The sequence below is a fragment of the Acidovorax sp. FG48 genome (assembly GCF_057809085.1).
Genome location: NZ_JBMDJH010000015.1, coordinates 1 through 57,671 on the forward strand (window position 1 = coordinate 1; position 57,671 = coordinate 57,671).

At 63.9% G+C, this 57,671-nt stretch carries 50 protein-coding genes (1 of these 50 running past the window's edge); 37 read left to right on the forward strand and 13 right to left on the reverse strand.

Annotation, left to right across the window (positions count from 1 at the left end; all coding sequences use genetic code 11):
• Positions 1-54: 54 nt before the first annotated feature.
• Positions 55-918, reverse strand: a complete 864-nt coding sequence (locus ACODSU_RS18465; protein WP_488843806.1) for an alpha/beta fold hydrolase — start codon at positions 916-918, stop codon at positions 55-57.
• A 269-nt stretch (positions 919-1,187) separates the two neighbouring features.
• On the opposite strand from ACODSU_RS18465, the gene ACODSU_RS18470 reads away from it, so the two are divergent.
• The gene (locus ACODSU_RS18470) at positions 1,188-1,946 is read left to right on the forward strand and encodes a helix-turn-helix transcriptional regulator (protein ID WP_488843808.1); all 759 of its coding nucleotides are present in this window, start codon (positions 1,188-1,190) and stop codon (positions 1,944-1,946) included.
• A 6-nt stretch (positions 1,947-1,952) separates the two neighbouring features.
• Here the strand turns inward: ACODSU_RS18470 and ACODSU_RS18475 are convergent, their stop codons facing one another.
• From ACODSU_RS18475 to ACODSU_RS18485, 3 genes are all read right to left on the reverse strand, one after another.
• Entirely contained in the window at positions 1,953-3,470 is a 1,518-nt protein-coding gene (locus ACODSU_RS18475) for an NAD(P)H-hydrate dehydratase (protein ID WP_488843810.1), read from the reverse strand.
• Positions 3,471-3,554: 84 nt separating this feature from the next.
• Positions 3,555-4,787, reverse strand: coding sequence for an FAD-dependent oxidoreductase (locus ACODSU_RS18480; RefSeq protein WP_488843812.1), 1,233 nt, complete (start codon positions 4,785-4,787; stop codon positions 3,555-3,557).
• 52 nt (positions 4,788-4,839) lie between these two features.
• On the reverse strand, positions 4,840-6,195 hold the full coding sequence (locus ACODSU_RS18485) for an amidase (RefSeq protein ID WP_488843813.1): 1,356 nt from the start codon (positions 6,193-6,195) through the stop codon (positions 4,840-4,842).
• Positions 6,196-6,382: 187 nt separating this feature from the next.
• On the opposite strand from ACODSU_RS18485, the gene rpsB reads away from it, so the two are divergent.
• The 20 genes from rpsB (at position 6,383) to ACODSU_RS18585 (ending at position 27,547) form a co-directional block, all read left to right on the forward strand.
• Positions 6,383-7,135, forward strand: a complete 753-nt coding sequence (gene rpsB / locus ACODSU_RS18490) for a 30S ribosomal protein S2 (protein ID WP_015013551.1) — start codon at positions 6,383-6,385, stop codon at positions 7,133-7,135.
• Between the two features lie 106 nt (positions 7,136-7,241).
• Positions 7,242-8,168 carry a translation elongation factor Ts gene (gene tsf, locus ACODSU_RS18495; RefSeq protein ID WP_488843816.1) on the forward strand — a complete coding sequence of 309 codons (927 nt, stop codon included), beginning with the start codon at positions 7,242-7,244 and terminating at the stop codon, positions 8,166-8,168.
• 56 nt (positions 8,169-8,224) lie between these two features.
• Complete coding sequence (gene pyrH, locus ACODSU_RS18500; RefSeq protein ID WP_008906712.1) at positions 8,225-8,947, forward strand: UMP kinase; 723 nt, start codon at positions 8,225-8,227, stop codon at positions 8,945-8,947.
• A 49-nt stretch (positions 8,948-8,996) separates the two neighbouring features.
• A complete protein-coding gene (gene frr, locus ACODSU_RS18505; RefSeq protein WP_488843818.1) occupies positions 8,997-9,557 on the forward strand; it encodes a ribosome recycling factor in 561 nt (186 codons plus the stop codon).
• Positions 9,558-9,846: 289 nt separating this feature from the next.
• Positions 9,847-10,578, forward strand: coding sequence for a polyprenyl diphosphate synthase (gene uppS, locus ACODSU_RS18510; protein WP_488843820.1), 732 nt, complete (start codon positions 9,847-9,849; stop codon positions 10,576-10,578).
• Between the two features lie 27 nt (positions 10,579-10,605).
• The gene (locus ACODSU_RS18515; RefSeq protein WP_488843822.1) at positions 10,606-11,460 is read left to right on the forward strand and encodes a phosphatidate cytidylyltransferase; all 855 of its coding nucleotides are present in this window, start codon (positions 10,606-10,608) and stop codon (positions 11,458-11,460) included.
• Complete coding sequence (gene ispC / locus ACODSU_RS18520; protein ID WP_488806482.1) at positions 11,457-12,638, forward strand: 1-deoxy-D-xylulose-5-phosphate reductoisomerase; 1,182 nt, start codon at positions 11,457-11,459, stop codon at positions 12,636-12,638. Before ACODSU_RS18515 ends, ispC begins: the two co-directional genes overlap by 4 nt.
• 29 nt (positions 12,639-12,667) lie before the next feature.
• The gene (gene rseP, locus ACODSU_RS18525; RefSeq protein WP_488843824.1) at positions 12,668-14,032 is read left to right on the forward strand and encodes an RIP metalloprotease RseP; all 1,365 of its coding nucleotides are present in this window, start codon (positions 12,668-12,670) and stop codon (positions 14,030-14,032) included.
• Positions 14,033-14,077: 45 nt separating this feature from the next.
• Entirely contained in the window at positions 14,078-16,375 is a 2,298-nt protein-coding gene (bamA, locus tag ACODSU_RS18530; RefSeq protein ID WP_488843826.1) for an outer membrane protein assembly factor BamA, read from the forward strand.
• Positions 16,375-16,896, forward strand: a complete 522-nt coding sequence (locus ACODSU_RS18535; RefSeq protein WP_209820379.1) for an OmpH/Skp family outer membrane protein — start codon at positions 16,375-16,377, stop codon at positions 16,894-16,896. The genes bamA and ACODSU_RS18535 overlap by 1 nt, the downstream gene beginning before the upstream one ends.
• 24 nt (positions 16,897-16,920) lie before the next feature.
• Positions 16,921-17,904, forward strand: coding sequence for a UDP-3-O-(3-hydroxymyristoyl)glucosamine N-acyltransferase (lpxD, locus tag ACODSU_RS18540; protein WP_060984097.1), 984 nt, complete (start codon positions 16,921-16,923; stop codon positions 17,902-17,904).
• Between the two features lie 16 nt (positions 17,905-17,920).
• The gene (gene fabZ / locus ACODSU_RS18545; RefSeq protein ID WP_060984096.1) at positions 17,921-18,361 is read left to right on the forward strand and encodes a 3-hydroxyacyl-ACP dehydratase FabZ; all 441 of its coding nucleotides are present in this window, start codon (positions 17,921-17,923) and stop codon (positions 18,359-18,361) included.
• Between the two features lie 21 nt (positions 18,362-18,382).
• Positions 18,383-19,171, forward strand: coding sequence for an acyl-ACP--UDP-N-acetylglucosamine O-acyltransferase (gene lpxA, locus ACODSU_RS18550; RefSeq protein WP_488843829.1), 789 nt, complete (start codon positions 18,383-18,385; stop codon positions 19,169-19,171).
• A 10-nt stretch (positions 19,172-19,181) separates the two neighbouring features.
• Entirely contained in the window at positions 19,182-20,345 is a 1,164-nt protein-coding gene (gene lpxB, locus ACODSU_RS18555; protein WP_110959204.1) for a lipid-A-disaccharide synthase, read from the forward strand.
• Positions 20,311-20,943: a ribonuclease HII gene (gene rnhB, locus ACODSU_RS18560; RefSeq protein WP_476017861.1), complete on the forward strand. Its 633-nt coding sequence runs from the start codon at positions 20,311-20,313 to the stop codon at positions 20,941-20,943. The genes lpxB and rnhB overlap by 35 nt, the downstream gene beginning before the upstream one ends.
• Positions 20,944-20,963: 20 nt before the next feature.
• Complete coding sequence (locus ACODSU_RS18565; protein WP_488843832.1) at positions 20,964-21,737, forward strand: TrmH family RNA methyltransferase; 774 nt, start codon at positions 20,964-20,966, stop codon at positions 21,735-21,737.
• Between the two features lie 265 nt (positions 21,738-22,002).
• Positions 22,003-23,166: a glutamine-hydrolyzing carbamoyl-phosphate synthase small subunit gene (carA, locus tag ACODSU_RS18570; protein ID WP_488843834.1), complete on the forward strand. Its 1,164-nt coding sequence runs from the start codon at positions 22,003-22,005 to the stop codon at positions 23,164-23,166.
• On the forward strand, positions 23,166-26,411 hold the full coding sequence (gene carB / locus ACODSU_RS18575) for a carbamoyl-phosphate synthase large subunit (protein WP_110959065.1): 3,246 nt from the start codon (positions 23,166-23,168) through the stop codon (positions 26,409-26,411). Before carA ends, carB begins: the two co-directional genes overlap by 1 nt.
• A gap of 201 nt (positions 26,412-26,612) precedes the next feature.
• Complete coding sequence (gene greA / locus ACODSU_RS18580; RefSeq protein WP_209820385.1) at positions 26,613-27,089, forward strand: transcription elongation factor GreA; 477 nt, start codon at positions 26,613-26,615, stop codon at positions 27,087-27,089.
• An 11-nt stretch (positions 27,090-27,100) separates the two neighbouring features.
• Positions 27,101-27,547, forward strand: a complete 447-nt coding sequence (locus ACODSU_RS18585; RefSeq protein WP_488843836.1) for a DUF4149 domain-containing protein — start codon at positions 27,101-27,103, stop codon at positions 27,545-27,547.
• Between the two features lie 76 nt (positions 27,548-27,623).
• Here the strand turns inward: ACODSU_RS18585 and ACODSU_RS18590 are convergent, their stop codons facing one another.
• Positions 27,624-28,409, reverse strand: a complete 786-nt coding sequence (locus ACODSU_RS18590) for a glycosyltransferase (protein WP_209820387.1) — start codon at positions 28,407-28,409, stop codon at positions 27,624-27,626.
• Positions 28,409-28,882: a YhbY family RNA-binding protein gene (locus ACODSU_RS18595; RefSeq protein ID WP_488843838.1), complete on the reverse strand. Its 474-nt coding sequence runs from the start codon at positions 28,880-28,882 to the stop codon at positions 28,409-28,411. Before ACODSU_RS18595 ends, ACODSU_RS18590 begins: the two co-directional genes overlap by 1 nt.
• 105 nt (positions 28,883-28,987) lie before the next feature.
• On the opposite strand from ACODSU_RS18595, the gene ACODSU_RS18600 reads away from it, so the two are divergent.
• The 4 genes from ACODSU_RS18600 to glmM all read left to right on the forward strand — a co-directional run bounded on the left by ACODSU_RS18600 (position 28,988) and on the right by glmM (position 34,124).
• On the forward strand, positions 28,988-29,644 hold the full coding sequence (locus ACODSU_RS18600; protein ID WP_488843840.1) for an RlmE family RNA methyltransferase: 657 nt from the start codon (positions 28,988-28,990) through the stop codon (positions 29,642-29,644).
• A gap of 180 nt (positions 29,645-29,824) precedes the next feature.
• Positions 29,825-31,744 (forward strand): ATP-dependent zinc metalloprotease FtsH, encoded by a 1,920-nt coding sequence (gene ftsH, locus ACODSU_RS18605; RefSeq protein WP_015013574.1) that lies wholly within the window; start codon positions 29,825-29,827, stop codon positions 31,742-31,744.
• A 124-nt stretch (positions 31,745-31,868) separates the two neighbouring features.
• The gene (folP, locus tag ACODSU_RS18610; protein WP_488843843.1) at positions 31,869-32,699 is read left to right on the forward strand and encodes a dihydropteroate synthase; all 831 of its coding nucleotides are present in this window, start codon (positions 31,869-31,871) and stop codon (positions 32,697-32,699) included.
• 90 nt (positions 32,700-32,789) lie between these two features.
• On the forward strand, positions 32,790-34,124 hold the full coding sequence (glmM, locus tag ACODSU_RS18615) for a phosphoglucosamine mutase (protein WP_291445732.1): 1,335 nt from the start codon (positions 32,790-32,792) through the stop codon (positions 34,122-34,124).
• A gap of 62 nt (positions 34,125-34,186) precedes the next feature.
• Here glmM and ACODSU_RS18620 read toward each other — a convergent pair whose 3' ends face one another.
• Entirely contained in the window at positions 34,187-36,418 is a 2,232-nt protein-coding gene (locus ACODSU_RS18620) for a sensor domain-containing protein (protein WP_488843846.1), read from the reverse strand.
• Between the two features lie 199 nt (positions 36,419-36,617).
• Positions 36,618-39,569 (reverse strand): bifunctional diguanylate cyclase/phosphodiesterase, encoded by a 2,952-nt coding sequence (locus ACODSU_RS18625; RefSeq protein ID WP_488843848.1) that lies wholly within the window; start codon positions 39,567-39,569, stop codon positions 36,618-36,620.
• Between the two features lie 200 nt (positions 39,570-39,769).
• Between ACODSU_RS18625 and ACODSU_RS18630 the strand changes: the two genes are divergently transcribed.
• Genes ACODSU_RS18630 through ACODSU_RS18650 form a run of 5 tightly spaced genes read left to right on the forward strand, consistent with a single transcriptional unit; the run spans position 39,770 to position 45,266 of the window.
• Positions 39,770-40,609: a GNAT family N-acetyltransferase gene (locus ACODSU_RS18630; protein ID WP_209820393.1), complete on the forward strand. Its 840-nt coding sequence runs from the start codon at positions 39,770-39,772 to the stop codon at positions 40,607-40,609.
• Positions 40,610-40,612: 3 nt separating this feature from the next.
• The gene (locus ACODSU_RS18635) at positions 40,613-41,482 is read left to right on the forward strand and encodes a UDP-2,3-diacylglucosamine diphosphatase (RefSeq protein ID WP_488843851.1); all 870 of its coding nucleotides are present in this window, start codon (positions 40,613-40,615) and stop codon (positions 41,480-41,482) included.
• Positions 41,479-42,570, forward strand: coding sequence for a glycosyltransferase family 4 protein (locus ACODSU_RS18640; RefSeq protein WP_488843853.1), 1,092 nt, complete (start codon positions 41,479-41,481; stop codon positions 42,568-42,570). The genes ACODSU_RS18635 and ACODSU_RS18640 overlap by 4 nt, the downstream gene beginning before the upstream one ends.
• Before the next feature lie 39 nt (positions 42,571-42,609).
• Complete coding sequence (ppk1, locus tag ACODSU_RS18645; RefSeq protein ID WP_488843856.1) at positions 42,610-44,805, forward strand: polyphosphate kinase 1; 2,196 nt, start codon at positions 42,610-42,612, stop codon at positions 44,803-44,805.
• Entirely contained in the window at positions 44,802-45,266 is a 465-nt protein-coding gene (locus tag ACODSU_RS18650) for a SixA phosphatase family protein (protein WP_488843858.1), read from the forward strand. Before ppk1 ends, ACODSU_RS18650 begins: the two co-directional genes overlap by 4 nt.
• 65 nt (positions 45,267-45,331) lie before the next feature.
• Here ACODSU_RS18650 and ACODSU_RS18655 read toward each other — a convergent pair whose 3' ends face one another.
• Complete coding sequence (locus ACODSU_RS18655) at positions 45,332-45,859, reverse strand: hypothetical protein (RefSeq protein ID WP_488843860.1); 528 nt, start codon at positions 45,857-45,859, stop codon at positions 45,332-45,334.
• 52 nt (positions 45,860-45,911) lie between these two features.
• On the reverse strand, positions 45,912-47,390 hold the full coding sequence (locus tag ACODSU_RS18660; protein ID WP_488843862.1) for a Ppx/GppA phosphatase family protein: 1,479 nt from the start codon (positions 47,388-47,390) through the stop codon (positions 45,912-45,914).
• Positions 47,391-47,653: 263 nt separating this feature from the next.
• Between ACODSU_RS18660 and pstS the strand changes: the two genes are divergently transcribed.
• The 7 genes from pstS (at position 47,654) to phoR (ending at position 54,470) form a co-directional block, all read left to right on the forward strand.
• Entirely contained in the window at positions 47,654-48,676 is a 1,023-nt protein-coding gene (pstS, locus tag ACODSU_RS18665) for a phosphate ABC transporter substrate-binding protein PstS (protein ID WP_488843864.1), read from the forward strand.
• An 80-nt stretch (positions 48,677-48,756) separates the two neighbouring features.
• Positions 48,757-49,776: a phosphate ABC transporter permease subunit PstC gene (gene pstC, locus ACODSU_RS18670; protein WP_015013587.1), complete on the forward strand. Its 1,020-nt coding sequence runs from the start codon at positions 48,757-48,759 to the stop codon at positions 49,774-49,776.
• A 41-nt stretch (positions 49,777-49,817) separates the two neighbouring features.
• Entirely contained in the window at positions 49,818-50,672 is an 855-nt protein-coding gene (pstA, locus tag ACODSU_RS18675) for a phosphate ABC transporter permease PstA (protein ID WP_015013588.1), read from the forward strand.
• A gap of 61 nt (positions 50,673-50,733) precedes the next feature.
• Positions 50,734-51,516: a phosphate ABC transporter ATP-binding protein PstB gene (gene pstB / locus ACODSU_RS18680; protein ID WP_015013589.1), complete on the forward strand. Its 783-nt coding sequence runs from the start codon at positions 50,734-50,736 to the stop codon at positions 51,514-51,516.
• An 11-nt stretch (positions 51,517-51,527) separates the two neighbouring features.
• Positions 51,528-52,229 (forward strand): phosphate signaling complex protein PhoU, encoded by a 702-nt coding sequence (gene phoU, locus ACODSU_RS18685; RefSeq protein WP_010457902.1) that lies wholly within the window; start codon positions 51,528-51,530, stop codon positions 52,227-52,229.
• A gap of 20 nt (positions 52,230-52,249) precedes the next feature.
• Positions 52,250-52,957 (forward strand): phosphate regulon transcriptional regulator PhoB, encoded by a 708-nt coding sequence (gene phoB, locus ACODSU_RS18690; protein WP_488843866.1) that lies wholly within the window; start codon positions 52,250-52,252, stop codon positions 52,955-52,957.
• 169 nt (positions 52,958-53,126) lie between these two features.
• A complete protein-coding gene (gene phoR, locus ACODSU_RS18695; protein WP_488843868.1) occupies positions 53,127-54,470 on the forward strand; it encodes a phosphate regulon sensor histidine kinase PhoR in 1,344 nt (447 codons plus the stop codon).
• Here the strand turns inward: phoR and ACODSU_RS18700 are convergent.
• The 3 genes from ACODSU_RS18700 to ACODSU_RS18710 form a co-directional block, all read right to left on the reverse strand.
• A complete protein-coding gene (locus ACODSU_RS18700) occupies positions 54,424-55,791 on the reverse strand; it encodes an MATE family efflux transporter (RefSeq protein ID WP_488843870.1) in 1,368 nt (455 codons plus the stop codon). The genes phoR and ACODSU_RS18700 overlap by 47 nt on opposite strands.
• Complete coding sequence (locus tag ACODSU_RS18705) at positions 55,791-57,491, reverse strand: hypothetical protein (RefSeq protein ID WP_488843872.1); 1,701 nt, start codon at positions 57,489-57,491, stop codon at positions 55,791-55,793. Before ACODSU_RS18705 ends, ACODSU_RS18700 begins: the two co-directional genes overlap by 1 nt.
• Before the next feature lie 109 nt (positions 57,492-57,600).
• Positions 57,601-57,671, reverse strand: the final stretch of a protein-coding gene (locus ACODSU_RS18710) for a type B 50S ribosomal protein L31 (protein ID WP_015013594.1). The gene runs 184 nt beyond the window's last position; 71 of the gene's 255 nt are visible here — the last part of the coding sequence; the start codon falls outside the window, past its right edge; its stop codon occupies positions 57,601-57,603.

The following is a 57,671-nucleotide window of genomic DNA, read 5'->3' on the forward strand; positions in this document are numbered from 1 at the left end:
GTGCTGGGTGCGGCCATGGGAAATCAAAGTGTCACTAGCATTCGCTAGAAGAGCCTATTTTTGATTGAAATGTGCATGCTTGGCGGCTTGAGGGGCGCTCGATTGCTCCAGAAAGCGCGCATACCGTTGTGCCGTGTCGGCGGGGGCTTCCATCATGGGCAGGTGCCCAATGCCAGGCAGCGCGGCGATGTATGCCTGCGGAAGCAGCTTCTGCACTGTTTGAAGGCCGCTTCGGTCGAATACGCGGTCGCTGTCGCCCCACAGGACCAGGGTGGGGTGCTGCTGCAGGTGGCCCAGGTGTTGTTCCAGCAGATAGCGGTCTTTCAGCTGCGCGTCCCACAGGCGGGTGTTGGATGCAGCGTTGCGCAGCGCGTCCTGCTCGGAAGCATGCAGGATGGGGTAGGGCAGGAAGGGGCGCTTTTCAAACACCAACTCCATCATCGCTTTGAAGGCGGTGGCATCGTGGGCCACCAGCGGGCGTTGCCCGGCGTCGATGAGGCGGTCCATGGTGCTGGGCTGGGGCGAGCGTATGCCGTGGGGCGCGCCGATGAAGGCCACGCTGGCTACGCGCTCGGGGTACCGCAGGGCAAAGAGCGCTGCGATCGTGCCACCCATCGAGTTGCCAGCCAGATGCACTTGCGCCAAGCCGAGTGCGTCCAGAAACGCGGCGAGGCGCGTCACTTGGGCGGCATAGTCGTAGGCTTGGTCATCGCGCCGCGTGCTTTCGCCAAAGCCCGCGATATCTGGGGCAATCACCCGGTACTGGCCGGTGAGGGGGCGCGCAAAATCGACCCAATGGTCCTTCTCCGCAAAAATGCCGTGCAGCAGAACAATGGGCGTTCCAGCATCTGCTCCACTGCCGACGGCCAGCGCGGGGTTTGGGGGCGTGCCGTTGTCCAGGTAGTGGATGGTGCGCATCGCCGCGTTGGTGGTTTTTTCTTCCAGGCCAGACAGATGGCGATTGGCCCTGAGCGGGGCTCTTTGAACAATGAAGGCACCCCGTAGTAGAGGCCGGCTGTGCCCAGTACCAGTGCCGTTGCAACAGAAATAGCGATGCGTTTCAAGAAGCGTTCTCCAGGGATATGGCGGTGTGCATGCCGGGGACCGCTGCATAAACACCGGCAGGCCCCCTGGCAGGAGAGGCAAGGCTACGGAGATCTCGGTAAAAAAACTTGTAGGTTTGGGCTATGCCGACACGCAACACACTGACCCTGGGCACTGACCGCGCGCTCTACGTCGGAGAGATCCCGGCCACGGGCTGGCACTGCCATGCGTCGCCGGTGCTGCTGATGGGGCTCTCGGGCCGGTTCGCGTTGCGCTGGGGCGAAGGGCTGATGGAGACCTGTCACAGCGCGCTGGTGGATGCCGGGGTGGAGCATCTGTTCGACCCCTGCGGTGAAGTGGTGGCGCTGGTGTACCTGGAGCCCGACTCGCCGGAGGCGCGCAGCCTGCGCAGCGTGTTCCAGCGGCAGGGTGGCGTGCTCCTGGATGCGGCGGCGCCGGTGGGGGCGCGTGCGGCCATGGAGGGCTATCTGCGCGCCTTCGATCTGCCGGCCCTGCTTCAGCGCCACTTGCTGCAGGCGGCGACCCCGCTGGACCCGCGCGTAGCCCGCAGCCTGCATGCCCTGCGCCGTCCGCAGCAGGAGCAGGAGCAGGAGCAGGGGCGCCTGGCGCGGGCGGGGCTCGCGTCCGAGGCACAGCTGTCGGCCTCGCGCTTCAACCATTTGTTCCGCGCCGAAATGGGTGTGAGCCTGCGCAGCTACCGCGTATGGTCGCAGGTGCGGCTGGCCATGGCCGGGTTGGCGGTCAGCCCGCGCCTCACGGACGCGGCGCTGGACGGCGACTTTGCGGACTCGGCGCATTTCAGCCGCACGTTCCGCCAGACCTTTGGCATGACGCCGTCGAGCGTGCTCAAGCCGCTCAAGCAGGTCACGCTGTTGGATTGACCCCTGTCACCCGCCCACGCGCCGCGCCAGTGCGCTGGCGGTGAGGGCCAGGCCTGCGGGCCACACATCTGCGGCCTGTCCGTGCTGGTACACCGCTTCGCTCGCTGCACGCAATGCGCTGGCGCCAGCGGCCAGGTGCGCGCCCGCCATGCCCGCCAGCACATCGCCCGTGCCCGCCGTGGCCAGCCGCGCGTTGCCTGTGGGGTTGATGGCGGGGATGCGGTCGGGCGCGGCAATCACGGTGCCCGAACCCTTGAGCACGGCCACGCAGTTGAATTGGTCCGCAAGTTGTTGCGCGGCATCCAGCCGGTTGGCCTGAACTTCGGCGGTGGTCAGGCCCAGCAGGCGGGCGGCTTCCAGCGGGTGGGGGGTGATGACCGTGGGCTGCCCGTGCTGCCCACGTGCCACCACCAGCGCATGCAATGCGGCCTGGGAGGCGATGGCGTTGAGTGCGTCGGCGTCTAGCACCAGGCGCGCGGCGCGGGCAATGACCTCGGGCAGCACGCGAGCGATGGCCTGACCGCCGCCACAGCCGCAGACCACGGTGAGCTGCTCTAGCGCCAGCGCGTCAAAGCGGCGCAACATCAGCTCGGGCTGCTGCAAGTCCAGTTGCAGATGCCCGTCGTCCAGCAAGGCCACCAGCACCCGGCCTGCACCGCTGTGCAGGGCGGCCGATGCTGCCAGCAGTGCGGCGCCCGCCATGCCCATACCGCGTGCCGCCAAACCCTCGCCACCCACCACGGCGACATCGCCATAGCTGCCCTTGTGGCTGGCGTGGGCGCGTGGGGTGGGCAGGGCGGGGCCGGAGAGCCAGGCGTTGGGCGGCTCATGCCCGGGAGCCACGCCCAGGTCGTCCAGCCACACCTGGCCTGCTGCGTCCCGCCCGGTGGCGGTGAACAGGCCGGGCTTGAGGTTGAGCAGACTCAGCGTGTGGCGTGGCGGGGGCGGGCGGTGGTGCGGGGTATCGGGCGCGAGGCCCGCAGCAAACTGGCCGGTGTCTGCGTCCAGCCCGCTGGGCAGGTCCACTGCCAGCACGGGGGCCAGATTGTGGTGCAGGGCTTGCAGACAGGCCTGGAGTCGGGCATCGGGCGTGCGCGAGGGGGCTTGGGGTGAAGACGAGACGCCAATGCCCAGTAGCGCATCGATGCACAGGTCGTTGGCATCCAGGTCGTCGGGTGCGGCATCGGCCCAGGCCACGCCTGCATCACTTGCGCGCTGCCAGGAAGCTCTGGCGTCGGCCGGGGCCGTGTCGGGTTGGCCCAGCCAGGTCACGACCACTTTGCGGCCACTGCGTTGCAGGTGCATCGCAGCCTCCAGCCCGTCACCACCGTTGTTGCCGGGGCCGCAGGCAATCCACACGGTGCGTGCGTGCGGAGCCAATGCCTGGGCCAGTTGCGCCACGGCCAGGCCAGCGCGTTGCATGAGGGTATGTGGGGGCAGGGCGGCCGCGGCCGCTTTTTCCAGGCGGCGTGTGGCGGCTGTGTTGAACAGTGGGTGAGGCTGGTGGGGGGCGATGCGGTGCATGGGGCGAGGGCAGGGGCGCTGCAAACGGCAGGCGCCTGCCATTGTGCGCCGCCGCTTCCCGCTTTGAAAATATCCCAGGTGGGGTCAGAACCGCCGCATGCCCAGCCCGTCCAGCGACACCTCGGGTTCACGCTGCGCGATCAGGTCGGCCAGTGCCCGGGCACTGCCGCAAGCCAGGGCCCAGCCGCCAGCGCCGTGGCCGGTGTTGAGCCACAGACCCGGCACGCCGCTGGCGCCCAGAACCGGCGCCCCATCGGGCAGCATGGTGCGCGCGCCGCGCCAGATCTGCAGGTTGGATGACAGCTGGGCGCCACCGGGGAACCAGTCGTTCAGCGTGCGGTACAGGCGCTGCAGCGTGGGGGTGTAATGCTCGGCCTCGGCCCCCGCCAGTTCCGCGCCGCCGGCAATGCGTACGCGCTGGCCCAGGCGCGTGATGGAGATTTGCTGGCCCGCATCGACCACGCTGGCGCGCGGGGCGTGGGTGGATTCGCGCAGCGGGGCGCTCACGGAATAGCCATACACGGCCGCCATGGGCAGGCCCAGGCCCAGTGCGGGCAGCAGCGTGGCCGATGCCATGCCGGCGCACAGCACCACGGCATCAAAGCGGCGCAGGTCTGTTTCGCCCTGCAGCACCACGCCGGTGGGGCTGGTGCCGACGCGGTCCACCCGGGTGTTGAACACAAACTGCACCCCCGCACCCTGGATGCCCTGGCGCAGCAGCTGCGCGAACAGGCGGCAGTTGCCCGCGCGCGCATCGGGCAGGTGGATGGCGCCCGCCAGCGGCGCCTCGGTCGACAGGCCGGGTTCGATCTGGCGCGCCGCATCGGCGTCGATCTCGCGCAGGGCCACGCCACTGTCGCGCAGCACTTGCAGCGCGGGCTGCAGGCGGGCGCGGTCTTCTTCGGTGCGCAGCAGCACCAGGCGGCCGTCGCTGGCTTCAAAGTCCAGCTCGTGCTGGCTGACGATGGCTTGCAGGCGCGCCTGGCTGTATTGCGCCAGGCGCTCGACAGCAGCGGCCGGGGCGCTGTTGCTGCGCGCCGTGCTGCGCCAACGCCGCAGCCAGGACCAGTTGGCACGGGTCAGGCCGCCTGCCACGCGCAGGGTGGCCTGTGCGCCCATCAGCCGCAGCGGCTGGCCGAAGCCCGGCAGCGCCCAGGGGCTGAGCAGGTGGGGCGCCAGGAGCCCGGCAGTGGCAAAGCTGGCCTCCTCGGCGGCCGCACTGCGCTGTTCAAACACCGTGACTTCGTGGCCGTCGCTGGCCAGTTCGTACGCGGTGGTGACGCCGACAATGCCGGCGCCCACTATGGCAATCTTCATGAATTTAGGTGTTTTTGGCTTCAAGCGCAAGTGGATCATGCGCTGGTAGCTATTATTTTTGTAGTGTTTGCTCGATCTGCAGGCTGATGTTGAGCACCGTGTCATCCCGGAGTGCCCCGTGCCAGACCATCAGCCCGACCGGGAGTTCCCCTTGCACATGGCAGGGCAGGGACAGCGCGCAGCCGTCCAGCAGGTTGACCACACTGGTGTTGCGCAGCAGCAGGTTGTTCACGCGGAAGAACTCGGCATCGCGGGCTGCGTCCCGGGCCTTGTCCAGGCCATCTGCGGGGGCGACATCGGCCAGCAGCGGCGCCACGATGGGCACGGTGGGGGAGAGCAGGGCGTCGTAGGGCTCCATGTCGGCGAGCATGCGCGCAATCCATTGCTGGCGCTCCTGCAGCAAGTCGATGTATTCCCAGGCCATCAGCGTGGCGCCTTTTTCGATGCGCATGCGCACCCGGGGGTCGTAGCGGTCGCCTGCGCGCTGCAGCAGCGCGCGGTGCCACGCGTATGCTTCAGGGGCGGCGAAGCCATAGGCGGGCTGCTCCAGCACGGCGGGCAGGGCGATGGTGTCGATCTGGGCGCCCGCCTGGCGCAAGGCTTCCACACTGCGCTCAAAGGCGCGGGCCACGGGGGCGTCCAGCCCGTCGAGGAAGAGGGTGGATGGGACGGCCAGCCGGTATTGCGACAGCGGCGCCAGACTGCGCGTCACGCGCCGGGCGGCCAGCACCTCGTGCGCCACGATGGCGTCGCGCACTGTGCGCGTCATGGCGCAGGCGGTGTCCAGGGTGGTGGACAGCGGCACGGCGCCCGCGGTGGGCACCAGCCGGGCCGTGTTCTTGAAACCCACAATGCCATTGAGGGCGGCGGGAATGCGGATGGAGCCACCGGTGTCCGACCCCAGCCCGATGAACGCCGCGCCGGTGGCCACCGACACCCCAGCGCCGGACGAAGACCCGCCGGGCACCCGGGGCGCGCCGGGCAGGGCGCCAAACCGGTTATCCCAGGCAGCGGGCGTGCCGTAGTGGGGGTTGACGCCTACGCCGGAGAAGGCGAATTCCACCATGTTGGTGCGGCCGATCAGGCTGGCGCCCGCTGCGCGCAGTCGGGCTACAGCCGGGCAGTCCTCGGCGGCTGCGGGAGCATCGGCCAGCGCAGTGGAGCCCGCCGGGGTCGGTTGCCCGGCGATGTCAAACAAGTCCTTCACCGACACGGCCAGTCCGGCAAGAGGCAACTGGGCCACACCCGGCTGCACCGCCGTGGTGCGTGCTCCGTCAAACAGCGTGCGGACAAAGCTGTGGGTGTTGGATGCAGCCTGGGCGGCGTCGATGCAGCGCTCCAGCTCGGCGGGCGCGGTGGTGGCGCCGTCCCGCAGTTGCTCACGGGTGGCGATCAGGTCAGGGAGCATGGGTGTGCTAGAATCTTTGGGTTTTGCTGGGAGCAGTAGCGCAGTGGTGCAAAGTTTGCACAACCCGCGTGGCCGCTGCGGCAAGGCCAATCGCAAAGCAGCCCTGTCAAGGTGTTGCGGTGTTCGTGAGGATCACGGCACTGCAAATATTGGGGCTGATTTTAGACCTAACCTTTGGAGTATTTTTATGTCCGTTACCATGCGCGAAATGCTGGAAGCCGGTGTCCACTTCGGTCACCAAACCCGCTTCTGGAACCCCAAGATGGCCCCCTACATCTTCGGCCATCGCAACAAAATTCACATCATCAACCTGGAAAAGTCGCTGCCACTGTTCCAGGAAGCCCAAAAGTTCGCCAAGCAACTGGCTGCCAACCGCGGCACGATCCTGATGGTCGGCACGAAGCGCCAAGCCCGTGAAATCCTGGCCACTGAAGCGCAACGCGCTGGCGTGCCTTTCGTGGACCAGCGCTGGCTGGGCGGCATGCTGACGAACTTCAAGACCGTGAAGACTTCGATCAAGCGCCTGAAGGACATGAAGGCCCAGCAAGAAGCTGGCCTCGAAAACCTGAGCAAGAAGGAGCAACTGACGTTCTCCCGCGAAATCGAAAAGCTCGAAAAGGACATCGGCGGCATCCAGGACATGGCTGCTCTGCCCGACGCCATCTTCATCATCGACGTGGGCTTCCACAAGATCGCCGTGGCCGAAGCCAAGAAGCTGGGCATTCCGCTGATCGGTGTGGTGGATACCAACCATTCGCCCGAAGGCATCGACTACGTGATCCCCGGCAACGACGACTCGGCCAAGGCCGTGACGCTGTACGCCCGTGGCATCGCTGACGCGATCATCGAAGGCCGCGCCAACGCCGTGAACGAAGTCGTGAAGGCCGCCGCTGGCGAGAGCACCGACGAATTCGTGGAAGTGCAAGAAGCCGCTGCCTGATAGCCCGGCTGCGCGATCCGTCGCGAACAAAAGCGGGGCCCCTGGTGAGCCCCCTTTTTTTTAGCCCGAATCTGAACTGACTGAACTGAATACTGAAGGAATAAAGATGGCTGCAATTACCGCAAGCATGGTGGCTGAACTGCGTGGCAAGACCGACGCCCCCATGATGGAATGCAAGAAGGCGCTGACCGAAGCCGAAGGCGACATGGCCAAGGCGGAAGAGCTGCTGCGCGTCAAGCTGGGCACCAAGGCTGGCAAGGCCGCGTCGCGCGTGACTGCTGAAGGCGTGGTCGCCAGCTACATCGACGGAACCACGGGTGCTCTGGTCGAAGTCAACAGCGAAACCGACTTCGTTTCCAAGAACGACAGCTTCATTGCCATGGCCAACGCCGCTGCCAAGCTGGTGGCACTGCACAACCCCGCCACGGTGGAAGCCCTGGGTGCACTGCCCTACGAGCAAGACAGCTTCGGCCCCACGCTGGAAGATGTGCGCAAGGGCTTGATCGGCAAGATCGGTGAAAACATGTCGTTCCGCCGCTTCAAGCGCTTCAGCGGCTCCAATCTGGCAGCCTACCTGCACGGCTCGCGCATCGGTGTGGTCGTCGAGTTCGACGGTGACGCCACCGCCGCCAAGGACGTTGCCATGCACGTGGCCGCCATGAAGCCCGTGGCCCTGACCAGCGCCGATGTGCCTGCCGATCTGATTGCCAAGGAGCGCTCGGTCGCCGAAGGCAAGGCTGACGAAGCCAACAAGGAACTTGTGGCTGCCGGCAAGCCTGCACAAAGCGCTGAAATCACGGCCAAGCGCATCGATGGCGCGGTGCAGAAGTACCTCAAGGAAGTCTCGCTGGCCGACCAGGTCTTCGTGAAGGCTGCCGACGGCAAGCAAACCGTGGCCCAGATGCTCAAGGCTGCCAACACCAACGTGAAGGGCTTCACCCTGTACGTGGTGGGCGAAGGCATTGAGAAGAAGGTGGACGACTTTGCTGCCGAAGTGGCTGCCCAGGTGGCTGCTGCCAAGGCTGCTGCCTGATCGTTCCCTGTAACCACCCCACCAAAGCCTCGTACCACTTACTGGAGAAATTTCCCATGTCCAACGCTGCACCAGCCCATAAGCGCATTTTGCTCAAGCTGTCTGGTGAGGCGCTGATGGGGGATGACGCCTTCGGTATCAACCGCGCCACTATCGTGCGCATGGTCGAGGAGATCGCCGAAGTGACCCGCCTGGGTGTCCAGGTGGCCGTGGTGATCGGTGGGGGCAATATTTTCCGTGGTGTCGCCGGGGGCTCGGTCGGGATGGACCGTGCCACCGCCGACTACATGGGCATGCTGGCCACCGTGATGAACGCCCTGGCCCTGGCCGACGCCATGGACAAGCAGGGCCTGGTGGCCCGCGTGATGTCCGCCATTGCCATCGAGCAGGTGGTCGAGCCCTATGTGCGCCCCAAGGCGCTGCAGTATCTTGAAGAGGGCAAGGTCGTGGTCTTCGCGGCCGGTACGGGCAACCCGTTTTTCACCACCGACACAGCAGCTGCCCTGCGTGGCGCGGAAATTGGCGCCGAACTGGTGCTCAAGGCTACCAAGGTGGACGGCGTTTATACTGCCGACCCCCAGAAGGATCCCACGGCGACGCGCTACACCAAGCTCAGCTTTGACGAGGCCATGTCCCGCAATCTGGGCATCATGGACGCGACTGCCTTCGCTCTGTGCCGTGACCAGAAGCTGCCCGTGAAGGTGTTCTCCATCATCAAACACGGCGCCTTGAAGCGCGTGGTGATGGGCGAAGACGAAGGTACGCTGGTTTACGCTTGATCACGATGGAAAGGCCTGCATCGCATGCAGGTCGGCCCGAGGAGAAAACATGACGATTGCCGACATCAAGAAGACTGCTGAAACCAAGATGGACCAGTCCATCACCGCGTTCAAGAACAACCTGCAGAAGATTCGCACCGGTCGTGCCAATCCGGCCCTGCTCGATACGGTGCAGGTCGAGTATTACGGCTCCCTGGTTCCACTGAGCCAGGTGGCCAACGTGGCGCTGATCGATTCGCGCACCATCAGCGTGCAGCCCTGGGAAAAGGGCATGGGCGCCAAGATTGAAAAGGCCATCCGCGAAAGCGAACTGGGCCTGAACCCCGCCTCCATGGGCGACCTGATTCGCGTGCCCATGCCCCCCATGAGCGAAGAGCGCCGCAAGGAAATGACCAAGCTCGCGCGCAACGAGGGCGAGAGCGCCAAGATCGCCGTGCGCAACCTGCGCCGCGATGCCAACGAATCCGTCAAAAAACTGGTCAAGGACAAGCTGGCGTCCGAAGACGACCAGAAGCGCGCCGAAACGGAAGTGCAAAAGTTCACCGACAAGCACATCGCCGAGATCGACGCGCTGGTGGCCGCCAAAGAGCAGGAAATCATGGCGGTCTAGAGCGTGTGATGCGCTTTTACGTACCCGCGTTGGCCCCGCACGTAGGTGATCGCAAGGCGCAGTGCGCAGCCAAGGCCGGGGCCTTGGCAAGCAGTGCAACGCCGCGAGTGCCTGCGTGTGGGGCCAACCCTTTGGGAAAGTCGGGGAAAGGCCCGGCTACGTCGTTGCAAGCCGCTTGCGGTATTCATACCGCGGCGCGTCCTGCGCCTAGTTGCCGGGCCTTTCCCCGACTTTCGCGGGCACGTAAAAGTGCATCACACGCTCTAGGCCCCAGGGCTTGAACATTTCCATGTCTGCATTTCCGGTGGTGCCACACCACATTGCCATCGTCATGGATGGCAACGGCCGCTGGGCCACGCGCCGCTTTTTGCCGCGCCTGGCGGGCCATAAACAAGGGGTTGACTCACTGCGCCGCTGCGCACGCGCTTGCGTGCAGCGCGGCGTGCGTGTGCTCACCGTTTTTGCGTTCTCTTCTGAAAATTGGAATCGCCCTGCCGACGAGGTCTCCGGCCTCATGGAACTGCTGGCGATGGCCCTGGCGCGCGAGGTGCCGCAGCTCAAGAAGGACGGTGTGCGCCTTCATTTTGTGGGCGAGCGGGACAGCCTTTCGCCCAAGGTGCGAGACGGTCTGGGTCAGGCCGAAGCGGCCACGGCGGACAACACACGCCTGGTGCTCAACGTCTGCTTCAACTACGGAGGCCGTTGGGACATCGCCCAGGCGGCTGCGTCGCTGGCTGCGCGGGGTGAGCCCATCACCGAGGCCAGTCTGCACAGCGCGATGGGCCTCGCCCATGTGCCAGATCCCGATCTGGTGATCCGTACGGGGGGAGAGATGCGGATCAGCAACTTTTTGCTCTGGCAGTCGGCATACTCCGAGTTCTTCTTCAGCGACCGGTTGTGGCCCGATTTTGATGAGTCCGCCCTGGACGAAGCCATCGACGCCTTCAGCCGCCGCGAGCGCCGTTTTGGCAAAACCTCTGAACAGATTCTGTCCGCGCATCCTGATCCGATGCCGGGTTGAGAACCTGAACAGGTTCTGAAAGCCCCCATGCTTCAACAGCGCGTCATCACCGCCTTGGTTCTGCTGGCCATTTTGCTGCCGGCGCTTTTCTACGCCAACACCATCCCGTTCACGCTGGTGGTGTTGGTTTTGATGGCTGCCGGTGCCTGGGAATGGGGGCGTCTGAGCGGTTTTGGCCAGGCGGGCTCCGTGGCCGTGGGTGTGGCCTGTGTGGCCTTGTGCGCCGGGTCGTGGGCGCTGGGCTGGGTGGATCGTCCGTTTACAGCCCTCTGGGTGGTGGGCGGCGGGCTGTGGGTTCTGGCGGCTGCCTGGCTGCTCAAGGCCGGAGTGCCTGGCTGGCCCCGCATACCAGCCGGTGTGCGTCTGGTGGCTGGCGTGCTCGCCTTGTGGCTCGCGTGGCTGGCTGTGGTGCAGGCCCGCAATGTGGGCATCAACTTTTTGCTGTCGGTGCTGTTGCTGGTGTGGGTGGCCGACATCTTTGCCTACTTTGCGGGGCGTGCATTTGGGTTGCGGTTTACCAAGGGCAAGCTGGCGCCCTCGATCAGTCCCGGCAAGAGCTGGGAAGGTGTGTGGGGCGGCCTGGCAGGGGTGATGGTGATGGCCTTCGTCTGGGTGGCGGCGGATGCCCACTGGCAGGCGGCGGTGCCCAGTTTTTACAGCCGCATGGCGCAGCAGGGCTGGTGGTTGCTGGTGATTGCGGCGTTGTTCATGGTGGCCATGAGCGTGTCGGGTGACCTGGTGGAGTCGCTCATCAAGCGCAGCGCCGGAGTCAAGGACAGCAGTGGCCTGTTGCCTGGGCACGGCGGCGTGCTCGACCGCGTGGATGCCTTGTTGCCCACACTGCCCCTGGCCATGATGCTCACGAGCCTGACAACCCTATGAAGAAACAACGACTCACCGTTCTCGGTTCCACCGGCTCCATCGGGACCAGCACACTGGATGTGGTGGCGCGCCACCCTGAGCGCTTCGAGGTGTTTGCCCTGAGTGCGGCGACGCAAGTGGACCTTTTGCTGGCGCAGTGCGCGCAGTTTCGCCCGCGTTATGCGGTGATGGCCAGCGCCCCGCATGCGGCTGCCTTGGCTGAAAAATTGCAGGCAAATGGCCTTCCAACGCAAGTCATTCAATCGCAAGATGCTCTTGAAATAGTAGCGTCACACGACGATGTGGATGCTGTGATGGCTGCCATCGTGGGGGCGGCCGGTCTTGCTCCCTGTCTGGCTGCGGCGCGTGCGGGCAAGCGATTGTTGCTGGCCAACAAGGAGGCCCTGGTGGTGGGGGGCGGGCTGTTCATGCAGACTGTGCGCGACGGTGGCGCCACGTTGCTGCCCATTGACAGCGAACACTCCGCCATCTTTCAGTGCCTGCCAGAAGACCCTGCCACCTGGTCTGACCGCGTGGACAGCATCCTGCTCACGGCTTCGGGTGGTCCGTTTCGCCAGCGGGATCCGTCCACACTGTCGCAGATCACCCCTGATCAAGCCTGTGCGCATCCCAACTTCTCGATGGGACGCAAGATTTCCGTGGATTCGGCCACGATGATGAACAAGGCGCTGGAGGTCATCGAGGCCCGCTGGCTGTTTGACCTGCACCCAGACCAGATCAAGGTGGTCATCCACCCGCAGCAGATCATCCACTCCATGGTGCAGTTCAAGGATGCCTCCATCCTGGCCCAGTTGGGGACCCCTGACATGCGCGTGCCGATTGCCTGCGGCCTGTCTTGGCCCGAGCGCATCACCAGCGGGGCCAGCAAGCTGGATTTCTCGACCCTGAGCGCCCTCGCGTTTGAAGATGCGGACGCCGTTCGCTTCCCTGGCCTGCACCTGTCCTGGCAGGCGCTCAAGGCGGCCGAGGGGACCACCGCCGTGCTGAATGCGGCCAATGAGGTGGCTGTGGGCGCCTTTTTGTCCGGACGGCTGCGTTTTGACCATATTCACGCGGTCAACCTTGCAACTTTGGACGCCGTTTCGCCCTCCAAGCCCGATTCGCTGGCTGCATTGCTGGATCTGGACACCCAGGCCCGCCATGCGGCAGAACATGTGGCGGGCCGTCTGGCTGCCTGATTGCCGTCCCGTTCAGGAACTCTCCATCCATGCTGCTCACCATCGCTGCCTTCATTGTGGCCCTCGGTCTGTTGATTGCGGTGCACGAATATGGGCACTACCGCGTGGCGGTGGCCTGTGGGGTCAAGGTGCTGCGGTTTTCGGTAGGCTTTGGCAAGCCGTTGCTGCGCTGGCAGCCGCAAGGGTCTCCCACGGAATTCGTCATCGGTGCGTTTCCCCTGGGGGGCTATGTGCGCATGCTGGACGAGCGGGAAGCGCCTGTCGCTGCAGAGGAGCGGCATCTGGCCTTCAACACCCAGCCCCTGCGCTCGCGTGCAGCCATCGTTGCCGCCGGACCCATTGCCAATTTGTTGCTGGCCGTGCTGCTGTATTCGGTGGTGAACTGGAACGGGGTGGAAGAACCCCGGGCCATTCTGGCGAGCCCGGTTGCGGGCTCTGTCGCGCAAAGTGCCGGCTTGCGGGGCGGTGAACTGGTAGAGCGCGCCGCATTGGGGGCAGAAGACCTGGAGCCGGTGCGTTCGTTTGAAGACCTGCGGTGGCTGCTGACCCGTGGTGCGCTCGAGGGACTGAATGTTCGCCTTGACGTGCAGTCCGCCCAGGGTGCAGGCCACCGCGAGGTGGTCCTTGACATGTCCCGTATCGACAGCCGTGAGGCCGATGCCCAGCTGTTCCGCAAGGTCGGCATCCTGGGTCCTTGGACCCGTCCCGTGCTGGGCGAGGTCATGGCGCAAAGTGCTGCCGATCGTTCCGGCCTGCGTTCCGGCGATCTGGTGCTCAAGGTGGGCCAGACCGATGTCGTTGACGGCCAGCAGTTGCGTGAGCTGATCCGGCAATCGGTGCGTGGCAATGAGCCGGTGGCGCAGCCCTGGCGCGTGCAGCGCGGCGGCCAGGTGATCACTCTGGACGTGTTGCCCGACGCCGTGATCGAACCTGGCAACACGGTAGGGCGCATTGGTGCCTACGTAGGGGCTGCGCCGGAGCTCGTGACGGTGGACTACGGCTTGGTCGATGGCCTGTGGGGCGGCGTGGTGAAGACCTGGGACGTGTCGTTGCTCACCTTGCGCATGATGGGGCGCATGGTGATCGGCGAGGCGTCGCTCAAGAACCTGAGTGGGCCCTTGACCATCGCTGACTATGCAGGCCGCTCGGCCAGCATGGGGCTCACGCAATACCTCATTTTTCTGGCCCTGATCAGCGTGAGCCTGGGGGTGCTGAACCTGCTGCCGCTGCCTGTCTTGGACGGTGGGCACCTGATGTATTATCTTTGGGAGGGTGTCACGGGCAGGGGCGTGTCGGACGCATGGATGGAGCGGCTGCAGCGTGGAGGCGTTGCAGTCCTGCTGGTCATGATGTCCATAGCCCTGTTCAACGATATCACCCGGCTCTTTGGCTAACACTTTTGCCGCGCTTGCCCTGCAACTGCGGCTCCCGCTTCATTCATGAAAAAACACATTAATCGCCTGGGCGTGCGTACTGCATCGGCCGTTGCAGCCATGATTTTTGTCGCCAATGCGGCATGGGCTCTGGAGCCATTCAAGGTGCAGGACATTCGCGTGGAAGGCTTGCAGCGTGTGGAGCCCGGCACCGTGTTTGCATCCATGCCCCTGCGGGTCGGTGACGACTACAACGACGAAAAAGGCGCTGCCGCAATCCGTGCGTTGTTCGGTCTGGGACTGTTCAAGGATGTGCGCCTGGAGGCCAGCGGCAATGTGCTGGTGGTGGTGGTTGAAGAGCGCCCCACCGTCGCCGACGTGGACTTTGCCGGCGCCCGCGAATTCGACAAAGATGCCCTCAAAAAAGCCATGCGCGAAGTGGGCCTGACGGAAGGCCGCCCGTATGACAAGGCGCTGACCGACCGCGCTGAACAAGAGCTCAAGCGCCAGTACATCAACAAGAGCCTGTATGGCGCCGAGGTGGTGACCACGGTCACGCCCATCGAGCGCAACCGGGTGAACCTGACCTTCACGATCACGGAAGGTGAGCCTGCACGGATCAAGGAAGTGCGCATTGTGGGCAACAAGGCGTTCAGCGAATCCACGCTCAAGGGCCTGTTCGACCAGGACACAGGGGGCTGGCTGAGCTGGTACACCAAGTCTGATCGCTACTCCCGCACCAAGCTCAATGCCGACCTCGAAACCCTGCGCTCGTATTACCTGCAGCGCGGCTACCTGGAGTTCCGTGTGGACTCGACGCAGGTCGCCATCTCTCCGGACAAGCAGGACATTTCCATAATTGTCAATGTGACGGAGGGTGAGCGGTATGTGGTGTCGGGTGTCAAACTCGAAGGAAACTACCTGGACCGTGAAGACGAGTTCAAGTCGCTGGTGACCATCCGCCCCGGCGAGCCCTACAACGCCGACCAGGTGACCGAAACCACCAAGGCCTTCTCCGAGTATTTCGCCCGTTTTGGTTTTGCATTTGCCCGCGTAGAGGCTGTGCCCGAAATCGACCGCGAGAACAATCGCGTCAATTTTGTGCTGCAAGCCGAACCAGCACGCCGCGCCTACGTGCGCCGTATCAACGTCAGTGGCAACAACCGCACTCGTGACGAAGTCATTCGCCGTGAGTTCCGCCAATACGAGGCCTCCTGGTACGACGGCGACAAGATCCGCCTGTCCCGCGACCGCGTAGACCGCCTGGGTTTCTTCACGGAAGTGAACGTGGAAACGCAGGAAGTGCCTGGTTCTCCCGACCAGGTCGATCTGGTGATCAACGTGGCTGAAAAGCCCACCGGCTCGCTGCAACTGGGCGTGGGTTTCTCCAGCGCCGAGAAGGCATCCCTTTCCTTCGGCATCAAGCAGGAAAACATCTTTGGCTCGGGTAACTATCTGGGCATCGATGTCAATACCAGCAAGTACCGGCGCACGCTGGTGTTCAGCACCACCAACCCGTACTTCACGCCCGAAGGCATCTCGCGCACGCTCGACGTGTACTACCGCACCGACAAGCCGTATGAAGACCAGGGGGGCAACTACCAACTGGTTACCACCGGGACCTCGGTGCGTTTTGGCGTGCCTTTCAGCGAGACCGACACGGTGTTCTTTGGCGGCGGGCTGGAGCAGACCCGCATCAAGCCCGGCACGAACATCCCGGCCACCTACCTGTTCTATGCCGACAAGTTCGGCTACAGCAGCACGTCGATTCCATTGACCGTGGGCTGGTCCCGCGACGACCGGGACAGCGCTCTGGCGCCCAATTCCGGCCGCTACCAGCGCATTAATTCCGAATGGTCTGTGGCGGGCGACGCGCGCTATGTGCGGGCCAACTACCAGTATCAGCAATACATCCCGCTCAACAAGCGCTTCACCATTGCCTTCAATGGCGAGGCTGGTTACGGCAAGGGCTTGAACGGCCGCCCATTCCCGGTGTTCAAGAACTTCTACTCGGGCGGTCTGGGCTCGGTGCGTGGTTTCGACCAGGGCACTCTCGGCCCGCGTGATGTGACTGGTGCTTCCTTGGGCGGCCCCAAGAAGATCACACTGAACACCGAGCTGATTGCTCCGTTCCCGGGTGCTGGCAATGACCGGACCCTGCGAGTCTTCACGTTCCTGGACGTGGGCAATGTGTACGGCGAAAACGACAAAGTTACCTTCAGTGACATGCGTGCCTCCGTGGGCTTGGGTCTGAGCTGGATTTCGCCACTCGGCCCCTTGCGTTTGGCGTTTGCGCAGCCAGTGCGCAAGTTCGCCGGCGATAGAATCCAGAAACTGCAATTCCAGATTGGAACGTCTTTCTAATGAAATCCTTTTCTCGCCATCTCTCCGTGGCCTTGCTGCTCGGCACCGTTGCCTTCGCAGCCCCTGCACAAGCGCAAGAGTTCAAAGCCGGTTTCGTCAACACCGATCGCATCTTCCGGGAAGCCACCACAGCCAAGGCTGCGCAGGCCAAGCTGGAGCAGGAGTTCTCCCGCCGCGAGAAAGAACTGGTGGACATGGGCAACACCCTGAAGACCGCCAGCGACAAGTTTGAACGTGAAGCGCCCACCATGGCCGAGAGCCAGCGCACTGCGCGCCAGCGCCAGCTGGTGGACCAGGACCGCGACTTCCAACGCAAGCGCCGTGAATTCCAAGAAGACCTGAGCGCCCGCAAGAACGAAGAGCTGTCGCAAGTGCTGGAGCGTGCCAACAAGGTGGTCAAGCAGGTGGCCGAAGCTGAAAAGTACGACGTGATCCTGCAAGAGGCCGTCTACATCAACCCCAAGCACGACATCACCGACAAGGTGATCAAGGCCCTGAATGCCGCTGCTGCAACCAAGTAAGCCGCTGCGCAGGACAGGTGGCGCGTGAGCAGCTTGCTTCTCGGGCACATCGTTGATGCGCTCGGTGGTTCGCTGGAAGGGGGAGCGCGGGAAACCGCCATTGCCCGCATCGCGCCACTGGAGGTTGCAGGCCCGGGAGACCTCAGTTTTCTGAGCAACCCGCGCTACCAACAGCAACTGGCCGCCTCCCGGGCGGCCTGTGTCATTGTGGCGCCTGCCATGCGTGATGCCGCACTGGCGCGCGGCGCATGCATCGTGGCCGACAACCCGTATGTGTACTTTGCCCGCGCCACCCAGTTGTGGCGCCAGCGCAATGCGCCCGCGCGGCCATCGGGTGTGCACCCCAGTGCGGTGGTCGATCCCACGGCGCAGGTGCACCCTTCGGCCACCATTGGTCCGCTGTGCGTGGTCGAGCGCGGGGCGAGCATCGGTGCGGACACTGTGCTCAAGTCCCGCGTCACCGTGGGCGAGGATTGCCATGTGGGTGCGCGTTGCATCGTCCATGCGGGCGTGGTCATCGGGGCCGATGGTTTTGGTTTTGCGCCGGAGAACGGGCAATGGGTCAAGATCGAGCAACTCGGTGCCGTGCGCATCGGAGACGATGTCGAGATCGGGGCCAACACCTGCATTGATCGGGGTGCGCTGCAAGACACGGTGATCGAAGACGGCGTGAAGCTCGACAACCTGATCCAGATCGGCCACAACGTGCGCATCGGCAAGCACTCGGCCATGGCCGGGTGCGTGGGTGTCGCGGGCAGTGCCACCATCGGGGCGCATTGCACCGTGGGCGGCGGCGCCATCGTGTTGGGGCACCTGGAGCTGGCCGACAACGTGCACATCTCGGCTGCGACGGTGGTCACCCGCTCTCTCACCCGGCCTGGCCAGTACACCGGCATGTTCCCCATCGACGACAATGCGCGCTGGGAAAAAAACGCTGCCACACTCAAACAATTGCACAGCCTGCGCGAGCGCATCAAGGCGCTGGAGCTGGCCCTCAAGGCAGCATGAACGGAAGAACAACTCGATGATGGATATTCACGCAATTCTCAAGCAACTGCCCCACCGCTACCCGTTTTTGCTGGTGGACAAGGTGATCGAGTTGGAGAGCAACACCCGCATCAAGGCCATCAAGAACGTCACGTTCAACGAGCCCTATTTCATGGGGCATTTCCCCGGCCGTCCGGTGATGCCGGGTGTGTTGATCCTGGAGGCATTGGCCCAGGCCGCAGGTTTGCTGGCCTTTGACGCCATGGGCAAGGTGCCCGATGAGAACAACATCTACTACTTTGTCGGTATCGATGGCGCGCGTTTCAAGCGCCCGGTGGAGCCCGGTGACCAGCTGATCCTGACCATCACCATCGACCGTGTGCGCGGTGGCATCTGGAAGTTCAAGGGCGTGGCCAGCGTGGGCGAAGAGGTGGCTTGCGAGGCCGAACTCATGTGCACCATGCGCGCCGTGGGTTGACCGGTTCAGACCTGTTGGATCGTGAGCAATATCCACCCCACAGCCCTTGTTGCGGACGGTGCCCGCCTGGACCCTACGGTCACGGTGGGGCCTTACACGGTCATTGGTGCACACGTGACCATTGGTGCGGGCACCACGGTCGGCGCGCACTGCGTGATCGATGGGCACACCACGATTGGTGTTGACAACCGCATCTTCCAGTTCAATTCCATCGGCGCCATCCCGCAGGACAAGAAGTACGCGGGCGAGCCGACCGAACTGGTCATCGGCGACCGCAACACCATCCGCGAGTTCTGCACACTGAACCTGGGAGTGCCCCAGGCTGGTGGCATCACCACCGTGGGCCATGACAACTGGATCATGGCGTACACCCACATCGCCCACGATTGCCATGTGGGCAACCACACCACACTGGCCAACAACACCACGTTGGCAGGTCATGTGCACCTGGGCGATTGGGTGACGGTGGGCGGGCTCACCGGCATTCACCAGTTCGTCAAGATTGGTGCCCACGCGATGGTGGGCTTTGCCAGCGCCGTGTCGCAAGACGTGCCACCTTTCATGCTGGTGGATGGCAACCCCTTGGCCGTGCGCGGCTACAACGTGGTGGGGCTGCGCCGCCGTGGCTTTTCGGCCGAGCGCATTGCGGCAGTCAAGCAGATGCACAAGCTGATCTATCGCCAGGGCCTCACGCTGGAGGCTGCGCGCGCCGCCATTGCCGAGCTGGCGGAGTCCGCGCCGCAGGCCGGCGACGACGCGGGGATGATGGAGCGGTTCCTGGCCGACGCCACGCGCGGCATTGCGCGCTGAGGGCTGGGCGATGGCAGATTCCCCCCGCGTCGCGATGGTGGCGGGCGAGACGTCGGGCGACTTGCTGGCGGGCTTGCTGATCGACGGCATGCAGGCGCATTGGCCGGGGCTGCAATCCAGCGGCATTGGCGGGCCGCAGATGGCGCGCCGCGGCTTTGCTGCCTGGTGGCCCAGCGACAAACTGGCGGTACACGGCTACAGCATGGAAGTGCTGCGCCGGCTGCGCGAGTTGCTGCGCATCCGCAAGCAGCTGCGCGAACGCCTGCTCAAAGACCGCCCCGATGTATTCATCGGCGTGGATGCGCCCGATTTCAATCTGGGCCTGGAGGCCGATTTGCGCGCTGCGGGCATCAAGACCGTGCATTTTGTGTGTCCGTCCATCTGGGCCTGGCGTGCAGACCGCGTCGAAAAGATCCGCCGCAGCGCAGACCATGTGCTCTGCATCTTCCCGTTCGAGCCAGAGTTGCTCGCGCAGCACGGCATAGCCGCCACCTACGTGGGCCACCCCCTGGCGGGCGTGATTCCCATGGTGCCGGACCGTACGGCCGCGCGCGCGCAACTGGGCCTGAGGGATGAGGACGAAGTTCTGGCCATCCTGCCGGGAAGCCGCTCTTCCGAGATCCAGTACATCGCGCGGCCCTTCTTTGAGGCGGCAGCGCTGGTGCTTAAAGCGCGACCAGCTATTAAATTGATAGTGCCTGCGGTGCCTGCACTGCGCGACCGCATCGAGCAGGTGGCGCGCGCGTGTGGTCTGGGTGATGCCCTGCAGATCACCACAGGCCAGTCGCACACGGTGCTCGCGGCCTGTGATGCCACCTTGATCGCCAGCGGCACCGCGACGCTGGAGGCCGCGCTGTTCAAGCGGCCCATGGTCATCGGCTACCACATGCACCCCCTGAGCTGGTGGCTCATGCGCCGCAAGCAGCTGCAGCCCTGGGTGGGCCTGCCCAACATCTTGTGCCGTGAGTTTGTGGTGCCCGAGCTGATCCAGGACGCCGCCACGCCCCAGGCCCTCTGTGCCGCCACGTTGGACTGGCTGGATGCAAAGCGTCAAGATCCCCCAAAAATTGCGGCCCTGGAGCAGCGCTTTACGGCGCTGCACGAGAGCCTGCTGCGCAACACTCCACAACTGGCTGCCGATGCGATCCAGAAAATCCTCGCTCCCGCAGCCTGAGCAGGCCTGCCTGCCCTGGCATCCGCCCGGCCTGGTGGCTGGGGTGGACGAGGCTGGGCGTGGTCCCCTGGCCGGGCCCGTGGTGGCAGCGGCTGTGATCCTGGACGACCTGCATCCGATTGCGGGCTTGGCCGACTCCAAGAAACTCACGGCCGCGCGGCGTGAAAAGCTTTACGACGAGATCCGCGCCAAGGCCCTGTGCTGCAGCATCGCCGAGGCCAGTGTCGAAGAGATCGACCAGCTCAACATCCTGCAGGCCACGCTGCTGGCCATGCGCCGTGCCGTCATGGGGCTGCGGCTCAAACCGGCGATGGTGCTGGTGGATGGCAACCGGCTGCCGGTGCTGGATGTTCCGGCGGAGGCCATCGTCAAGGGCGATGCGCTGGTGCCGGTCATCTCGGCGGCCTCCATCCTTGCCAAGGTGCACCGCGACCGCTGGTGCGCGCAGGTGCATGACGAGTTTCCCCAATACGGCTTTGCCGGACACAAGGGGTACGGCACGGCCGTGCACATGGCAGCCTTGCGCGAGCACGGTGCCTGCATTCACCACCGGCGCTCGTTTGCACCAGTGGCCCAAAACCTGCGCGCCGGATCCTGACCGGGCGCTGAAAACTAGCCATGACCTCCTCGTCCGTCACCGCCATCCATTCCCGCGATAACGCCTTGGTCAAGGACTTGCGCCGTTTGGCGCAGGACACGACGGCGTACCGCAAGCAGGGCCGTGTCTGGCTCGAAGGAGACCATCTGTGCCGCGCCGCGCTGGCGCGGGGGCTGCGGGCATCGGTGGCGGTGTTTTCTGAGTCTTTTTGGCCGCAGGCGCAGGTGGAATATGCTGGTGCAGCTACGAAATTCATAGTCCTTGCCGATGCACTGTTTGCGGACGTGAGCGGGCTGGAGTCGCCCGCCTCGATGGGTTTTATCCTGGACTTGCCCGCACCGGCTTCACTCCAGCCCAATGCGCCCACCGTGGTGCTGGACAGGGTGCAGGACGCGGGCAATGTGGGTTCCATCCTGCGCAGCGCCTCGGCGTTCGGGTTTCGCCAGGTGGCCGCCATCAAGGGCAGTGCCGCGTTGTGGTCGCCCAAGGTCTTGCGGGCCGGCATGGGGGCGCATTTCGCACTCGACCTGATTGAAGGGCTGGCGCTGGACGACCTCGCCGCCCTCCAGGTGCCGCTGCTGGTCACCAGCTCCCACGCGGGCGACTTCTTGCACCGCGCCGCCTTGCCCTGGCCCTGCGCCTGGGTGATGGGCCACGAAGGGCAGGGCGTCAGCCCGGCTCTGGAAGATAGGGCTTCTTTGCGCATCCGCATTGCCCAACCCGGCGGCGAGGAGTCGCTGAATGTGGCGGCGGCTGCGGCCATCTGCCTGCACGCGAGCGGAGCAGGGCGCTGACGCTGTCTGTGCCTGCCGCGGTGCTGTGGGCGTCCAAGGCGAGCTTGGGGCTCGCAGGTCATAGACGCTGGTATCAGGGTTATGCAAGGCGTGCATTGCGGAGGTGTCAGCGACGGAGGGTATAATCGGGAGCTTTTCTCGCAACAGCGTCGCCCGACCGCACCCAAAGCAACAACCCATCTGAGAGCAGCCCTTGGCACCATCGCGCTTCGAGTGTGCGAGTGGTCTGCAGGCGCCGGGCGACCGTAACCATCCGGAGAACCCAGTGCTTTTGTCTCTCAAGGGAAACTTCCCGCCCGCCATCCTGGCGCTCGCAGACGGCACGGTCTTTATCGGTAACTCGATCGGTGCCACCGGCACCACGGTCGGCGAAGTGGTGTTCAACACCGCCATCACCGGCTACCAGGAAATCCTCACCGACCCCAGCTACTGCCAGCAGATCGTCACCCTGACGTATCCGCACATCGGCAATTACGGCGTCAATGCGGAAGACATCGAGGCCGACAAGGTCCATGCTGCAGGCCTGATCATCAAAGACCTGCCACTTCTGGCCAGCAACTTCCGATCCACCGAAACGCTTTCGCAGTACCTCGTGCGCGAAAAGACGGTGGCCATTGCCAACATCGACACCCGCAAGCTCACCCGCCTGCTGCGTGACAAGGGTGCGCAGAACGGTGCCATCCTGGGCCTCGCAGCCGGTGAGACCGTCACGCAGGCGCGCATCGACGAAGCCCTGGCGGCTGCCAAGGCTGCGCCCAGCATGAAGGGCCTGGACCTGGCCCAGGTGGTGACCACCCCTGCGACCTATACCTGGGACCAGACCGAGTGGAAGCTGGGCGATGGCTATGGCACACAGGCTGCGCCGCGCTTCCATGTGGTGGCGTATGACTTTGGCGTCAAGAAGAACATCCTGCGTATGCTGGCCGAGCGTGGCTGCAAGCTCACCGTGGTGCCCGCCAAAACGCCCGCGGCCGACGTGCTGGCCATGAAGCCGGACGGCGTGTTCCTGTCCAACGGCCCTGGCGACCCAGAGCCCTGCGACTACGCCATCGAAGCCACCCGCCAGATCGTCGAAGCGGGCGTGCCCACCTTCGGCATCTGCCTGGGCCACCAGATCATGGCTCTGGCCAGCGGCGCCAAGACCTTCAAGATGGACAACAGCCACCATGGTGCCAACCACCCCGTGAAGGACCTGGACAACGGCCGCGTGAGCATCACCAGCCAGAACCACGGTTTTGCCGTGGACATGGCCTCGCTGCCTGCCACGCTGCGCCCCACGCACATCAGCCTGTTCGACGGCACTCTGCAAGGGCTGGAGCGCACCGACAAGCCTGCGTTCTGCTTCCAGGGTCACCCCGAGGCATCGCCCGGCCCGCACGACATCGCCTACCTGTTTGACCGCTTCACCGCGCTGATGGAGAAGAAATAATGCCAAAGCGCACAGACCTCAAATCGATCCTCATCATCGGCGCCGGCCCGATCATCATCGGCCAGGCCTGCGAGTTCGACTACTCCGGCGTGCAGGCCTGCAAGGCCCTGCGCGAAGAGGGCTACAAGGTCATCCTGATCAACAGCAACCCCGCGACGATCATGACCGACCCGGCCACCGCCGACGTCACCTACATCGAGCCCATCACCTGGCAGACGGTCGAGAAGATCATCGCCAAGGAGCGCCCTGACGCCATCCTGCCCACCATGGGCGGCCAGACGGCGCTGAACTGCGCGCTCGACCTGTGGCGCAACGGCGTGCTCGACAAGTACAAGGTCGAGCTGATCGGCGCCACGCCCGAAGCCATCGACAAGGCTGAAGACCGCCTGAAGTTCAAGGACGCCATGACCAAGATCGGTCTGGGCTCCGCGCGCTCGGGCATCGCTCACAGCATGGATGAAGCCTGGGCGGTGCAAAAGAGCGTGGGTTTCCCCACCGTGATCCGCCCCAGCTTCACGCTGGGTGGCACGGGCGGTGGCATTGCCTACAACCCCGAAGAGTTCGAGACCATCTGCAAGCGCGGCCTGGAAGCCTCGCCCACCAACGAGCTGCTGATCGAAGAATCGCTGCTCGGCTGGAAAGAGTACGAGATGGAAGTGGTCCGCGACAAGGCGGACAACTGCATCATCATCTGCTCCATCGAGAACCTGGACCCCATGGGCGTGCACACGGGTGACTCGATCACCGTGGCTCCCGCACAGACGCTGACCGACAAGGAATACCAGATCATGCGCAACGCGTCGCTCGCGGTGCTGCGCGAGATCGGCGTAGACACGGGTGGCTCCAACGTGCAGTTCTCGGTCAACCCGAAGGACGGCCGCATGATCGTCATCGAGATGAACCCGCGCGTGTCGCGTTCGTCGGCGCTGGCCTCCAAGGCCACGGGCTTCCCCATCGCTAAGGTCGCCGCCAAGCTGGCCGTGGGCTACACGCTCGATGAGCTCAAGAACGAAATCACGGGCGGCGCCACGCCTGCCTCGTTCGAGCCTTCGATCGACTACGTGGTCACCAAGATCCCACGTTTTGCGTTCGAGAAATTCCCGACGGCCGACAGCCGCCTGACCACCCAGATGAAGTCCGTGGGCGAGGTCATGGCCATGGGCCGCACCTTCCAGGAGTCCTTCCAGAAAGCCCTGCGCGGTCTGGAAGTGGGCGTGGACGGCATGAACGAAAAGACCCAGGACCGCGAAGTGCTCGAAAAGGAACTGGGCGAGCCCGGTCCCGAGCGCATCTGGTACGTGGGCGACGCTTTTGCCATGGGCCTGTCGGTGGACGAGGTGTATGACCTCACCAAGATCGACAAGTGGTTCCTGGTGCAGATCGAAGAGATCGTGAAGATCGAGCTGGAGCTGGACAAGATCGCTGCAGAAAAGGGCGACGCTGCATTGGCATCGCTGGATGCTGACACGCTGCGCACCCTCAAGAAGAAGGGCTTCTCCGACCGCCGACTGGCCAAGCTGCTCAAGACCACCGAGAAATCGGTGCGCGAAGCACGCCGCGCCCTCAACGTGCGCCCGGTCTACAAGCGCGTGGACACCTGCGCTGCAGAGTTTGCGACCAACACGGCCTACATGTACTCGACCTACGAGGAAGAGTGCGAAGCCGCGCCCACTGACAAGAAAAAGATCATGGTGCTGGGCGGTGGCCCGAACCGCATCGGCCAGGGCATCGAGTTCGACTATTGCTGCGTGCATGCCGCACTCGCCATGCGCGAGGATGGCTACGAAACCATCATGGTCAACTGCAACCCTGAAACGGTTTCGACCGACTATGACACGTCGGACCGCCTGTACTTTGAGCCGCTCACGCTCGAAGACGTGCTCGAAATCGTGGACAAGGAAAAGCCACACGGCGTGATCGTGCAGTACGGCGGCCAGACGCCTTTGAAGCTTGCACTGGGCCTGGAAGCCGAAGGCGTGCCGATCATCGGCACCAGCCCCGACATGATCGACGCAGCAGAAGACCGCGAGCGCTTCCAGAAACTGCTGGGCGATCTGGGCCTGCGCCAGCCGCCCAATGCCACCGCACGCACCGAAGCCGAGGCCCTGGAAAAGGCTGCTACGCTGGGTTACCCCCTGGTGGTGCGCCCCAGCTATGTGCTGGGCGGTCGTGCGATGGAAATCGTGCACGAACAACGCGACCTGGAGCGTTACATGCGCGAGGCCGTGAAGGTGAGCAACGACTCGCCCGTGCTGCTAGACCGCTTCCTGAACGACGCCATCGAGTGCGATGTGGACTGCTTGCGCGACCCCGAGGGCAAGACCTTCATCGGTGGTGTGATGGAACATATCGAGCAAGCCGGTGTGCACTCGGGTGACTCGGCCTGCTCGCTGCCTCCGTACTACCTCAAGCAAGCCACGGTGGACGAGCTCAAGCGCCAGTCGGCTGCCATGGCTGAAGGCCTGAACGTGGTGGGCCTGATGAACGTGCAGTTTGCCATTCAGGAAGTGGATGGCAAGGACGTGATCTACGTGCTGGAAGTGAACCCCCGCGCCTCGCGCACGGTGCCGTTTGTCTCCAAGGCCACCGGCATCCAGCTGGCCAAGGTCGCGGCACGCTGCATGGCGGGCCAGACGCTGGCTTCGCAGGGCATCACCAAGGAAGTCACACCGCCGTACTTCAGCGTGAAGGAAGCGGTGTTCCCGTTCGTCAAGTTCCCCGGCGTGGACACCATCCTCGGCCCCGAGATGAAGTCCACCGGCGAAGTGATGGGCGTGGGCAAGACCTTTGGCGAAGCCTTCGTGAAGAGCCAGCTGGGCGCGGGCACTAAGCTGCCGACGTCGGGCAAGGTGTTCCTTACCGTGAAGAACAACGACAAGCCCCGTGCAGTGGACATTGCCCGCCAGTTGGTGGCGCTGGGCTTCGACCTGGTTGCTACCAAGGGCACGGCTGCAGCCATTGCCGAAGCGGGTGTCCCGGTGGTGGTGGTCAACAAGGTCACCGAAGGCCGCCCGCACATCGTGGACATGATCAAGAACAACGAGATTGTCATGGTCATCAACACGGTGGAAGAACGCCGTAACGCGATTGCCGATTCGCGTGCGATTCGTACCTCGTCGCTGCTGGCCCGCGTGACCACGTTCACCACCATCTTTGGTGCGGAGGCGGCCGTGGAAGGCATGAAGTACCTGGACAAGCTCGACGTGTATTCCGTGCAGGAACTGCACGCTCAGCTGGCGGCCTGACCGGGTTTTTGCGGTGGCTTTGGCCGCCGCAAACACGGCATAATCGCCACTGAACCAACACCGCCGCGCGGCAACGTGCGGCGGTTTCCTTTTGTAGATGTGCCACGTGCACCCCCCAATGTTTTGTGGGGAGCAGCGTGGCGAAAGATCGGTGGAAGTGCCTTGCACTTTCACCGTTTTGACTTGTGGAGACTCAATCGCATGGCCACCATTCCCATTACCAAGCGCGGCGCTGAAATGCTCAAGGAAGAGCTGCACCGCCTCAAGACCGTGGAGCGTCCTGCGGTGATCGCTGCCATTGCCGAAGCACGCGCCCAGGGTGACCTGAGCGAAAACGCCGACTACGACGCAGCCAAGGACCGCCAGGGTTTCATCGAAGGCCGCATTCAGGAGATCGAGGGCAAGCTCTCGGTAGCCCAGGTCATTGACCCCAGTGCGGTCGACGGTGGCGGCAAGGTGGTGTTTGGTGCCACGGTCGAACTGGAGGACGAAGACTCTGGTGACACGGTGAAGTACCAGATCGTGGGCGAAGACGAGGCTGACCTCAAGCGAGGCTTGATCAATATTTCCAGCCCCATCGCGCGTGCGCTGATTGGCAAGGAAGAGGGCGATACCGCCGAGGTGCAGGCCCCCGGCGGCATTCGTCGCTATGAAGTGGTGGCGGTCAGCTACCAGTGAGCGTGCACGGCATGTCCCGCCGCCTCCCTGCCCTGGTCGCTGCACTTTGGTGGGGCAGTTTGACCACCATCGGGTTTCTGGTCGTGCCCATGCTGTTTGCCCATCTGCCTTCGCCCACGATGGCGGGCAACATGGCGGCCAAGCTGTTTGCGGCGCAGACCTGGGTGGCGGTGGTGTGTTGTGTGGTGCTGCTGCTCTTGTCCAGGCCTCGGCATGGACTGGCCCAATATCCTTGGGCACGCGCTGCCATGCTGTTCGTTCTCGGTGGCCTGCTGCTGGCGTTGCTCAACCAGTTTGGCGTTGCGCCCCGCATTGTGGCCCGGCAGGACTTGCGTCTGTGGCACAGCGTGGGGACGGTGATGTATGCAGCGCAATGGGGCTGCGCCTTGGCAGTGTTGTGGCAAACGCTGCGGCCGGGAGCGCACGCGGCAGAGGAAGAGCGGTCCGCCAGCGATTGACGGTCAAGTGAGCGATTCGCTGACAAATCTACTGCGGCATAGACTTTTTTTAGAACAAGCCGGCCCGCCGCCGCGCCTATTCGTGCCAGTGTTCCGCCACCCAGGTGGCTGGGCGGATGTAGCGAAACCGCCGGTTGCGCCGGCCCGCCAGGGCATCCGGGGGGTTGCATTCCCCATGAAAAATCACGATGCGTGCACCTTCCGGCACAAACGGCGCGCGCCAGTAGTTGGTAGGCCAGGGGGGGATTCCGTGGTACTTGAAACTGGGGCACCACGCGGCGGGCCAGTATTGCAGCTTGCCCTGCTTGTGCAAGAAGTCTGACAGGTAGGCTTGCTCATTGCGGAACTGTGCCCGGATTTCGGCGAAGTGCTCGCGAAAATACGCCAGCACATCGGGGTGCGCACCCAGTTCAAAGCGGTACACGGACGAGTTGCCGGTGATGCGCCACGGACGCTTGTAGTCGTGAATGATCAGAAATTCGCCGGGTTGGGTGAAAAAATCATCCAGGCTGCCGGTGATGACCACATCCACGTCCAGAAACAGGGCCGTGCCGCGCAGCCCGTGCAAATCTGCGCTGAAGGTGGCCAGCTTGGTCCAGCCCCGCTCGGGAATGCCGGGCGGCAGATCCAGTGCGGGAATGGGCAGGCATTGCACTTCGCTGCGGATGCCGGTGCTGTCATCGGTAAGACAGACAAAGCGAAAATCCCCGCTCAGGTGCCTGCGCACCATGGCATACAGCCGGTTGACGTATTCGGGGCCGTATTTCGTGCCCCATTTCATGCAGAGGATGTGGCGCGTGGGCGCCTTGCCGGCAGGTGCTGCAACGGTTGCAGGTACTGCCGAGCCTGCATCGTGGCTCATCAGTCGGCCTGACGCTTCTTGATGGATTTTTGCTTGGGCTTCGCCCGCTTGATCTGGCCGCCCGAGGTGAGGCGCTGGTTACCGAGCACGCGCAACTGCTTGATCTCGGGGCGTTGGCCACCCCGCTTGCTGTACTTGAGCACCTTGACGTCGCGGGGGCCGGGCATCCTGTCTTCATCGACGGTGCGCTCCTTGACAGGTTGAGGCCGCCACAGCACCAGCAGCTTGCCGATGTGCTGGATAGGCGCGGCGTTGAGTTCAGCGGTCAGCTCCTGGTACATCAGCTCGCGCGCGGTGCGGTCATCGTTGAAAACACGCACCTTGATCAGGCCATGGGCGTTGAGGGCGGCGTCAATTTCCTTCTTGACGGCGGGGGTGAGGCCATCGCCGCCAATCAGGACCACGGGGTCCAGGTGGTGGGCAGCGGCGCGTTGTTCCCGGCGCTCGGCAGGAGTCAGTTGAATTTGGGGCATCCCCGTATTATGTCTGCGGCCCGGCTGGATGTGATTCCGGCTGACATGCGCAGCGCTGATGGCAGATCAGCCACTGCTGCGATTGCCGAGAGACAATACCGTCATATGAAAGTCAAAACCCAGAGCAAAAAGGTGAACAAGGCGTGGCTCAACGACCACGTGAACGACACCTATGTCAAATTGGCACAGAAGGAGGGTTACCGCGCCCGTGCCGCCTACAAGCTCAAGGAGATTGACGAGCAACTGGGCCTTATCAAGCCGGGATATACGGTCGTCGATCTGGGCTCTACCCCGGGGGCATGGAGCCAGTATCTGCGCCGGCGCCTCTCACCCTCGGGTGCTGCAGCAGGGCAGCTCAACGGGGTGATCATTGCGTTGGACATCTTGCCCATGGAGCCGATTGAAGGTGTCACCTACCTGAACGGAGATTTTCGGGAGCCCGAAGTGCTGGAGCGCCTGGAGCAGGTGCTCGACGGCCGGGTGGTGGACGTGGTTGTGTCGGACATGGCGCCCAACCTGTCGGGCATCGAGTCGGCCGATGCGGCGCGGATTGCGCACTTGGTGGAGTTGGCTGTGGATTTTGCTTGCAACCATTTGAAACCGGAGGGCGCCCTGGTGGTCAAGCTGTTCCATGGCAGTGGGTACAGCGATCTGGTCACCTTGTTCAAGCAGACCTTCAAGGTCGTCAAGCCCCTGAAACCCAAGGCTTCGCGCGACAAGTCCTCCGAAACGTTCCTGGTGGGTATGGGGCTTAAAAAGTAGCCTGTCCAGGCTTGCCTCAGGTCAAGAATCCGTGAACTTTGGCGCCAAAGCCCGCGCTGATTCCATGGGCGTGAGGGGGAATAGGGCTGGCCCCGTGGCTTGAAAGACCTAAAATGGGCCGCACATGCGTGCCATGACGGCAGTGTGTCCGTTTTCTGTTCCCCGCAACTGGAGCCCCGCTTGAACAATCAGTGGTTTTCAAAAATTGCCGTATGGCTGGTCATCGCCATGGTGCTGTTCACGGTGTTCAAACAGTTTGACACCCGCAGCGGCGCAAGTGCAGGCCACGTCGGGTATTCCGAGTTTCTGGACGAAGTCCGCAACAATCGCATCAAAAGCGCCACCATTCCTGAAGGGCTGAGCGGCGGCGAGATTGTGGCGGTCACGACCGATGACCGCAAAATCCGCACGAATGCCTCGGTGTTGGACCGTGGTCTGGTGGGCGACCTGCTGAACCATAACGTCAAGTTCGACGTGAAGCCCCGTGAGGAAGGTTCCCTGCTCATGACGCTTTTGGTCAGCTGGGGCCCCATGCTGCTGCTGATTGGCGTATGGGTGTACTTCATGCGTCAGATGCAGGGCGGCGGCAAGGGCGGTGCGTTCAGCTTCGGCAAGAGCAAGGCGCGCATGCTGGACGAGAACAACAACCAGGTCACGTTCGCGGACGTGGCGGGCTGTGACGAGGCCAAGGAAGAAGTGAAGGAAGTCGTGGACTTCCTGAAGGACCCGCAGAAGTTCCAGAAGCTGGGTGGCCGTATTCCCCGTGGCCTGCTGCTGGTCGGCCCGCCCGGTACCGGTAAGACCTTGCTGGCCAAGTCCATCGCGGGCGAAGCCAAGGTACCGTTCTTCAGTATCTCGGGCTCCGATTTTGTGGAAATGTTCGTTGGCGTGGGCGCGGCTCGCGTGCGCGACATGTTCGACAACGCCAAGAAGAACGCCCCCTGCATTATCTTCATCGATGAAATCGACGCAGTGGGCCGCCAGCGCGGTGCTGGACTGGGCGGCGGCAATGATGAGCGCGAGCAGACCCTGAACCAGATGCTGGTTGAGATGGACGGCTTTGAGACCAACCTGGGTGTGATCGTGGTGGCTGCCACCAACCGTCCCGACATCCTGGACGCCGCCCTGCTGCGCCCCGGCCGTTTCGACCGGCAGGTATACGTGACGTTGCCCGACATCCGCGGCCGCGAGCAGATCCTGAATGTGCACATGCGCAAGATCCCGATCGGCCAGGACGTGGCCCCTGCGATCATCGCCCGTGGTACGCCCGGCATGAGCGGTGCCGACTTGGCCAACCTGTGCAACGAAGCGGCTCTGATGGCTGCGCGCCGCAATGCGCGCACCGTGGAGATGCAGGACTTTGAGAAGGCCAAGGACAAGATCCTCATGGGCCCCGAGCGCAAGAGCATGGTCATGCCCGAGGAAGAGCGTCGCAACACGGCCTACCACGAGGCGGGTCACGCCCTGATCGGCAAGCTGTTGCCCAAATGCGACCCGGTGCACAAGGTCACCATCATCCCCCGTGGCCGCGCCCTGGGTGTGACGATGAGCCTGCCTGCGCAGGACCGCTACAGCTATGACCGCGAATACATGCTCAACCAGATCAGCATGCTGTTCGGTGGTCGTATCGCTGAAGAAGTGTTCATGAACCAGATGACCACCGGCGCCAGCAATGACTTTGAGCGCGCCACGCATATCGCCCGTGACATGGTCACCCGCTATGGCATGACCGATGCCCTGGGCCCCATGGTCTACGCCGAGAACGAAGGCGAAGTGTTCCTGGGCCGTTCGGTCACCAAGACCACCACCATGAGTGAGCAGACCATGGAAAAGGTGGACATGGAGGTGCGCCGCATCATCGATGACCAGTACAACCTGGCGCGTCGTCTGATCGAAGAAAACAGCGACAAGATGCACGCCATGGCCAAGGCCCTGCTCGAATGGGAAACTATCGATACCGAGCAGCTGGATGACATCATGGCAGGCAAGGAGCCCCGTCCTCCCAAGGACTGGACACCACGCACTCCGCCCTCGGGTGGCGATAACTCCAGTGGCGGTACTCCTGCAGTAGCTACGGACACCGCACCGACAGCAGCCTGACCAGGCTCTCGGTACAGCCGTTCAGACGGGGCCTTGTGCCCCGTTTTTCGTGGCGTTCCATTTTTCACTGCGAATTTGTTGGCTTGGCCTCTCTTTCGCGAATCTGCATGGGTTCGATCGACACATGATCTGGCAAACCTCTCGCTTCGCCATTGACCTGACCCGTCCCCAGGTCATGGGTATCGTCAATGTGACGCCGGACTCTTTCTCCGACGGGGGGCGTTATGGCTCCACGGCTGCTGCGCTGCGGCATTGCGAGCAGCTGCTGAAGGAGGGGGCCGATATCCTGGACATCGGTGGCGAGTCCACCCGGCCGGGCAGCCCCGCGGTACCCCTGGACGAAGAGCTGTCTCGTGTGGTGCCTCTGGTGCGTGAGGCGGTCACCCTGGGTGTCCCGATCTCGGTGGACACCTACAAGCCCAACGTCATGCGCGCGGTGCTGGACCTGGGGGCCGACATCGTCAACGACATTTGGGCCCTGCGGCAGCCAGGCGCTGCGGCGGCGGTGGCTGCGCACCCGCAGTGCGGCGTGTGCCTGATGCATATGCACCGCGACCCGCAGACCATGCAGCAGGCGCCCATGGACGGGGACGTGGTGCCACAGGTGCTATCATTTTTGCAGCTGCAGGCGCATAATCTACTAGCGCTTGGGGTTGAAAAGACTCGTATTCTGCTGGATGCGGGCATTGGCTTCGGCAAAACGTTGGAACAAAACTTTGCCTTGCTGGCGCGGCATTCTGAATTGCTGGCTGCTGGCTATCCGCTGCTGGCAGGGTGGTCACGCAAGTCGTCGCTGGGCGCGGTGACCGGGCTGGAGGTGGATCAGCGCATGGTGCCCAGCGTGGCCGCCGCCGTGCTGGCGGTCGAGCGGGGCGCTTCGGTAGTGCGTGTGCACGATGTGCGCGAGACCGTGGCGGCACTGGCCGTGTGGTCTGCGATGCAGCGATCTGGCTGAGGGGCCAGTGATTTGAGAGCAGGTTGTGGGACGCCAAGTCCTCGCCTGTGAGAACAACATACAGAGATCCGTACGAGGAGACGCCAGAACATGACACGCCAATACTTTGGAACCGACGGCATCCGTGGCACCGTCGGGCAGCCGCCCATTACGCCGGACTTCGTGTTGCGCCTGGCCCATGCGGTGGGCCGCGTGTTGCGCCGTACGGAAGAGCGCCCTACGGTGCTCATTGGCAAAGACACGCGCATCTCGGGCTACATGCTTGAAAGCGCGCTGGAGTCTGGCTTCAACTCGGCAGGGGTGGATGTGGTGCTGCTGGGGCCGCTGCCTACGCCTGGCGTGGCGTATCTGACCCGTGCCCAGCGCGCCAGTCTGGGTGTGGTCATCAGCGCCAGCCACAACGCCTATCCCGACAACGGCATCAAGTTCTTCAGTGCGCAAGGCACCAAGCTGTCGGACGCCTGGGAGCTGGCGGTAGAGGCCGCGCTGGCCGAGCCACCGGTCTGGGTGGACTCTGCCAGCCTGGGCAAGGCGCGGCGTCTGGATGACGCTGCCGGGCGCTACATCGAGTTCTGCAAAAGCACCTTTCCTCAGGACCTGACACTCAAGGGCTTGAAGATCGTGGTGGATGCGGCCCACGGTGCCGCCTACCAGGTGGCGCCCAAGGTCTTCCACGAGCTGGGTGCAGAAGTGCTGTCGATTGGCTGCGCGCCCGACGGCCTCAACATCAACCACGAAGTGGGCGCCACACATCCCGACGCCTTGGTCCGCGCCGTGCGCGCGAACCGTGCCGACTATGGCATCGCGCTGGATGGCGACGCAGACCGGCTGCAGATCGTGGACGCCACAGGGCGGCTGTACAACGGCGACGAGCTGCTGTATCTGATGGCCGCAGACCGCATGGGCCGTGACGAGCATGTGCCGGGTGTGGTGGGTACCCTGATGACCAACATGGCGGTGGAAGTGGCACTGCAGGCCAAGGGCGTGAAATTTGTGCGCGCCAAGGTCGGTGACCGGTATGTACTGGAAGAACTGGCGCGCCACCACTGGGTGCTGGGCGGGGAGGGCTCGGGCCACCTGCTGGCCCTGGACCGGCACACCACCGGCGACGGTTTGGTGAGTGCGCTACAGGTGCTGCAGGCCTGTGTGCGCAGCGGTCGCACGCTGGCGCAGTTGCTGGCAGACATCACCCTGTACCCGCAGGTGTTGCTCAATGTTCGCCTGGCGCCCGGGCAGGACTGGAAGGCCAACCGCCTGCTGGCTGAGACCACGCAGGCGGTGGAGCAGCAACTGGGCTCCTCGGGCCGCGTCTTGATCCGTGCCAGTGGCACCGAGCCCTTGCTGCGTGTGATGGTGGAAGCGCGCGACGCGCAAGTGGCCAGCTCCTGTGCGCAGCGGCTGGCAGATGCCGCTCGTGCGGGCTGAGTATCTGGTCTTTCAGCGGAGCGCGGCAGCGTCTGTCGCACCCCGAGTGGTCTTGAGTCGGCTTAGTGTGCGGCAGTGTGCTGCCGCATGAAGCGCTCCAGCTGCTCTGCGGGCAGCGGTGTGCTGAAGTGGTAGCCCTGCGCCTCGTCACAACCCTGTTCGTGCAGAAAGGCCAGCTGGCTTTCGGTTTCCACTCCCTCGGCGGTGGTGCGCATCCCCAGCGCCTGCGCCATGCGGATGATGGCGCTGACGATGGCGCGGTCGTTGCTGTCGTTGCCCAGGTCGCGCACAAAGGATTGATCGATCTTCAGCTTGAAGATCTGGAACCGCTTGAGCTGGCTGAGTGACGAGTAGCCCGTTCCGAAGTCGTCCATCGACATCCGTACGCCCCGTGCATGCAGCTGGTCCATGGTCGCCACGGCCGCGTGGGGATCGTCCACGGCCACACCTTCCGTGAGCTCCAGTTCCAGCGAATCGGGGGGCAGGTCAAACTCCACGAGCACCCGGCTCACCAGTTCAGGCAGCTGTGGCTGGCGAAACTGGATCGCCGACAGGTTCACGGCCATCGTGAGTTCGGGAAACCCGGAGCTGCGCCATGCCTTGAGCTGGGCCAGTGCCGTGCGCAGCACCCACTCGCCAATCTGCAGAATCTGTCCGCTGTCTTCAGCAATCGGGATGAACTCTCCAGGAGAGATGGGGCCGAGCTGGGGGTGTTGCCACCGCAACAGGGCTTCCACACTGCGCACGGTTCCCGTGGCCAAGTTCATCTGCGGCTGGTAGTGCAGGTGGAACTGCTCCCGTTCCAGGGCGCGGCGCAATGCGTTTTCGAGTTGCAAGGCGCGCACCGACTGGGCCTGCATCTCGGGGGTGAAGAAGCGGAAGGTATTGCGCCCATCCAGCTTGGCGCGGTACATGGCCACGTCGGCCGACTGGGTCAGCGTGTCGAAGTCGTGTCCGTCTTGCGGAAACAGCGCAATGCCCATCGACGGGGCCATCGTGAGCTCGTGGTGGTCGATCTGGTACGGCTGGCGCGACGCCTCCTGCAATTTGCTAGCGACCCGGGCTGCGCCCCGCGCATCTGCTCCGGGCAGAAGCAGGATGAACTCATCACCGCCCAGGCGAGAGACCGTGTCCTTGTCGCGCACCACGGCGCGCAGCCTTTTGGCAATTTCGACCAGCAGTACATCGCCCACCCGGTGGCCCAGAGAGTCGTTCACATGCTTGAAGTGATCCAGATCCAGGAAGATGACGGCCAGGGGCGTCTGGTTGTCTTGCGCCAGCCGAATGGCCTGCTGCGCGCGTTCTGCCAGCAGGGCCCGGTTGGGCAGACCCGTCAGCGCATCGTAGTGAGCCAGCCAGTAAATGCGCTCCTGGTCAGCCTTGCGATCATTGATTTCACGGTGCAGGTTGGCCACGGTTTCGCGCAGCTCGCGCGTGCGGTCTTGCACCTGTCGCTCCAGCTCCTCATGGGCCTGGGCCAGCATCGCCTGTGCGCGTTTGCGGTCGGTGATGTCCATGGTGATCCAGATGGTGCCCTGGGCTGGGTCGGCCGGATCGATGCATTTGCTGCGGACTTCACAGATGACCGGGGTGCCGTCCTTGCGGCACAGCTCCACTTCGCCCTCGTACGACTGCCCCGCCACCAGCGTGGGGTAGCAGCGGTCGCCCACTTCTTGCCAGGCAGCATCGCTGGCGTACCAGCGGCGGGACGAACAGCCCATGAGTTCGCCCGGCTCAAAGCCCAGCATCTGCTCAAAATGGTGGTTGCAGCGGGTCAAGTGCCGGTCGCGCAAAAACACGATGCCCACCATTGCGCTGTCGAACAGCAACTGCTTTTCGCGCACTGCGGCATTCAGCGCAGCCTGGGCACGCTTTTGCTCATCGATGTCGTCCACAATCCAGATCGAGCCTTCGCCGGTGTCGTGCGGATTGATCAGGCGCCCTGTCAGGCTGCCCCAGAATAGCGTGCCGTCCTGGCGACAGAGTTGGCGTTCAATACGGAAGGATTGCCCCTGGGCCAGCGCAGGATAGGCAGTGCGCCCGAGGTCCCGGAAGGCATCCCGGTCTGGGTAGAAGGCTTCGGTGTTGAGCCCTACCAGGTGGGCTGGGCTGGCGTAGCCAAAAATTTCGGCATACCGCTGGTTGCAGCGCACCACACTGCGCTGGCGAAGGAACACGATGCCCACGCCCGCGCTATCCAGCAGGATCTGTTGTTCACGCAGGGTGCGTTGCAGTGGGGTGTCGGTAGGCACTCCGGCGCGCCGCGAGGGCGGAGTGCTGAACAGCGAATACATAAGACCAGTACAGGCGGCAGGGCCAGACGGCCTCAAAAATTGTGCCAAAGTGTAGCAGCGGCAGCTTACAAGCCGTTTGAGGGTAAGCCTCAGGTACTGCGTTGCAGGTTCTGCCGTAGGACTGACGCCGGTGCAGTTGTCTGGAGTCCTGGCCCGAGGAGGGGCTGAGACACGTCGCCCGGTTGCTTTGGGCGGGTTCCTAGCGTCCCAGGTGTTCCCGCAGATAGGCCTCAAACGCATCGGCCGCCAGCGGGCGACTGAACAGGTAACCCTGCCCCTCATCGCAGCCCTGCGCGCGCAGAAACTCCAGCTGGCCATCCGTTTCCACCCCTTCGGCAGTCGTCTGCATGCCCAAGGCCTGCGCCATGCGGATGATGGCGCTGACGATGGCCCGGTCGTTGGCGTCATCGTCGAGGTCGCGCACAAACGACTGGTCGATCTTGAGCTTGTAGATCTGAAAGCGTTTGAGATAGCTCAACGACGAATATCCGGTGCCAAAGTCATCCATCGACAGCCGAACACCCCGGTCATGCAATTGGTCCATCATGGCCAGTGCAGCCGCGGGGTCGTCTACCGCAGCCCCCTCGGTCAGCTCAAGCTCCAGCCGGCGCGCAGGCAGTCCGGCTTGTTGCAGGCAGCGCGTCACCATCTCGGGCAACTGGGGGTGGCGGAACTGCACCGCCGACAGGTTGACCGACACCGCCCGCAGGGGCAACTGCAGGTCCAGCCAGCGCTTGGCGTCGTGCACGGCGGTGTTCAGCACCCACTCGCCAATCGCCACGATCATGCCGCTGCTCTCTGCGACGGGGATGAACTCCGCCGGAGACACCATGCCCAGTTCGGGATGCTTCCAGCGCAGCAGCGCTTCGGCCCCGACCACCTGGCGCGTGGCGAGTGATACCTGGGGTTGGTAGTGCAGCTCGAACTGGTTGCGTTCCAAAGCGCGGCGCAGGGCGTTTTCGATCTGCAACGCCCGGGCGGTGCGCGCCTCCAGATCGGCAGTGAAAAAGCCAAAGCGGTTGCGCCCGCTTTGCTTGGCACGGTACATGGCGGCATCGGCGCGCTGGTACAGCGTGTCGAACGAGTCTCCGTCCGCCGGATACATGGCGATGCCCACGGACAGGGTGGTGGTGAGTTCATAAGGCTCTACCTGAAAAGGCTGGGCCACCGCAATCAGCAGGCGCTGTGCTAAGTCAGCCGCCTGCATCGCGGAGGCGGCGGGTAACAGCAGCAGAAACTCATCGCCCCCCAGGCGCGACACAGTGTCCTGCGTGCCCAGCAGCGACTCCAGCCGCCGCGCCACGGCCACCAGCAGGATGTCGCCGATGCGATGTCCCAGCGAGTCGTTGACGTTCTTGAAATGGTCCAGGTCCAGGAACAGCATGGCCAGCGTACCGCCCCGCGCTTTCTCTTGTTCAATGTGGCGCTGGGCGCGCTCCGCCAGGAGCGCACGATTGGGCAGATCGGTGAGGGGGTCAAAATGCGCGAGCCGCTGGATGCGGTCCTGCGCCTCGCGCTGGAGCGTGATGTCGCGGAACAGCGTGATGGAGTGGGTGGTGCTGCCGTTGCCGTCGCGCACACGGCTCACAGACAGCCACTGGGGGTAGGTCGATCCGTCCTTGCGGCGGCCCCAGGCTTCACCTTCCCAGTGTCCGTCTTTGGAGAGTTGGGTGTACACCAGGTCGGCATCGAAGTCCCGGGTGGACTCTGCCACCGTCAGCAGGCGCATTGACTGCCCCACCGCCTCTGCTTCGGAGTAGCCGGTGATGCGGCTGAATGCCCGGTTGATGCGCACGATGGTTTGGGCTGCATCGGCAATCACGATGGCCTCGCCGCTCTGGTCAAACACCTGGGCTGTCAGCTGCAACTGTTCCTGGGACCGCTTGCGTTCGGAGATGTCACGGGACAGCACAATGAACCGGGGTTTTCCTCCTGCGGATCCTGCCTTGCGGGCTGCAGAAAGCTCGAACCAGGTGGGCCCCAGGCCGGGCAGGTCCAACATGATCTGGCGCCCGGTGGACCACCCCTGGGACTGTGCTTCGTTGAGCACGTCCATCACGGTCAGCGCAGCCAGTGCAGGCAGCACGTCTGTGACATTGCGGCCGATCAATTGCTCCGCAGGGCCCATGAGTAACTCGGCACGCGGGCTGTGTACGCTGCAATAGCGGCCGTCTTGATCGATTTCAAACAGCGGATCGGGAATCGCGTCGATGGTGGCACGCAACTGTTGCTGTGTGGCCTGGATCTCGGACGTGCGCTGTGCTACTTGCGTCGCGAGACCGCGTTCATGCGCCTTCAGTTCGACCAGCAAGCGTGCGAGGTAGCCCATCAGCAATGCAAACAGCAAGCCCAAGGCGCAGCGCAGGGCCAGCACGCCGGGCGCTCCCCATCCTTGGGCAGGGGACAGGCTGAGCGTCCACTGGCCATTGGGCAGGGTGAGTGAGCGACCCACAGCGTCCTCAGCGGACGGAGGGGCAGACGCCGCGATGGTCTGCTCTTGATGGTTGTCCGGGCGAACACGCCACAGTCGATAGTGGAAGCCTCGCTCGGTGAGCTGCGGCAGGCGCGCAGTTGCCAGCACCTCTGGAAGGCGGATGGTGACGTACGTGAACCCCCAGAAGTTGCGGCGCCCCAGGTCATCTTCCAGATACACCGGTTGGCGCCCCACAACGCCCAGGCCGCCCTGCACCAACTCCATGGGGCCTGCCAGCGTCAGCAAGCCGGACTCGCGGGCGCGGGCGGCTTCCACCCCTTGGCGGGGGTCGTTGAGCTGGTCAAAACCAATCGAATTTTCGTTACCCGCGCGGGGAACGACTTGCTGCACCACCCCACCTGGGGACAGACCCATGGCCGCGATGCCCGGGTAGAACGGCAGCATCTGCATGCCGATTTCTTCGAACTGGGGAACGTTGCCATGGCCCTGCCGCACCAGGGCCACCAGGGTGTTGTTGGCCGACAAGGCCAACTCGATGGCGCGCTGCAGGGCCTGTACGTGGTCGCCCGCCACATCTGCCGCCTGGGTGCGCTGCTGCGCGCGTTCCTGCCGCTCCAAGGTCCAGACCAGTGCTCCAGCGCAGGCCGCTGCCAGCAAAAAAACAGCGGCAAAGGCGGCAAGAGGGCTGCGGGTGGAGGGCGGGGCGGCTGAAGACACGACGAAGTTCCTCAATCCATTATGCAGGCCCTCGGTGGGCGGGAGGGCCCCAGGGGCGAGGGAAAAACATGTCACGACGCTGACATGCGGTGGACACGGGCATGTCACGCGCGGCTTTCACACTCCCGGCCAGGGAAGCGGATTCCCGCCTCGGTTGGAGATGCCAGCTGAGCCCGTTTTAACCGAAGGAGACGTTGTCCATGAACGACCTGCCCACTCTGATGCAGTTGTCCACATCGCCTGAGGCGGCCGGCACCGGCATTGTTCAACGCCCTGCCGTTGTCCCGGGCGCGGCGCAGGTTGCCCCGGCGCGTGGCGCCATTGAGGTGACCTGGGCCAGGCATTTGGATGAAGTCCGCGAGGCGCAGCGCCTGCGCTTTGAGGTGTTTGCGGCAGAGATGGGCGCTCGATTGACGACCCCCGTTCCTGGCCACGACGTGGACCTCTTCGACGACTACTGCGAGCACCTTCTGGTGCGCGACGCCCAGAGCCTGCAAGTCATTGGGACTTACCGGGTGCTGACGCCTGCGCAGGCCAAACGGGTGGGCGGAACCTACAGCGATACCGAATTTGACTTGACGCGCCTGCGCACCTTGCGCCCCCGGATGGTGGAACTGGGTCGTAGCTGTGTGCACCCCGATCACCGCCACGGCGGCGTGATCATGGCGTTGTGGAGTGCACTCGCAGACTTTATGGTGCGCAACGAACTCGACACGATGATCGGCTGTGCCAGCATTCCCATGCTTCACAACGGCGTGGTCAGTGGCGATGCGGCCGCCAGCATCTGGCAGCAAGTGCGCAAGACCCATCTGGCGCCTATCGAGTACCACGTGCTGCCGCGCTTGCCGCTGCCCGTGGAGCATCTGGACGGCTCGATTGCCGTAGACCCACCAGCCCTGATCAAAGGCTATCTACGACTGGGCGCCCGTGTGCTGGGCGCGCCGGCCTGGGATCCAGACTTCAATACCGCCGACCTGCCGATGCTGATGCGGCTGGCCGACTTGCATCCCCGCTACCGCAAGCATTTTCTGGGGGCTTGACCGGTGCGTGCCGCGTTCGACGCCCTGGGCCCTTGGTTGAACGAGTCTCCGGTGGCTCAGGATGCCGAGCCTGACGCACCTGCAGCACTCGCGGGTCAGCGGCGTTTTCGTGCGGTGTTCATTTCGGACTTGCACCTTGGCACGCCGGGGTGCCAGGCTGACGCGTTGCTGGATTTTCTGAAACACCATCCCAGCGACCATCTGTACCTGGTGGGGGACATCGTGGACGGATGGCAGTTGCGCCGCCGCTGGTTTTGGCCACAGGCCCACAACGACGTGGTGCAAAAGTTGCTGCGCCGCGCGCGCAAGGGGTGCCGCGTGGTGTTTGTTCCTGGCAACCACGACGAGTTTGCCAGGGCGTTTGTGGGGCATTCCTTTGGGGGCATTGAGGTAGTGTCCGATGCGGTGCACACCACTGCCGATGGGCGCAGCCTCTGGGTCACCCACGGCGACCACTTTGACGGCGTGATCCAGTGCGCCAAATGGCTGGCCTATGTGGGTGACAACCTGTATGAATTCACGCTCAAGCTCAACCGCCATCTGAACACCTGGCGAGCCCGCATGGGGCTGCCGTACTGGTCGCTGTCTGCTTACCTGAAGGGCAAAGTGAAAAAAGCGCTCAACTATGTCACCGACTTCGAGGTGGCAGTGGCCGCCGAGGCCCGCCGCCGTGGGCACGACGGGGTGGTCTGCGGACATATCCACCGCGCGGAGATGCGCGAGATCAACGGGACCTTGTATTGCAATGATGGCGACTGGGTGGAGAGCCACACAGCGCTGGTCGAACACCTGGATGGCCGACTGGAGCTGTTGTACTGGCCCGCCACTCCTGCGACCCGTGTCTCCCACCAGACCGAACAGGTGCCCGCATGAGGATCGCGTTGCTGACCGATGCATGGCTGCCCCAGGTCAATGGCGTGGTGACCACGCTGGTGGAGTTGGTTCGCGAGCTGGAAGATGCCGGGCATGATGTTCACGTGCTCCACCCCGAACAGTTTGCGACCCGTCCATGTCCCGGTTACGCGGGCATTGACCTGGCTGTGCGGCCCTACAAGGTGCTTGCCCATAAGCTGGATGCCTTGCAGCCAGATGCCATTCATTTGGCGACCGAGGGGCCTCTGGGGTGGGCGGGGCGTCGCTATTGCCTCAAGCGTGGCCTGGCTTTCACCACCGCCTTTCACACGCGCTTTCCTGAGATCCTGCAGGCTGCCCTGCGCATACCGCTGCGTTGGGGGTATGCGCTTTTCAGGCATTTTCATCGTCCCTCGTCCGGGGTGATGGTGCCCACACAGGGGGTCTTGCAGATGCTGCAGCGGCGGGGCTTTAGCCATCTGCGCTTGTGGACGCATGGTGTGGATACCCAGGCGTTCCGATTCCATGGCGAGGTCTGCCAGAGCCCGCTCACGGGCGTCCTGGCCCATCCGGTGGCGCTGTATGTGGGCCGTATCTCGTATGAAAAGAACATTGACGCCTTTTTGCAGTTGGACATGCCAGGCACCAAGGTCGTGTGTGGTGTGGGGCCGCTCGAAGCTCGGCTGAAAGCCAAGTACCCGCAAGTGCGGTGGCTTGGCATCCTGTACCGAGATTCGCTGGCACAGGTCTACGCCTCGGCCGATGTCTTTGTGTTTCCAAGCCGCTCCGAAACCTTTGGGCTGGTCATGCTGGAGGCCATGGCTTGCGGCACGCCGGTGGCGGCATTTCCTGAAGATGGGCCGCGGGAAGTGCTGGGGGCTGGGGAGGGTGGGGCGCCCCTGGGCGGCGTTTTGCATGACAGCCTTTTGGCGGCCACGCAGCAAGCGTTGTCTATACCGAGGTCCGAGGCACGAACCCGGGCACTGGAATTCACTTGGGCACATGCAGCCCGGCTGTTTCAACAGTATTTGGTGCCTGCCCGCTCCAGCTCACAGGGAGCTCCTGTGTCTGTCACAAAGTCTGTCACGCAGTTGTCATCTGGGCGTTAAATACTGCAGCGATTCCGCAATTGCTGCACCCGCGTATCCATGCCGCCCCTGCCTACCGCCGATTCCATCCCTTTGCAGCGCGAGTACCCCGATGCCGCCGGAAACTCCTTGCACCCCGTGTCACATGACAGCGATCCTGGGGCGGCAGAGCCTGTCACAGGCGGTGCTCCCCATATGTTTCTGGACCGTGACCACAGCATTCTCGCGTTCAATGAACGCGTGTTCGACTGGGCGGTCCGTACGGATGTGCCGCTGCTGGAGCGGCTGCGCTATCTGTGCATCGTCTCATCCAATCTCGACGAATTCTTTGAGGTGCGTGCGGCAGCGCACATCACGGCGGCGAAGAAAGGCGAGACCAAGGGCATCTATACCGCAGCGTCTTTTGAGGCGCTGTCCGCCCAGGTTCATGACTTGGTGGAGCGTCAATATGCGCTGTACAACGAAGTGCTGGTCCCTGCGTTTGCGCAGCATGGCATCCATATCGTGGCGCATGGTGACCGGTCCGCAGAGCAGAGGCGCTGGGTTCATGAATATTTTGCCCGCGAGGTCCGCCCCCTGTTGATCCCGGTGGGACTCGATCCGGCCCACCCGTTTCCGCAGGTGGCCAATAAGTCGTTGAACTTCATTGTGCGTCTCAAGGGACATGATGCCTTTGGTCGCGAGAATGAAATCGCCATCGTCAAGGTGCCGCGTGCCTTGCCCCGTCTGATCCGCATGCCGAAGAAGGTGGCACCCGACGGGATGTTGTTCGTCAGCTTGTCCAGCATCGTGCGTGCGCATCTGGAGGACCTGTTTCCTGGCCGAGAGGTGACGGAGTTCTCGCAGTTCCGGGTGACGCGCCACTCTGACCTGGCCCTGGACGAGGAGGATGTGCGGAATCTGCGCACCGCCTTGCGGCAAGGCCTTCAGCAACGCCATTACGGACAGGCGGTGCGCCTGGAAGTCTCTGCGGGCTGCTCTCGCTTCCTGTCGGACTTCCTGCTGCAGCAGTTCGATCTGCCCAACGCGGCCCTGTACCGTGTGCATGGTCCTGTGAACCTGGTGCGCCTGAATCAGCTGGTGGATTTGGTGAACGATCCTGCGTTGCTCTTTCCGCCGTGGAGTTCCGCCTGGCCGCGTCAGCTCCAGCCAGGGGTGTCGATCATGGGGCAGCTGCTCGAGCGCGACGTGTTGATCCATCAGCCCTTCGAGAGCTTTGATGGGTTGCTGGCCTTTTTGCGGGAGGCCGTGAACGACCCGCAGGTGCTGGTCATCAAGCAGACCATCTACCGCACCGGTTCCGACTCGGAGCTCATGGACCTGCTCAGCGAGGCAGTGCGCCGGGGCAAAGAGGTGATGGCCGTGGTGGAGCTGAAGGCCCGTTTTGACGAAGAGGCCAACATCAACTGGGCTGAGGCGCTGGAGTCAATCGGGGCGCAGGTGGTCTATGGCGTGGTGGGCCTCAAGACCCACGCCAAGATGCTGCTCGTCACGCGACGCGAGGGGCGGCAGCTGCGCCGTTATGGACACCTGTCCACCGGCAATTACAACGTGCGCACAGCCAAGCTGTATACCGACCTGAGCTACCTCACGGCCGATGAAGAAACCACGGCCGACATGGATGGTGTGTTCAATCACCTGGCGAGCCAGAACCGGCCTCCCAAGCTGCGCAAGCTCATGCTGGCGCCGTTCCATCTGCACCGCCGCATGATCGAAAAAATCGAGCGCGTGGGTCTGGCGGCAAGCCGTGGTGAAGAAGCCCGGATCGTGGCCAAGATGAACGCCCTGACAGATGAGGGACTCATGCGCGCGTTGATCCTCGCCGGGCAGCGCGGTGCGCGCATCGATCTGATTGTGCGGGGGGCCTGCATGCTGGCGCCCCAGGTGCCGGGAGTGACTGACAACATCCGCGTGCGCTCGGTGATTGGACGGTTTCTGGAGCACACGCGTGTTTTCTACTTTTGTGCGGGTGATGAAGAAGACCTGTACCTCTCGAGCGCCGACTGGATGAACCGCAACATGATGCGTCGCGTGGAGCTGGCGTGGCCCGTCACGGACGCCAAGCTGCGTCAGCAGATCATTGACGAGTGTTTGGTGGCGTACCTGTGTGATGACCGCGATGCCTGGACATTGAACGCAGCCGGCACCTACGACCGTGCAGCACATCCTGTGGACGGCCATGGCGCACAGAACGCCTTGATGGTGCGCTACGGGCCGCGCCCGGCCCTTGGCCGCAAGGAGCCAGGGGCCGCATGATGGACTTGATTCTCTGGCGTCACGCCGAGGCGGAGGAGGCCGAAGACGGCGGGGATGACCTGGCCCGCCCGCTCACGCCCCGGGGCGAGAAGCAGGCAGCAAGGATGGCTGCATGGTTGGATCGGCAGTTGCCGGAGGGCCTGAGGGTGGTGGCTAGTCCCGCGCGGCGAACTGAGCAGACGGCCCATGCCCTGGGACGCAAATTCAAGATGCGCGCTGAGCTGTTGCCTGGAGGAACGCCCCAGGATTTGCTGGAGCTGGTGCAGTGGCCTCGCGCCAAGGGTGCAGTGCTGGTGGTGGGGCACCAGCCCATGCTGGGCCAGACTGTTGCCCAGTTGCTGCAACTTCAGGCTCCTGAATGCCCAGTGCGCAAGGGCTCTGTCTGGTGGTTGCGCCAGCGCCAGCGCTGGGATCACAGCCAGACCGTCCTGATGGCGGTGCAGTCTCCAGAATTTCTGTGACTTGTCCGGCGATGTCCGGGTGCGAAGGCGCTCGCTCTGGACACGCCGTGTCTCTTGGGGCAGATTTACTTGCGGCCTGCTTTGCCGCTGGCCTTGGTCGCTGGCTTGGCTGGGGTTGTTGGCGCGGGTTCGGCTGCATCGGCCTTGGGGCGCCCGGTCTTGATCGACGGCACAGCTTGCAAGGCGCTGCGCAACGCGCTGTCTGACAGTCCCGCGAGCACCTTGAGCCCTGCGCGCAGCAGCTCGCTCTTCTTGACAGGGTGGGCCAGTGCTGTGGCGCGGTCTTTCAGGGTGTCGAGTACCGCGTACTCGTCTTTGGGGATGGTGAAGCTGTCACGGACCAGCTTGGGCTTTTTGCCCTTGGGCTCCGTGGCCTTGGTGGGCTTCACTGGAGCCACTGCCTTGGCAGGCTTGGTCGCGGGGGCTGGCTTGGAGGCTGGCGCCTTTTCTGCTGCGGCTTTTTTGACGGGCTTTGCAGCCTTGGATGCCTTTGGAGCCTTGGGTGCCGTTACCGGCTTGGTTGGCTTGGCAGCTTTGACTGGCTCAGCGGCGGGGGTGACGATGAGGCTGGGGGTTGTGGTGGTAGTGGTCATGGCAGAAGATTGATAAACGGTATAAACAGTTTATACCGTTTGTTGTTTCCCCTCAAGGCATGTCCACAACCAACTCCCATGGGGTTTTTTGCCAGGCTTGAACTTCTTCGCGCAGAAGGTGGGCCGACTGGGGGTATGCGATGGCCCATCCCGGGCGCGCGCTGACCCGAAATCGCTGTCCGTCCGCCTGCAATGACAGCCCTTTGCTATCAGGCTCCCGGCGTGCGTGGCACAGGGCCACGGCCAAGCGCAAGCACAGCAGTTGCAGCACAAAAATCGGATCGTCCAGTCCCACCCCCAGCTTGCGCACCTTCCCCCGCTGCCCCTGCACCAGCACTCCGAGGCGGTGCAGTTCGGGCACCGCAAACCCAGCGGCATCCGTGTTGTCCAGGATGTAGGCGCCGTGACGGTGGTAGTCACTGTGTGAAATGCGGCAGCCAATCTCGTGCAGGCGGGCGGCCCAGTCCAGCTTGCGGCTGGCGCGTTCGCTACCGGGCGGGGCAGCCTGGTCAAACAATGTGCAGGCAGTGCGCGCAACACGGTCTGCATGCTCCATGTCCACGCCAAACCGCTGCATCAACCCTTGGACCGTCGCGGTGCGCAGGTCGGTGCCGGGTTGTTCGCGATCCAGGAGGTCATACAAAGCCCCTTGGCGCAGGGCCCCTTGTGCAACCTGCATTTCGTGGATATCCAGCAGGTCAAACACGGCACGCAGCACGCTGATGCCCCCCCCGATGACTGCTCGGCGCTCCTCCTTGAGCCCGTCCAAGCGGAGACGGTCGGCACTTTGGACGCGGAGCAAACGCTCTCGCAGCCAGTTCAGTCCATCGCGGGTGATCAGGCCCGGCGATCCTCCAGCGGCGGACAGAATGTCACCCACGGCGCCTGCTGTGCCCGACGACCCATAGGCAATGTCCCATGTATCGGGGCGAAAGGTCGCGAGCGCCTCGTCCAGCACTGCCTTGGCCGCAATCTCTGCCCCCAGAAAGGCCTGGGGGGAGAACTCACCATTGGAAAAATAGCGTTGCGACCAAGCTACGCTGCCCACCCGGAAAGAGGCCACCGCATGGGGCGTGAACTGCTCGCCAAGGATGAGTTCGGTGGACCGTCCTCCGATGTCCACGACCAAGCGGCGCTCGTCGGACTGGGGCAACAGCCGGGCCACGCCCTGGTAGATCAATCGGGCCTCTTCGGGCCCGGACACCACATCAATCGGATATCCCAGCACCTCACTGCCGCGTGACAGGAACTCCTCGCGGTTGCGCGCTTCGCGCAGCGTCTGTGTGGCCACAGCGCGCACCTGGGCGCGGGGAAAACCTGCCAAGCGCTCCCCGAAACGAGCCAGACAAGCCCAACCCCGCTCCATCGCGTCGCGGGTCAGGTTGCGGTCTTCGTCCAGCCCGTTGCCCTGTCGCACCGTTTCCTTCAGGTATTCCACCCGCTGGATGTGTCCGAACTCATAGCGCCCGATTTCCAGGCGAAAACTGTTGGAGCCGAGGTCGACTGCGGCGAGGCGTGTGCCGTTCTGCATGTGTGTTGGGTGGGAGCTGCGTGCGGCATCGTACCGCGATGCGCGTGCCCCGATCCGGGGTGTAGGCCGCTAATGCCTGGGCAGGCACGGATCGGGCTGTGAAGGGAGTGTGAGGGGGTTGTGTGACACATCCATGACGTCGGGTACGCGGCGTCATGGCGGTTGTTGCAATGTTCCTGGGGTGGTCTGTTGTGTCACTGAATTGTCACGATAGGTCTCTAGAGTTCGCTGTGTTCCTGTCAACCCCTGCCGAAAGGTACCTCATGAAACGCGTATTTCTCAAAACCGTCGCAGTAGCACTGGCCGCCCTGGCAGTGGGCAACGCCTTTGCGGCAGACATCACCGGCGCTGGCGCCACGTTCCCTTTCCCGATGTATGCCAAGTGGGCGGAAGCCTACAAGAAGGAAACCGGCGTGGGCCTGAACTACCAGTCCATCGGTTCCTCGGGCGGTATTCGCCAGATCCGCGCCAAGACCGTGGCTTTTGGCGCGACCGATGCCCCACTGTCGGGCGCTGAGCTGGAAAAAGACGGCATGGTGCAGTTTCCTGCCATCATCGGCGGCACTGTGCCTGTGGTGAACCTGGACGGCTTCAAGCCCGGCGAACTGCGCGTGACCGGCCCTGTGCTGGCCGAAATGTACCTGGGCAAGATCACCAAGTGGAACGATGCCAAGCTGGCAGCCCTGAACCCCGGCAAGACACTGCCCGACCAGAACATCACCATCGTGCACCGCGCCGATGGCTCTGGCACCACGTTCAACTGGACCGACTATCTGAGTTCCGTCAGCAAGGAGTGGGCTGATACGGTGGGCAAGGGTGCTGCGGTGAAGTGGCCTGCTCAGTCTTCCGTGGGCGGCAAGGGCAACGAAGGCGTTGCGGCGAACGTGACCCGTGTGAAGGGTGCGCTGGGCTACGTGGAGTACGCCTACGTCAAGAAGAACAACATGACGTTCCTGCAGCTGCAGAACGCCGATGGCAAGTATGTGTCGCCTGACGATGCCACCTTTGCTGCTGCAGCCGCCAGCGCTGACTGGTTCAGCGTGCCTGGCATGGGGATTTCGATGGTGAATGCCAAGGGCGCCAATAGCTGGCCCGTGAGCACGGCGTCCTTCATCCTCATGTACGCCGACCCTGCAGACAAGGCCCAGTCGGCCGAAGTTCTGAAGTTCTTTGACTGGGCCTTCAAGAACGGCAAGGCCATGGCGGCTGACCTGGACTACGTTCCGCTGCCTGACACCCTGACGGCACAGATCCGCTCCAAGGTCTGGTCGCAAATCAAGAAGTAAAGCGGTTTGCCCCAGAATAGTGCCCATCGGCCGGCAGGTCTGGCCGATGGGCGCTGGTTTGTGGGGTCTCCAGAAGCCAGATGGGAGTCAACATGAGCGTGGGAACCACCATGAGTTCGCAACCCGTGTCCGTCAAGACGACGGACGCCCCCACACCGTCAATGGTGTCGATTGCCAAACGGCAGCGGCTGCAGGACATCGTTTTCCATCGGCTGACCCAGAGCCTGTCGCTGCTGGTGCTGGTGGCGCTGCTGGGCATCATCGTCTCGCTGTTCATTTACGCGTGGCCCGCTTTCCACAAGTTTGGCATTCAGTTCATCTGGCGCGCTGAGTGGGACATCATCAATGAAGAATTCGGTGCGGCGATCGCCATCGTCGGCACCCTCGCCAGTGCGGGGATTGCACTGCTGATCGCCGTGCCGCTGGCATTTGGCATTGCACTGTTCCTGACAGAAACCTGCCCCGTGTGGCTGCGCCGCCCGCTCGGCACGGCGGTGGAGTTGCTGGCGGCCGTGCCGTCCATCATCTACGGCATGTTTGGTCTGTTTGTGTTTGCACCGTTGTTCGCAGACCATTTCCAGGTACCGGTGCAAAAGCTGCTCGGTTCCATGCCGTTGATTGGCTTCCTGTTTGGCGGCAGTACCAATGGCTTTGGCATCCTGGCTGCTGGCATCGTGCTGGCCTTCATGGTGCTGCCCTTTGTGGCGGCCGTGATGCGCGATGTGTTCGAGATCGTTCCCCCCATCCTGCGCGAGTCCGCCTACGGCCTGGGCTGCACGACCTGGGAGGTGGTGCGCCGGGTGGTGCTGCCCTACACGCAAAAGGGCGTTATTGGCGGTGTGATGCTGGGTCTGGGCCGGGCCTTGGGTGAGACGATGGCCGTCACGTTCGTGATTGGCAACGCCAACCGCATGCCTACCTCGCTGTTCTCGCCCGGCACTTCCATCGCATCCACGCTGGCCAATGAGTTTGGCGAAGCGGCGGACTTCCACTTGTCCACACTGTTCGCCCTGGGCTTCCTGCTGTTCGTGATCACGTTTGTGGTGCTGTCGGCCGCCAAGATCATGCTGCTGCGCGCCGAGAAGGCCAAGGGCCTGTAAGCCCTGCAGCCCGCTCCCGACCCTCTTCAGAGACAAGCTCCATGGAATTCAATCAACAACTCTACGCAAAGCGCCGCCGCTCCAACGCCATTGGTCTGACCCTGTCACTGGGCGCCATGGCACTGGGCCTGTTCGTGCTGCTCTGGATTCTGAGCGTGCTGCTGTCCAACGGCTTTGCTGCCTTGGACTGGAACATGTTCACGCAGTCCACCCCAGCCCCTGGCTCCGACGGCGGTGGCTTGGCCAACGCCATCGTGGGCAGCCTCCTGATGGTGGGCTTCACCGTGCTGGTGTCCACACCCATCGGCGTGCTGGCGGGCGTGTACTTGGCCGAGTACGGCGACCAGAGCAAGACCGCAGAATTGACCCGATTCGTGACGGACATCATGCTGTCTGCCCCCTCCATCGTTTTGGGCCTGTTCGTGTATGCCATCGCGGTGGCGACCGTGGGCAACTTCTCGGGCTGGGCGGGCAGCCTGGCGCTCTCGCTCATCGCTGTGCCTGTGGTGGTGCGCACTACCGAGAACATGTTGCGCCTGGTGCCCGGCAGCCTGCGCGAAGCCGCCTTCGCCTTGGGTGCACCGCGCTGGAAGGTCTCCACCATGGTCACCCTGCGCGCTGCCCGCAGCGGCGTGATGACCGGTCTGCTGCTGGCTGTGGCCCGCATCAGCGGCGAGACCGCGCCTTTGCTGTTCACCGCGCTGAACAACCAGTTCTTCAGCACCAACATGAATGCGCCCATGGCCAACCTGCCGGTCGTGATCTTCCAGTTTGCGCTGAGCCCTTACGAAAACTGGGTGCGCCTGGCCTGGGGCGGTGCGCTGCTCATCACGCTGTCGGTGCTGATCCTCAACGTCGTGGCGCGGGTGTTCCTGCGCGAAAAGAACCGCGTCTGATGGCGGTTGCTCATCCTGCCAACGCCATCGACAAGACTGCCTCCATTTTCAGGAATTGACAATGAACGCCACTGCTACCGCCACCGCCAGCAAGAACGCGCTGGAGCTGCGTAACCTAAGCTTTTTCTACGGCAAGTTCCAGGGCCTGCGCAACGTGAGCCTGGACATCGCCGAGCACAAGGTCACCGCCTTCATCGGCCCCTCCGGCTGCGGCAAGTCCACGCTGCTGCGCACACTCAACCGCATGTACAGCCTGTACCCCGGCCAGCGCGCCGAGGGCTCCATCAGCTTCTACGGCCAGGACATCCTGGACCCCAAGCAGGATATCAACCTGCTGCGCGCCCGCATCGGCATGGTGTTTCAGAAGCCCACGCCGTTCCCCATGTCCATCTACGACAACATCGCGTTTGGAGTGAAGCTGTACGAGACGCTGAGCAAGAGTGAGATGGACGACCGCGTGGAGTGGGCACTGTCCAAGGCCGCACTGTGGACCGAGGTGAAAGACAAGTTGCACCAGAGCGGCCTGTCGCTCTCCGGGGGGCAGCAGCAGCGCCTGTGCATTGCACGCAGCGTGGCGGTGAAGCCTTCGGTGCTGTTGCTGGACGAGCCCACCTCGGCGCTGGACCCGCTGTCCACCGCCAAGATCGAAGAGCTGATCGACGAACTCAAGCACGACTACACCATTGCCATCGTGACCCACAACATGCAGCAGGCCGCCCGCTGCAGCGACTACACCGCCTACATGTACCTGGGCGAGATGATCGAGTTCGGCGCCACCGAGCAGATCTTCTTCAAACCCGAGCGCAAAGAAACCGAAGACTACATCACCGGCCGTTTCGGCTAAGGAGACAGCAGATGCCCGATAAACATCTTTCGTCCCAGTTCGACAGCGAACTCAACAGCGTCTCTGCCCGCGTCATGGAAATGGGCGGTCTGGTGGAGTCTCAGATCCGCCAGGCGGTGTACGCGCTGTCGCAATTCAGCCTGGAAGCCGTGGAGACGGTGGCCTCGATGGAGACCCGCATCAACGCGATGGAGGTCGAGATCGACCAGGAGCTGTCCTCCATCATCGCCCGCCGCCAGCCCACTGCGCGCGACCTGCGCCTGCTGCTGGCCTTCTCCAAGGCCACCGCCAACCTCGAACGCATGGGCGACGAAGCCAACAAGATGGCGCGCATGGTGCGCTCCATCATCGAAGGCGGTGCGCCGCGTTCGTTGCCATCGAGCGACCTGCGTGTGGCAGCCGAGCTGGCCTCGGGCCAGCTGCGCAAGACGCTGGATGCATTTGCGCGGCTGGACGTGAAGGCGGCGGTGGCCATCCTCAAGGAGGACGACCTCATCGACAAGGAGTTCGACGGCTTCGTGCGCAAGCTCATTACCTACATGATGGAAGACCCCCGCACCATCTCCCCCAGCCTGGACCTGCTGTTCCTCGCCAAGGCCATCGAGCGCATTGGCGACCATTCCAAGAACGTGGCCGAACTCATCATCTATCTGGTCAAGGGCAAGGACGTGCGCCACACAGCCCTCGACGAGATCGAGTCGGCAGTGCTGTAAGTACGGGGCGCTGATTCACCATGAGAAAGCTTCCCCGTGTCCTCATCGTGGAGGACGAACCCGCGATTGCCGAGCTGATTGCGGTCAACCTGCGACACAACGGTTTCCAGCCCTTCTGGGCGGAAGACGGCGACTGCGCGCAGCGCGAGCTCGATGCCGTGCTACCCGACGTGATCCTGCTCGACTGGATGTTGCCAGGGCAGAGTGGTCTGTCGCTGGCGCGCAAGTGGCGTGCCGACAGCCGCACCAAGCCTATCCCTATCCTCATGCTCACCGCCCGAGGCGACGAGCCTGACAAGGTGGCCGGGCTCGACGCGGGTGCCGACGACTACATCACCAAGCCATTTTCCACGCAGGAGCTTCTGGCCCGCATCCGTGCGGTGCTGCGTCGTCGTGCCCCCGAGCAGGTGAGCGACAGCGTGAGCATTGGCGAGCTGGTGCTGGACGCCGCGACCTACCGGGTCACCTTCCAGGGCCAGCCCCTGAAGGTGGGCCCCACCGAGTTCAAGTTGCTGCATTTCCTGATGAAGCATGCCGAGCGCGTGCACAGCCGCTCGCAGCTGCTCGACAAGGTGTGGGGCGACCATGTGTTCATTGAGGAGCGCACGGTGGATGTGCACGTCAAGCGCCTGCGCGAGGCCCTGGGTGCGGCGTCGGTGATGGTGGAAACGGTGCGCGGCGCGGGCTACCGGCTCACCGCCCAGCCGCAAGTGCCGCTGTCCGCCTGATCGGGCAGGCGGGCAGCCGCCCGTGAGTGATGCGATGCGCGCAATGGCTGCTATGCAGCGGGCCACTGCGGCCGGCGTGCATTGGCAGTGGCGATAGATGGATGTGGTGATGGATCAATGGGCGCGCGTGTCGCGCCCCTGGTGTTTCTGAGAAGGCTTTGCAATCCGCATGCTGTGGCGTATTTCGTTTTTCCTGCTGTGGCAGTTGGCGGGTGGTGGCCTGGGGTGGTGGCAAGGCGGGCCCTGGGGCGCCGCACTGGGGGCCGCCATTGCTGCCTGGGCGTGGTTCGTGTGGGATCTGCTGCGGGGCGTGCGGGTGCTGCGCTGGTTGCGCACGGGCGATCTGGCATCGGTGCCGTCCATGCGTGGCATCTGGGGCGAGGCAGCGGACCGTGCGCGGCGGCTGCTGCGCAAGCAGGAGGCGCAGATTCGGGACAGCCAGGACCGGTTGCAGGAGATCCTGGCCGCCCTGCAGGCCTCTCCCAACGGCGTGGTGCTGCTGGATGCACAGGGCCGCATCGAATGGTGCAACCAGATGGCGGCCAACCAGTTTGGCTTTGACGCGCAGCGCGACGTCATGCAGTCCATCGGCAACTTGCTGCGCAACCCGGAATTCACGGCTTACTTCGCCGCCAAGGACTTCACCAGCGACGTGGTGCTGGAAGGGCGACTGAGTACGCCGTCCCGGCCCGTGCGCATTTCGGTGCACCTGCACCCTTACGGCGACGGCCGCACGCTGCTGCTGTCGCGCGACGTGACGGCGCTGGAGCAGGCCGATGCGATGCGGCGCGACTTTGTGGCCAATGTGTCGCACGAGATCCGCACACCCCTCACGGTGCTGACCGGTTTCGTCGAAACCTTGCAGACCCTGCCGCTGAGCGCCGACGAGCGCTCGCGCTACCTGGGCATGATGGCGCAGCAGGCGCAGCGCATGCAGAGCGTGGTGCAGGACCTGCTCACGCTGTCGCGTCTGGAGGGCAGCCCGCTACCCGGCATGGCCGAATGGACACCTGTTCAGTCACTGATGCAGCGCTGCGAGGAGGAGGGCCGCGCCCTGTCGGCGCTGCTCACGCATAACCAGCAGCGCCCGCATGCGATGCGCTTTCCTGCGGCTGACCTGCTGCGGGCCGAAGGCGAAATCGCGGGCGTGCCTGCCGAACTGCAAAGTGCCTTGTCCAACCTCGTCAATAACGCGGTGCGCTACACGCCCGGCGGTGGTTCCATCGAGGTGCAGTGGCTGCGCAAGGAGGACGGCAGTGCCGTGTTCTCCGTGCACGACACCGGCCCCGGCATCGCGCCCGAGCACATCCCGCGCCTGACGGAGCGCTTTTACCGGGTGGACCGCAGCCGTTCGCGCGAGACTGGGGGCACCGGCCTGGGCTTGGCCATCGTCAAGCATGTGCTGCAGCGCCACGGCGCCACGCTGGACATCGCGAGCACGCTGGGCAAGGGCTCGGTGTTTTCAGTCACCTTCCCGGCCAACCGCTTGCGGGGTTTTGCCCTGCCGGGCTGATGGCTCGCCAGAGCATGGCGACGAACAGCAGTGCGGTGATTGCAAGTGCCGCAGCGCTGGCCGCCCAGAAGGGGGTGGGCGAAGCTACATCCGACCAAGGCCCGCTGCCTCCATAAGCCAACCAGTAGCCGCCGGCCAGGCCCGCGCCCCACAGCAGCGCGCAGTACACCACCAGTGGCGCCAGCGTGATGCGGTAGCAGCGCAGCACAAACACGCACAGCGTCTGCACCGCATCGGCAGCGTGGTACGCCGCCACCCAGACTAGCACCGCGCCGGCCACGGCTGCCACGCTGGCGTTGTCGGTGTAAATCTGGCTGATCGAGTGTCTTGCTATCAATAAGGAAGCTGCCAGGGCAATACCCACTAGCGCAGCCAGCGAAAAACCCATTAAAACCACCTGGCGGGCCCGCTGCGGCTGCCGTGCGCCCAGCCAGTAGCTCACCCGCGCACTGGTGGCGATGGACAGCGACAGCGGCACCATGTAGAGCACAGCGGCCATGTTGGCAGCGATCTGGTGGGCTGCCGCCGACGTGGTGCCCTGGCGCGCGATGAACAAAGCCATCAGGGTGAAGGAGGTTACTTCCACCATCACCGCCAGGCCTGCCGGAATGCCGAGCTTGGCAAAGCCTGCAATGGTGGGCCAGTGCGGGGGCTCCATGCGGCGCCACAGCCCCAGGGGGGTATAGATGTCCTGCGTGCGCAGCAGCCACACCGCCAGGGCCAGCATGCTGCAGTTGACGACCAGCGTGGCCCAGGCGCAGCCCACCACCCCCTGTGCAGGCAGGCCCCCGCCGCCAAAGGTGAACCACACCGACAGCGGCAGCTTGATGAACAGCGAGCCCACCTGCAGCCACGTGACCAGGCGCGGATGGCCCAGGGCCTGGTTGAGGGTGCTGTAGATGCGGAACAGCAGGGCGGGCGGGAGTGCCAGGGCGAGCACGGCCAGATAGTTTTCAACCTGCGGTCGGAGCGCAGGCGGCACCTCCGTCCAGCGTAGCAGCGGGCCCGGCGACAGCAGCACCGCCATGCCCAGCACAGCCGCCGCTGCGCACAGGTACAGGGCTTGCCGCAGTGACCGACCCACGGCTTCGGGCTGTTGCGCCCCGCGCTGTTCGGCCCACACGGGGAGCAGGGCCTGCAGCACGCCCATCAGGGCAACGTACACACTGATGAAAATGGCCGACCCGACGGACAGCGCGGCCAGCGACGATTCGCTGTAGCGCCCCGCCACAATGGTGTCGGTCACCCCGAAGGCCATGACCGCCAGTTGCCCCGCCAGCACGGTCAAGGCGTGCCGGGTGATGGTGGACAGCTCCGACATCAGCGAGCCGGGGCCACGCGGCGGAACAGCAGCAGGTTTTCGTTCTTGTCGGTGGGGCGGGGCAGGGTGGCCCGGGGCTCCCACAGTTCAGCGCGGACCATGCGTTCGGATGCGGGCCAGGAGGCGCTGTCCACCAGCAGCCACTGGCATTCATCCTGCAGGCCCGCGCGCTGCAGCGACAGCTGTCCATGGAACTGCAGTGCCGCCACCTGAGCGCGGTTCAGCCCCACGGTCTGAATGCAGCCGGGCTCTGGCCCAAGGGCGGTGATCACACTGCGCACCTGCGGGCCATAGCTGCGTGCGTAGTCCAGCAGGGGCAGCCACAGGGTCATCAGCAAAAGCCAGCCCAGGGCGGCGCCGCCTGCGGGCAGCACCAGGCTTTTCCAGATGGGGGCTCGGTTGCGGGACGCGCGCCACCATGCCAGGCCACACCAGCCCACGGTGGCCGCCACGGCCACCAGCAAAGCCAGCACCGAAAACTGGGGCACAAACCCGGGCGCCAGTTTGGCGACGTTGGCGGCGGGCTTGGCAGGCACCCCGGTCTGCATGGCGATCCAGATCACCCAGATCGCAAGGGCCGAGGCGGTGAAGAACAGCAGCGTGAACCAGTCAATCAAAGCCCCCACACTGCGGCGCAGCGTGGGCAGGGCAAAAGCCGCCAGCGCAGCCAGGGCGGGCAGGCCCAGCAGCAAGGCCCGGTCTGCCGGCTGGGTGGAGATGGTGGCGCCGATGGACACCAGGGTGAACCAGAGGGGCACCAGCAGGTGCCGTTGGCCCGGGCGGTTGAAGATCTGCTGGCGCCAGCGCCACAAAGTCCACAGGGCCAGTGGCCAAGCCGGCCAGCCAAACCACAGCAGCAGGCGCGCAAGACTCAGCCAGTCCTTGCCGCCCCCATCGAACCCCACAACCCGCCAGCGCCACAGGTCCAGGCCCTGGGCCAGCACAGCCGCTACCAGGGTGGAAGCCGCCAACACGGCAGCCCAACGCCAGCGGCGGTCGGTGTTGCTTGCAGGCGCAAACAGCACCAGCGCCGCGCCGCCAATGCCCAATAGGGCCGTGAGGGCGGGGGCTCCGGACAGCGTGAGCCCGGCCATGCCCAGCACCAATGCCACGGCTGGCGCCACGGTGCGGTGCGGCATGGCGGCCACCGCAAAAAACAGCAAGGCGGTGCAGCCCAGCTGCGCCAGATAGCTTGTGATCTCATGCGACAGCTGGGCCAGGCCCAGGCAGGCGATCAGCGCCAGCAAGGCGCCATCGGCAATGGCACGCGCATAGTCCAGTGGGGAAGCCTCGCCGCCAAAAGCAAACGCAACCGGTTGGGCACCCGGGCTGCGGGCCAGGTAGTACACGCCATACCAGGTGGCCATCAGGGTGATGACCAGGAGCGCGATGAATGGCATGCGGGCCGCCATTTCCGGCGACAGCCATGCCGGTGCCATCTGCAAGGCCCAGGCGCCCAGCCAGTAGGGCAGCAGCCCTTCGGTTTCGGGGGGCATGCCACCGAGCAGCGGACTGAGCCAGGGAGTGCGTCCCTGGGCCAGCTCCAGCATGTAGCCAAAGGCGGTGACGTCTGCGTTTTTCCACGGATCGCGGCCCACGAAGCCGGGCACTACGTAGGCAATGCAAAGCAGCAGCAGCGCCCAGCGGGGCAGCGGGCTGACGGCGTTCTGGGTAACGATGGCGGGGGTGGGTAGAGTCACGCGGCAGTGGGCGGCTGGGCAAAGGAGCCACCGAGAATAAAGGCAAAACCCATGAAAAAAGGCAGCCTGGTTGCCCAGGCTGCCTTTTTGGCGGGATCGCAGGGGCGAATTACTTCGCTGCGGTCTTGCCGAAACGGTTGCGGAAGCGTTCCACGCGGCCACCCATGTTGTCCACCGACT

Excerpts from the sequence above, each read along its gene's own strand:
- rnhB (WP_476017861.1), top strand. The coding sequence starts at position 20,311 with ATGCGATCCAGAAAATCCTCGCTCCCGCAGCCTGAGCAGGCCTGCCTG.
- ispC (WP_488806482.1), top strand. The coding sequence starts at position 11,457 with ATGAAGAAACAACGACTCACCGTTCTCGGTTCCACCGGCTCCATCGGG.
- ACODSU_RS18485 (WP_488843813.1), bottom strand. The coding sequence starts at position 6,195 with ATGCTCCCTGACCTGATCGCCACCCGTGAGCAACTGCGGGACGGCGCC.
- rseP (WP_488843824.1), top strand. The coding sequence starts at position 12,668 with ATGCTGCTCACCATCGCTGCCTTCATTGTGGCCCTCGGTCTGTTGATT.
- ACODSU_RS18480 (WP_488843812.1), bottom strand. The coding sequence starts at position 4,787 with ATGAAGATTGCCATAGTGGGCGCCGGCATTGTCGGCGTCACCACCGCG.
- ACODSU_RS18660 (WP_488843862.1), bottom strand. The coding sequence starts at position 47,390 with ATGCAGAACGGCACACGCCTCGCCGCAGTCGACCTCGGCTCCAACAGT.
- rpsB (WP_015013551.1), top strand. The coding sequence starts at position 6,383 with ATGTCCGTTACCATGCGCGAAATGCTGGAAGCCGGTGTCCACTTCGGT.
- uppS (WP_488843820.1), top strand. The coding sequence starts at position 9,847 with ATGTCTGCATTTCCGGTGGTGCCACACCACATTGCCATCGTCATGGAT.
- pyrH (WP_008906712.1), top strand. The coding sequence starts at position 8,225 with ATGTCCAACGCTGCACCAGCCCATAAGCGCATTTTGCTCAAGCTGTCT.
- tsf (WP_488843816.1), top strand. The coding sequence starts at position 7,242 with ATGGCTGCAATTACCGCAAGCATGGTGGCTGAACTGCGTGGCAAGACC.
- ACODSU_RS18595 (WP_488843838.1), bottom strand. The coding sequence starts at position 28,882 with ATGCCCCAAATTCAACTGACTCCTGCCGAGCGCCGGGAACAACGCGCC.
- ACODSU_RS18630 (WP_209820393.1), top strand. The coding sequence starts at position 39,770 with ATGAACGACCTGCCCACTCTGATGCAGTTGTCCACATCGCCTGAGGCG.
- phoB (WP_488843866.1), top strand. The coding sequence starts at position 52,250 with ATGAGAAAGCTTCCCCGTGTCCTCATCGTGGAGGACGAACCCGCGATT.
- ACODSU_RS18465 (WP_488843806.1), bottom strand. The coding sequence starts at position 918 with ATGCGCACCATCCACTACCTGGACAACGGCACGCCCCCAAACCCCGCG.
- ACODSU_RS18515 (WP_488843822.1), top strand. The coding sequence starts at position 10,606 with ATGCTTCAACAGCGCGTCATCACCGCCTTGGTTCTGCTGGCCATTTTG.
- ACODSU_RS18700 (WP_488843870.1), bottom strand. The coding sequence starts at position 55,791 with ATGTCGGAGCTGTCCACCATCACCCGGCACGCCTTGACCGTGCTGGCG.
- ACODSU_RS18640 (WP_488843853.1), top strand. The coding sequence starts at position 41,479 with ATGAGGATCGCGTTGCTGACCGATGCATGGCTGCCCCAGGTCAATGGC.
- pstA (WP_015013588.1), top strand. The coding sequence starts at position 49,818 with ATGGAATTCAATCAACAACTCTACGCAAAGCGCCGCCGCTCCAACGCC.
- pstC (WP_015013587.1), top strand. The coding sequence starts at position 48,757 with ATGGGAGTCAACATGAGCGTGGGAACCACCATGAGTTCGCAACCCGTG.
- ACODSU_RS18565 (WP_488843832.1), top strand. The coding sequence starts at position 20,964 with ATGACCTCCTCGTCCGTCACCGCCATCCATTCCCGCGATAACGCCTTG.
- frr (WP_488843818.1), top strand. The coding sequence starts at position 8,997 with ATGACGATTGCCGACATCAAGAAGACTGCTGAAACCAAGATGGACCAG.
- ACODSU_RS18475 (WP_488843810.1), bottom strand. The coding sequence starts at position 3,470 with ATGCACCGCATCGCCCCCCACCAGCCTCACCCACTGTTCAACACAGCC.
- folP (WP_488843843.1), top strand. The coding sequence starts at position 31,869 with ATGATCTGGCAAACCTCTCGCTTCGCCATTGACCTGACCCGTCCCCAG.
- ACODSU_RS18620 (WP_488843846.1), bottom strand. The coding sequence starts at position 36,418 with ATGTATTCGCTGTTCAGCACTCCGCCCTCGCGGCGCGCCGGAGTGCCT.
- ACODSU_RS18600 (WP_488843840.1), top strand. The coding sequence starts at position 28,988 with ATGAAAGTCAAAACCCAGAGCAAAAAGGTGAACAAGGCGTGGCTCAAC.
- phoU (WP_010457902.1), top strand. The coding sequence starts at position 51,528 with ATGCCCGATAAACATCTTTCGTCCCAGTTCGACAGCGAACTCAACAGC.
- greA (WP_209820385.1), top strand. The coding sequence starts at position 26,613 with ATGGCCACCATTCCCATTACCAAGCGCGGCGCTGAAATGCTCAAGGAA.
- pstS (WP_488843864.1), top strand. The coding sequence starts at position 47,654 with ATGAAACGCGTATTTCTCAAAACCGTCGCAGTAGCACTGGCCGCCCTG.
- carB (WP_110959065.1), top strand. The coding sequence starts at position 23,166 with ATGCCAAAGCGCACAGACCTCAAATCGATCCTCATCATCGGCGCCGGC.
- ACODSU_RS18470 (WP_488843808.1), top strand. The coding sequence starts at position 1,188 with ATGCCGACACGCAACACACTGACCCTGGGCACTGACCGCGCGCTCTAC.
- ppk1 (WP_488843856.1), top strand. The coding sequence starts at position 42,610 with ATGCCGCCCCTGCCTACCGCCGATTCCATCCCTTTGCAGCGCGAGTAC.
- fabZ (WP_060984096.1), top strand. The coding sequence starts at position 17,921 with ATGATGGATATTCACGCAATTCTCAAGCAACTGCCCCACCGCTACCCG.
- lpxB (WP_110959204.1), top strand. The coding sequence starts at position 19,182 with ATGGCAGATTCCCCCCGCGTCGCGATGGTGGCGGGCGAGACGTCGGGC.
- phoR (WP_488843868.1), top strand. The coding sequence starts at position 53,127 with ATGCTGTGGCGTATTTCGTTTTTCCTGCTGTGGCAGTTGGCGGGTGGT.
- glmM (WP_291445732.1), top strand. The coding sequence starts at position 32,790 with ATGACACGCCAATACTTTGGAACCGACGGCATCCGTGGCACCGTCGGG.
- pstB (WP_015013589.1), top strand. The coding sequence starts at position 50,734 with ATGAACGCCACTGCTACCGCCACCGCCAGCAAGAACGCGCTGGAGCTG.
- ACODSU_RS18535 (WP_209820379.1), top strand. The coding sequence starts at position 16,375 with ATGAAATCCTTTTCTCGCCATCTCTCCGTGGCCTTGCTGCTCGGCACC.
- ACODSU_RS18590 (WP_209820387.1), bottom strand. The coding sequence starts at position 28,409 with ATGAGCCACGATGCAGGCTCGGCAGTACCTGCAACCGTTGCAGCACCT.
- ACODSU_RS18585 (WP_488843836.1), top strand. The coding sequence starts at position 27,101 with ATGTCCCGCCGCCTCCCTGCCCTGGTCGCTGCACTTTGGTGGGGCAGT.
- ACODSU_RS18655 (WP_488843860.1), bottom strand. The coding sequence starts at position 45,859 with ATGACCACTACCACCACAACCCCCAGCCTCATCGTCACCCCCGCCGCT.
- ACODSU_RS18650 (WP_488843858.1), top strand. The coding sequence starts at position 44,802 with ATGATGGACTTGATTCTCTGGCGTCACGCCGAGGCGGAGGAGGCCGAA.
- bamA (WP_488843826.1), top strand. The coding sequence starts at position 14,078 with ATGAAAAAACACATTAATCGCCTGGGCGTGCGTACTGCATCGGCCGTT.